Raw genomic sequence first — 56,043 nt, forward strand, 5'->3', positions numbered from 1 at the left:
CCGGTCCGCCCCGCTGCCGGCCCCGCGCGAGGAGCGGGACGGACTGTCGGCGGGCCAGGAGGCGGGGGAGCCCGCGGCCGAGGGGGACGGCGCCGGGCACGAACCGATCGAGCACGCCCGCGCCGACCAGCCGGTACCCGCGCCCGCGCCCGCGCCGGTGCCGGCGCCCGCCTCGGACAGGACGCCGCTGACCGCCAAGGGACTGCCTCAGCGCGTCCCGCGCGCCACCGGCCTGTCGGGCGAGCCCCAGGTCCGGGACGCCCGCCAGGGGAGGGCGGTGGACCCGGAGGAACTGCGGCGCAAGCTCGGTGGCTTCGCCCAGGGCCTGCGCGAGGGGCGGGCGGACGCGGACGCCGAGACACGCGAGATCCGGCGCGACACGGACGCGCCCCAGGGGACGCCCCAGGGGACGAGGGAAACAGCGGAAGAGAAAGTCAGCTCGGGGGGACCACAACAAGTCGAAGCCGAAGGCGTCGAGGAGGCACGCGGTTGATGTCGGCCAGAACGGACACCCAGAGCGAGCGGGACCTGAGTCACGAGGCACGCAACCTCCAGTGGCTGCTGCGCAATTTCGTGGACGACGTGCCGGGCGTCCGCTCCGTGGCCGTCGTCTCGTCGGACGGACTGCTGCTGCTGAACTCCGAGTCGGACGAGCCCGACGCGCCGGACGATCCGGCCGGTGCCGCGGACGCGTCCGGGCAGTCCGCCGACGATGACGACGACACCGCCGCGGGACCGCCCAAGGGCCCGGCCGGCACCTTCGCCGACCTGGCGACGGTGGTCTCCGGCATCGCCTCCCTCACCGACGGCGCCGCGCGCCTGATGGAGGGCGGCGGGGTCCGGCAGACGGCGGTCGCGATGGAGAACGGCAGCGTGTTCGTGATGTCGATCAGCGACGGCTCGCTGCTGGGCGTCCACGCGGACGCCGAGTGCGACATGAGCATCGTGGCGTACCACATGGCCCTCTTCGTCGGCCGGGCCGGCCATGTGCTCACCCCGCAGCTCCGCACGGAGTTGCGGCAGGCGATCGAAGGAGCCCGCTGATGCCCCGGCACGCCGCGGCGCTCCCGGTCCGCGGCGCCGGACGGCGCTCCGCCCGGGTGCGCCCTTACGCGCTGACCGGTGGCCGCACGTCCTTCGGGCACGTGCTGCTCGTCGAGACCTTCGTGGCCACGATCGACGGTGCGCAGGAGCGCCGCGAACTGACCTCCGGGGGCTGGGCGGAGCGCGTGATGCCGGAGATGCGCGCCATCGTCGAGCTGTGCCGCCGGATGCGCTCGGTCGCCGAGATCTCCGCGCTGCTGCGCATGCCGCTGGGCGTCGTCCGCGTGCTGCTCAGCGATTTGGCCGATCAGGGAAGGATCCGTGTGTACGGGACCGGGCACGGGCCCGGCACCCCCGATCGCGCGCTGCTGGAGAGGGTGCTCGGTGGACTTCGCAGGCTCTGAGATGACGTCGGTGGCGGAGGAAGAGGGCCTGCAGGAGTGGCAACTGGACGTGAGTCGCGCGCCCACCTCAACCAAGATCGTCGTGGCGGGCGGTTTCGGCGTGGGCAAGACCACGTTCGTCGGCGCGGTCTCCGAGATCACCCCGCTCACCACCGAGGCGGTGATGACCCGGGCCAGTGAGGACATCGACGACCTCGGGTCGACCCCGGACAAGAAGACGACCACGGTGGCGATGGACTTCGGCCGCATCACGCTGGACCGGGAGCTGGTGCTGTACCTGTTCGGCACGCCCGGCCAGCAGCGGTTCTGGTTCATGTGGGACGACCTGGTGCGCGGCGCGATCGGCGCGGTGGTGCTGGCCGACACGCGGCGGCTGGCGGACGCCTTCCCGGCGCTGGACTACTTCGAGACCAGCGGGCTGCCGTACGCGGTGGCGGTGAACCAGTTCGAGGGCACCACCGCGTACGACGAGATCGACGTCCGTGAGGCGCTGGCCGTACCGGACGAGGTCCCCGTGCTGATCTGCGACGCGCGCGACCGCGCGTCGGTGATCCAGGTGCTGCTGGCCCTGGTCAAGCAGGCCCTGGTCGCCCACCCGGAGTAGCAGCCCCGCGGCGGTTGCTCCCGCGGGCGGGCGCCGCCGCAATCCCGACCCACCTCACCCCATTCAGCAGCACCGTACGAGAGAGCGTGCCGTCTTGCGCAGAATACTGATCGTGGGGGCCGGGCAGTCCGGCCTCCAACTGGCCCTGGGGCTGCAGGCCCAGGGCTACGAGGTCACCGTCATGTCCAACCGCACGGCGGACGAGATACGCGAGGGGCGTGTCATGTCCACCCAGTGCATGTTCGACACCGCTCTCGGCCACGAGCGCGACCTCGGCGTCAACTTCTGGGAGGACCGGGCCCCGCGGATCGAGGGCCTGGGCGTCTCGGTCGCCGCCCCCGACGGATCCCGTCCGATCGACTGGGTCGGCCGGCTCGACGGGTACGCCCAGTCCGTCGACCAGCGCGTGAAGATGGCCGGCTGGCTGGAGACCTTCGGCCGGCGCGGCGGAAAGCTGGTCGTCCACGGCGTCACCGTCGGCGACCTGGACTACTTCTCCCGCGCCTACGACCTGGTGCTGGTCGCGGCCGGCAAGGGCGAACTCGTCTCGCTGTTCGGCCGGGACGCCGCCCGCTCCCCGTACGACAGCCCCCAGCGCGCGCTGGCCGTCGCCTATGTGCACGGCCTCGGCCCGCGGCCGGAGCACCCGGACTTCCACGCGGTGCGGCTCAACATGGTCCCGGGAGCCGGTGAGCTGATCGTCATCCCGGCGCTCACCACCTCGGGCCCCTGCGACATCCTGTTCTGGGAGGGGCTGCCCGGCGGCCCGCTCGACGTCTTCGCCGACGTGAAGGACCCCGCGGAGCACCTGCGCATCACGCTGGACCTGATGAAACGTCACCTCCCGTGGGAGTACGACCGGGCCCGCGACGTCGAACTGACCGACGCCGGCGGCACCCTGGCCGGCCGCTTCGCCCCGATCGTCCGCCACCCGGTCGCCGAGCTGCCCTCGGGCGGCCTCGTCCTCGGCGTCGCGGACGTCGTGGTCGCCAACGACCCCATCACGGGCCAGGGGTCCAACAGCGCGTCCAAGTGCGCCGCCGCCTACCTCGCGGCGATCGTCGAGCACGGCGACGAGCCCTTCGACCGCGCGTGGATGGAGTCCGCCTTCGCCCGCTTCTGGTCCACCGCGGAGCCGGTCACCAAGTGGACCAACGCCCTCCTCGGCCCCCCGCCGGAGCACATCCTCGGCCTGATCGGCGCGGCCGGCCAGTTCCCGGCGGTCGCCGACCGCTTCGCGAACGGCTTCGACGACCCGTCCGACTACGAGTCGTACTTCTACGACCCCGAGAAGACCGCCGCCTACCTGGCCTCGGTCGCCGGCGCGTGAGCGTCCCCGGCCGCTGAGACCCACGGGCCGCCGGCGCGGGCGAACACGCCGGCGGCCCTGACCGGAACGAGGCCCTGTGCAGGCCCGCCCGTGGTGGACGGTGCCGGCCGACTCCCTCCACGATCCGAGCACAGCACCCGTCCCGCCCCGATGAGCTGCCATGATCTGCCGAGGCGGCGCAGCGGAACGCGGTGTGCCGGGAGGACAGAAGGTGCGGTGGATGGACGCCGGCGAGATACCCCTGGTGCTCGTGCCCGGTCTCATGGCGGCGGGGGCACTCATCGGTGCGGGCTTCACCGTGCGCTCGTGGCACCGCACTCGAGCCGTGCTGCGTGACGGGCAGCGCGTGCCCGCCCGCTGCGTCCGGATCTCCACGCGGGTGAGCGGCGACGGGGAGAACGGCACGTCCTCACGCCAGCGTTACGTCCTGGAGTACGCGGTCCCCGCGGGCGCCACGCACCGGATCGACGAGGGGACGTTGCCGTCCACGACGTGCGAAGGCGACATGGTCACCGTGGCCTACGACACCCGACGACCCGGCCAGGGCGTGGTCGTGCCGCCGGACGGCGGAACGGGAGGCGTGGGCGCGGCTGTTCTCGTCGCGTTCCTGCTCGTCTTCGCCGTCGGAGCGCTGGTTTTCGCCCACAGCGCGGCCGGCAGCTTCGACGACGGCGACATGAACGCCCCGTTCGGGGACAGCGGGATCTCCGTGCTCGCACCGGGAACCGCGTGAGTCCGAGCGTTCGGGCCGCCGCGGCGCACCGGCCGCGGGCGTCGGTCAGCGGGCGAGGAACGGGACGAGTGCCGCCAGGAGTTCGGTGGGCGCGTCCAGCGGGATGAGGTGGGCCGCCGCGGGGAATTCGACCAGGGCGGCGCCGGGGATCTCGGCGGCGTAGCGGCGGGCGATGTCCTGGAAGTCGGCGACGTCGAGGCGCCCGAAGCCGACGAGCGTGGGAACGGTGATCGTGGCGACGTCGCGGTCCGTACCGCCCTCGGAGTGCTGCCCGACGGTCTCCTGATGGGTCAGTGCGATCCGCATCGGGTCGCGCAGTCGGTCGGCGAGTCCCGGGGCGACGTCCTCCCAGCCGCGGCTGGGACCGCGCAGCCACATGTCCATGTTGACCGCGACTGCGGCGTCCAGGTCTCCTGCGGCGAGAGCCGCCGTCTCGGCCTCGTCGTAGGCGACCATCTCCGCCGACCAGTCGTATCCGCGCCATGGCGGGGCGAGCATGGTCAGCGAGTGGACGCGGTCGGGGTGGGTGAGGGTGAAGTCCGCGGCCACGCGGCCGCCCCAGGAGGCGCCGACGATCCGGACCCGGTCGTGACCGAGGTGGTCCAGGAGGCGGAGCAGGTCGTCGGTCTCGCTGAACGGGCCGGTCGGCGGCGGGGACTGGCCGAAGCCGCGCAGGTCGTACCGGACGACGGTGTGCCGCTCCGCGAGGGCGGGCGCCACCGCGTCCCACATGCGGTGGTCGGCGACGCCGGCGTGCACGAGGACGACGGGTGGGCCTTCGCCGGTGACGGTGCAGAAGAGATGGCCGAGATGATCACTGAGTATGGGCATCCGTGGATACTCGCAGGTCGGCGCCGCACGGGCCACCGAATTGCCGTCGGGCCCCGGGCCGTTCCCGTGCAGCGGCCCCGGACCCGATCCGGACCCGGGCGGTCAGCCGGCGACGTCGACCACGATCTTGCCCGCCGTGGCGCCGTGTTCGACGGCGGCGTGCGCCTCGGCGGCCGTGGCGAGGGTGAACCGCCGGGGGTCGACCCGCGGCCGCAGGGCTCCGGCCGCGACCAGGGCGGCAGCCTCGCGGAGGACCTCGCCGTGGTGCTCGCGCCCCCGGCCGGTCAGCAGGGGCAGCAGCGTGAAGACGCCTGAGTAGCTCGCGCCGCGGAAGGACAGCGGCGCGAGGCTGTGGGTGCCCCAGCCCAGCGCGGTCACCACGTGGCCCGTGTAGGTGCGTACGGCGGTGAACGACGCGTCGAGCGTCTCGCCGCCCACCGTGTCGTACACGATGTCGAAGCCCTCGCCGCCGGTGTGCTCGGCGACGTAGTCCTCGACCGGGGTTGCCGTGCGGTCGATCGGGGTGGCGCCGAGGTCCGCGATCGTCCGCAGGCTGTGCGGCGCCCCGGTGGCGAAGACCCGCGCGCCGCGGGCGTGCGCGAGCTGCACGGCGACATGCCCGATGCCGCCGGCGCCGCCGTGCACCAGCACCGTGTGGCCCTCGCGCACGCCCGCCCGGTCCACCAGGCCCTCCCAGGCGGTGACGAAGACCAGCGGCAGGGCGGCGGCCTCGCGCATGCTCAGGGCGGCGGGCTTGCGGGCCAGCAGCCGGGCGTCGACGGCCGCGTACTCCGCGAGGGATCCCTGCACGTCCCCGACGCCGCCGGTGAGCCCGTAGACCTCGTCGCCCGGGGCGAAGCCGGTGACGTCCGGGCCGACCGCCTCGACCACGCCGGCCAGGTCCAGGCCCAGCACGGCGGGCAGCCGGCTGCGGGCGTGGGCGGCCTTCCCGGCCCGGATCTTGGTGTCCAGCGGGTTCACCCCACTGGCCTCGACCCGGACCAGCACCTGGCCGGGGCCGGCCACCGGAACCGGGAGCTCGCCCAGGGCCAGGGGGCCGCCGAACCGTTCCAGCACCACCGCGCGCATGGCGGACATGATTTCTCCAATCGAACAGACAGGTCTGTTTCATTGTGTCGGAAGGACGCCCTCGTCCACGGTGTGGACGAGGGCGGAAGGGGTCAGACGGCCGGCGGGCAGGCCCGCTCGACGACGGCGCGTGCCGCGGCCTTGGCGGCGGTCGGCATGGCGGGGTCCTGCTCCAGCTTGCCCGCCGCGAGTGTTCCGTCGATCAGCAGCGTGAGCTGCAGGGCGAGCCCGTCGGGGTCGACGGCCCCGGCGGCTCCGGCGAGGCCGCGCACCCACGCGCGGACGGTCCGCTTGTGCTCGGCGGTCACCTCGTGCGGCAGGCTGCCCGGCTCGCTCTCGGCGGCGGCGTTGATGAACGGGCAGCCGTGGAAACCGTGCCGCCGGTACGCCGCGTCGACCGCGTCGAACAGGCCCACCAGTTGCTCGCGGGCGTCGTCGCCGGCCGCCAGCGCGGCGGCGCGCAGCTTGCCCCGCCAGGAGTCGTCGACCCGGCGCAGATAGGCGGCGGCCAGCTCGTCCTTGGAGGGGAAGTGCACGTACAGCGTCGACTTGGCCACGCCCGACTCCGCGATGATGCGGTCGACGCCCACGCCGCGCAGCCCGTGCGCCGAGAACAGCTCCTCGGCCGTCGTCAGGATGCGCTCGCGCGCCGGGAGGCGTTTGACCGTGGCGGGCATGCCGATCACCTGGTTCTGCCGGGGGCCCGGCGGGCCCGTCGCGGCAAAACTAACAGACAGGTCTGTCCGATGCGCCGTGACGCCGGTCACGCGGCAGGCGGTGAGCGGCGAGCCGCGGGCGGTCGTGCGGACGCGGGCCCGTCAGGAGCCCGTGCTGCCGCCCTGGGAGGCCCGGTCCTTCGCCGTGTCGGGAGCGGTCGGCGAGACGTAGTGCCTCATCGACGGCTCGTCGGAGTCGGGGCGGACGGCCCCGAGGATCGGGTTGGCGGCGATGGGGGAGATCTTGACGACGCTGCCGGGGCGGGGCGCCTGGATGACCAGGCCGTTGCCGATGTAGATCGCCACGTGCGTGGCGCCGGGGAAGTAGATCACGAGGTCGCCGGGGCGCAGCAGGTTGAGCGGGATGTGCGGCAGTTGCTTCCACTGCTCCTGGCTGGTGCGCGGGATGGGGGTTCCCGCGTGCAGCCAGGCCTGCGAGGTCAGCCCTGAGCAGTCGTACGCCTTCGGGCCCTCGGCGCCCCAGATGTAGGGCTTGCCGATCTGCGCGTAGGCGAAGCTCAGCGCGCTGTTGCCGACCTTGGACGGTGCGAGCGAGAGGCTGCCGAGCTGCCCCGATCTCAAGAACGCCTCCTGGGCCCGGTCGATGCCCTGTTCCTCGAGGCGCTGCAGATCGGCGAGCTGGGTGCCGGTGAGGCCGGCGAGGATCTGCTCGACGGTCGCGAGCTGCTTCTCGATCTCCTCCTTGGCGTCGCGCTGCCGGTCCGCGAGTTGCAGCGAGCCGTCCAGCGCGTGCTGCTGGGCGCGGCTGAGCGCGGCGATCCGCTTCTCGCCGTTCTCCAGCTGCGCGACCAGTTCGGCCTGGCTGCCGGCCGCGCGGTCGAGCATGTGGCTCTGGGTGAAGGCGTCCTGCGGGTCGCCGCTCAGCAACAGGCTGAGGTACGGGGAGACCCCGCCCTCCTTGTACTGCTCGCGGGCGAGTTGCCCTGCCAGGGCGCGGGCGTCGGCCAGCGCGGTGCGCTCCTCGGCGAGCTGGCGGTCCAGGCGGTCGGCCTTGCCGCGGTTCTCGCTGAGTTCGGACTCCGCCTGGTCGTAGGTCTCGGTGGCCTCCTCGGCCCTGAGGTAGAGGTCCTGCAGCCGTTCCAGCAGGACGACCAGGGTCGGGCCGCTGGGATACGGGTCCGCGGGCATCGCGCGCGCGTTCTGCGCGGGCAGTCCGAGGGCCGCGGCGGCCAGCAGCGTCCCGCAGACGAGTGCCCTGCGCACCCACTCCTTGGGCCTGCTTGCTGCTGACATCCCTTCACCTCCGACTGTATTACCGGATGCTTGCCGGTAGATCCTTACATGATCGGGTCGGCTGCGACAGGGTGACCGGGCCGGAACGGGTGGCTCCGTGCGAAGGGGAGCCACCCGTTTCCTCGGTGTCAGCCGAAGAAGGAATCGAAGTTCTTCTGGAATTCCCAGTTGCCGAACTTGTCCCAGTTGATCGACCACGTCATCAGACCGCGCAGATCCGGCCATGTTCCGTGCGGGGTGTACGCGCCGCAGTTGGTCCGCTTGGTGAGGCAGTCGAGCGCTTTGTCGACATCTGCCGGAGTTGTCCATCCGTTGCCCGCGTTGGAGGTCGCGGGCAGTCCGACGGCCACCTGGGAAGGCGCGAGCGCGGGGAAGACGTTGGCCGTGTTGCCCGCCACCGGGAAGCCGGTGAGCAGCATGTCGGTCATCGCGACGTGGAAGTCGGCCCCGCCCATCTGGTGGTACTGGTTGTCCAGGCCCATGATCGGCCCCGAGTTGTAGTCCTGGACGTGGAGCAGGGTCAGGTCGTTGCGCAGCGCGTGGATGACGGGAAGGTAGGCGCCCGCCCTCGGGTCCTGCGCCCCGTTGGGGCCCGGGCCGTAGAACTGGTAGCCGAGCTGCACGAAGAAGGTCTCGGGCGCCATCGTCAGCACGAATCCGCTGCCGTACCTGGCCTTGAGGGTCTTCAGGGCGGAGATCAGGTTGACCACGACCGGTGTGGTCGGGCTCTTGAAGTTGGTGTCACCGGCGTTGAGGGAGAGCGAGTGGCCCTCGAAGTCGATGTCGAGGCCGTCCAGTCCCCAGGTGTCGATGATCCTGGCGACGGAGGAGACGAAGGCGTCGCGGGCGGCGGTCGTGGTCAGCTGCACCTGGCCGTTCTGTCCGCCGATGGAGATCAGCACCTTCTTGCCCTGCGCCTGCTTGGCCTTGATCGCGGCCTTGAAGTCCGCGTCGGACTCCACGTTCGGGCACTCGGACGCGGGGCAGCGGGTGAAGCGGATGTCGCCCGAGGTGGTCGTGGTCGGCTCGCCGAAGGCGAGGTCGATGTAGTCCCAGCTCGCGGGGACGTCGGCCATGCGCAGGTACCCGGAGCCGTTGGCGAAGCTGGAGTGCAGGTAGCCGACCAGCGCATGGGAGGAAGGGCCCGTCGGGGTGTCGGTCGGCGTCGGAGTGGGCGTCGGGGTGTCGGTCGGCGTCGGCGTCGGCGTCGGCGTCGTCGGGCCGCCCGGGCCGGAGAGCGAGACGTCGTCGGCCCAGAATGTGGGCTGGGCGTACCAGCCGTGGACGTAGACGGTCGCGCTGGTCTGGCTCGCCCCGGTCGTGAAGCTGACGCTGAGCTGCTGGTACGCCCCTCCGGTGCCCGGCGTCCAGGTGCTGGTCCCGCCGTCCACGCCGATGTAGACGTAACTGCCCTTCACCTGCGCGGAGTAGGTGTAGGTGGTGCCGGGCGCCACGCTGACCGTCTGCTTGCACTGCGCCGTCCCGGACGGGCCCGGGCTGCCGGCCAGGGCCCAACTGCCGCTCTTCGCCTGGCCGGTGATCGCCTGGGTGGTGCCCGCGTCGCAACTCCAGCCGGTCAGATTGCCGTTCTCGAAACCGCCGTTGACCAGGAACTCGCCCGCGTGCGCGGAGGGCGCGAGGGCGACCAGCCCGCCGATGGCGGCGGTGAGGGCGAGGGTCGCCGTCGCGGCGACGAGGGATCTCATGGGGACCGCTCCTTCGGGGGCGAGGAGATGTGCGCATGACAACCCGCAGCAAACAGGTCTGGACCAATCCTGTCAATGGTCCGGACCGGAAGCGGTACCCGTGTCCCCCGGGAGGGGCCGGGCCGCGACGCCGCTCAGGCGCCCGGCTTCGACCACGGCCAGCGCGGCTTCTCCGGCCGGTTGCCCTCGGGGTCGTAGACGAAGACCCACCGGGTGCGGCGCTGCTCGCGCGTCCCCGGGCTGGGCTCGCGGTGGTAGACGTGCACGACCGGGGCCGCGCCGTCCGGTTGCGGCACCGGCACCTCGTACACCTTCGGGGGCTGTCCGGTGATGCCGGTCAGCACCCCCAGCACGCGGCCGTCCAGCGGCCCCCCGACGAATTCCGTGTCCTCATGCCTCACGGGGTCAGAGTAGGCCCTCGGACGGGGCCCGTGTTCAGGGAATGGCAGGTGGGAGCAGATGTGCGACGGCCTGTGCGAGCGGCGCGACCCTGCGGGCGAGATCGCCGGCGGGGCTGCCCGGGTTCTCCCTGCCCAGCGCGGCCAGCGCGACCCCGGCGGTCTCCTGGTCGGTGGTGGAGCTGACCAGCAGCAGTGCCGTGAAGTGGTCGACCAGCCACCGCCGCAGCTCGTGGGCCGGCGGCTGCTTGCCCTCGTCGAGCCAGGTCAGCGACACCGCCTCCACGCTCGCGATCCACGAACGCACCATCATCGCCAGCCGCGGGCCCGGTGCCGGTGCGCCCAGGTGCATGAGGATCTGCTCGGCGGCGCTGCGCCGCACCTCGTCCACGATGGCGCCGGTGCGGCTGGTCTCGGCGACGCTGCCGCCGCGCAGCAGGGCGGAGTACGCGGCGTCGTGCTCGTCCACGTACGACAGGTAGCGGTCCAGCGCGTTCGACAGGCGCTGGGTCATCTCGCCCGCGGCGGGTTCCACGAAGCAGTCCCGCAGCTCGTCGGCGGCATTGCGCATGGCGGCCTCGTACAGCTGCTGCTTCCCGCCGGGGAAGTAGCGGTAGACCAGGGGGCGGGAGACGCCGGCGGCGGCGGCCACGTCGTCGACCGAGACGTCCTCTGGGCGGTGGTGCCCGAAGAGGTCCACGGCGGCGGCGAGCAGCTGGGTACGGCGCTGCTCGACGCTCAGCCGGCGGTAGGCGGGGGCGGCGGGCGCCGGCGTCGAACTGCCGTTCATGACGGCCAGCGTATCCGGCCCGCCCGCCGTCCTACCCGAGAAGACCCGAGCTGCGCCACATCCGGCGTACCCCGGGGCCCTCGAACATGCCGACGTCCTCCAGGAAGTCCATCAGCTTCCTCGCCGCCTGCCGCATCACGTCGCGGCGGTGCGGGCTGGTGCGGGCCAGTCCGGCGGCGTACCGCGGGTCCAGCCCCACCGACGCGTACACCTGCGGGCTGATCAGCGACCGGGCGATGACCCGGGCGGCCTCGGCGGAGGCGATCCGGGTGAGGGCCAGCTCCCAGCGCGGCGCCGTGGCCATCTGCCGGCGCAGTTCCTCGCGGGCGTAGCGGATGTGCCGGGCCTCCTCGACCACGTGGATGCGGGTCACGCCGCGGGTCAGCGGCTGCACGCGCTCGTCCGGGAAGGTCAGGCGCTGCATCCAGTCGAGGATCTCCTCGGCCAGCAGGGTGCCGGTGAAGGCGCCGGGCGTGGTGGAGACGGTCTTCAGCACCCGGCCGAGGTTGTGGTCCAGCCTCGTCGGCCGGTAGACGGGCGTGCCGAGCCGGGTCACCAGCCGGGCGAACATCTTCGAGTGGCGGCACTCGTCCGCGATCTCGGTCAGCGCGTAGCGCACGTGCTTGCTGGTGGGGTCCAGGTCGTAGGAGTGCCGCAGCAGCAACTGCATGAGGATGATCTCGAACCAGATGCCGATCGAGGCCAGCGAGGCCGCTTCGTGCCTGCTCAGCTCGATCCGCTGCTCCTGCGGCATGTGCTTCCACAGCGGGGTGTCGTACAGCGAGCACAGCTCGGGCGGCCAGAACCACCCGCCCTCCTCGAAGGGGGCGTCCCAGTCGAGCTCGGTGTCCGGATCGAAGGAGTGCTTCGCGGAGGCGTCGAGCAGCCGCTCCGCCACTTTTTCTCGCGTTGCAAGAGGGGTGCCAGCGGTCATGCTCTTATGAGACTGTGTGTCAGCAAGCTCGTCAAGAGTCGAGGAGGCGCCAATGACGTCGCAGGACCACCTGTGGGAGATCCCGGCCTCCGGAGCCGCCCGCTTCTCCTGGGAGTACGACGACGGGCGCGACCGGCTGCTCGCCCTCTACCAGAAGGGCAAGGACAAGCAGTGGGACGCGGTGACCCGCATCGACTGGGAGATCGACGTCGACCCGTACGACCCGCTCGGCGTCCCGGACCAGAACCTGACCGTCTACGGCACGTCCCACTGGGACAGGATGTCCGAGCAGAACAAGCGCGACCTGCGCCGCGCCTACGCCTCCTGGCAGTTCAGCCAGTTCCTGCACGGCGAGCAGGGCGCGATGGTGTGCGCCGCCCGCATCGTGGAGTCCGTCCCCGACCTCGACGCGAAGTTCTACTCCGCGACCCAGACCATGGACGAGGCCCGGCACGCCGAGATCTACTCGCGCTTCCTGCGCGAGAAGGTCGGCATGGTCTACCCGATCAACGACTCGCTCCAGGCGCTGCTCGGCGACACCCTGCGCGACTCCCGCTGGGACATGCCCTACCTCGGCATGCAGGTGCTCATCGAGGGCCTGGCCCTGGCCGCGTTCGGCATGCTCCGCGACACCACCGACAAGCCGCTGCCCAAGCAGATCCTCGCCTACGTCATGCAGGACGAGGCCCGCCACGTGGCCTTCGGGCGGATGGCGCTGCGCGACCACTACCGGCAGCTGTCCGATGCCGAACTGCGCGAGCGCGAGGAGTTCGTCATCGAGGGCTGCTACCTCATGCGCGACCGGCTGCGCGGCGCCGAGGTGCTGGAGGACTTCGGCATCCCGCGCCAGGAGGCCGAGGAGCTGAGCGAGCGGTCGGAGTACCTCCAGCTCTTCCGGAGACTGCTGTTCAGCCGCATCGTGCCGTGCGTGAAGGACATCGGCCTGTGGGGCGAGCGGCTGCAGCGCGCCTACGTCGACATGGGCGTCTTCGAGATGGGCGACTCCAATCTCGACCTGCTCATGGCCCAGGACGAGGAGATCGCCGAGAAGCTCGACGCCGAGCGCTTCGCCAAGGAGGAGGACGCGCGGGTCGCCGAGGTCGCCGATACCATCGCGCTGGGCCGGGAGTGAGCCGGGAGCCAGCCGGGGGGTGAGCCGGGAGGCAGGTGTCGCGGCCGATCCGTACGGTGCGACCTGACCGTCAGCCGCGGCGGCCCAGCACCGCCTCCATCACCGCGCGGGCGACCGGCGCCGCGTTGCCGCCGCCGCTGATGTCCGCGCGGTCGGCCGCGGCGTCCTCCACGACGACCGCGACGGCGACCCGCGCGGGGCCGCCGGCGGAGTCCTTGGCCCAGGCGATGAACCAGGCGAAGGGAGTGCCGCGGTTGTTCTCGCCGTTCTGCGCGGTGCCGGTCTTGCCGCCGACCACGGCGTCCGGGATGGCGGCGTTGCCGCCCGTGCCGGACCGGACCACCTCGGTCATCATGGTCTGCATGTCCCGGGCCACCACCGCGTCCATCACCTGCCCGTAGGCCCGGTCGCCGGTGAGCGCGACCGGCAGGCCGGAGCTGTCGGTGGTGCGCTCCACCAGGTGCGGGTACATCAGCGTGCCGTCGTTGGCGACGGCCGCGGCGACCATCGCCATCTGCAGGGGGGTGGCGCGGGTGTCGTACTGACCGACGGAGGACAGCGCGAGCTGCGCGTCGTCCATACGCCGGTCGAAGACGCTGACCGCGGCGTGCGAGGGGATGCCGAGGGAGTCGTCGTTGAAGCCGAAGGCCTCCGCGGTCTCCCGCATCGCGGTCAGCCCGACGTCGTCGCCCAGCTTGCCGAAGACGGTGTTGCAGGAGATGGCGTACGCGTACAGCAGCGGCGCGTCCTCGCAGTCCTCGGAGTCCGACTCGTTGCGCAGCAAGGTGGTCGAGCCCGGCAGCCGGTACGGGTTGGGCGAGTCGGTCGGTTCCCCGATGTCGGTGATCGTGCCGCTGGTCAGCGCCGCCACGGCGGTCACGGTCTTGAACGTCGAGCCCGGCGGGTACGTCTGCCGCAGCGCCCGGTTGAGCATCGGCTGGTCGCGGTCGGAGGTGAGGGACAGCCACGCCGCGGCGGCCCGCGGACCGGTCCCGGCGATCCGCCCGGGATCGTACGAGGGGGCGCTCACCAGTGCCAGGATCCGTCCCGTCAGCGGGTCCAGGGCCGCGACCGCGCCCTTCTTGCCGGCCAGCGCCTCGTACGCGGCCCGCTGGGCGGCCGGGTCGATGGTGGTGCGGACGTCGCCGCCGGGCTGGGGCTGCCGGGTGATGGCGTTCCACACCGGCAGGGTGGCCAGTTGGGGGGACGTGCCGGACAGGATGGCGTCCTCGGCGGCCTCCAGCAGCGTCGTGCCGTACGTCTGGGAGGCGAAGCCGGTGACGGGCGCGTACAGCGGGCCGTCGGTGTAGGTGCGCTCGTACCCGAGCAGGCCGTCGGTGGGGCGGGAGCCGGTCACCGCGTGCTTGCCGACGAAGATGTCGCCGCGGGGCCGCTCGTAGCGGGCGATGGCCACCCGGCGGTTGGCCGGGTTCTCGTTGTAGGCCGGGGCGCTGAAGACCTGCAGCCGGGTGGCGTTCACCAGCAGCGCGACGAAGAGCAGCATGCAGAAGGCGGCCGCCCGGCGGGCGTGCGGGATCACCCCGGCACCGCCGGGACCGGGCCGGGGACCGGCCGCCGGGCGGTGTCGCTGAGCAGCACCAGCAGCGCGACCATCACCCAGTTGGTGACCACGGAGGAACCACCCTGCGCCAGGAACGGCATCGGCATGCCGGTGAGCGGGATCAGGTCGGTGACCCCGCCCGCGATCACGAAGACCTGCAGCGCCCAGATCGAGGCCAGCCCGATCGCCAGCAGCCGCCCGAACGGGTCACGGATCGCCAGGCCCGCGCGGTAGCCGCGCGCCACGAGCAGCCCGTAGAGCAGGAAGAGCGCGGTCAGCCCGGTCAGCCCCAGTTCCTCGCCCGCGGTGGCCAGCACGAAGTCGGACTTGGCGGCGAAACCGATGAAGACCGAGTGACCCTCGCCCAGGCCCGTCCCCAGCAGGCCGCCGGCGGCGAACGCGAACAGTGACTGCGCGAGCTGCCCCGGCCCCTGACCGGCCTCGATGCTCGCGAAGGGGTGCAGCCAGTCCTGCACCCGGGAGTGCACGTGGGGTTCGAGGGAGCCGACCAGGAACGCCCCGGCGCCGCACAGCAGCAGCCCGATCGCGATCCAGCCGGTCCGCCCGGTCGCGACGTACAGCAGGATCACGAACAGTCCGAAGAACAGCAGGGACGTGCCCAGGTCGCGCTCCACCACCAGCACACCCACGCTGATCGCCCAGACCGCCAGTACCGGCCCGAGCACCCGGCCGGTCGGCAGCTGCAGCCGCCGGAAGCGCCAGATGTGCCGGCCGGTGTACGCCAGCGCGCTGCGGTTGTCCGCCAGGTACGCGGCGAAGAACACCGCGAGCAGCACCTTGGCGAACTCGCCCGGCTGGAAGGACAGTCCGCCGAAGCGGACCCAGAGCTTGGCGCCGTTCACGGCCGGGAAGAGGATCGGCGCGATCATCAGCGCGAGCGCGGCCACCACGCACACGTACGCGTACACGGCCAGCGACCGGTAGTCCCGCAGCCCGAGGACCACCAGGAGGAACAACGCCACGCCGGCCCCGGACCAGACCAGCTGCGCGGGCGCGGCGGTGTCCGGGGTGGACAGGTCCAGACGGTGGATCAGCACCAGGCCCAGGCCGTTGAGCAGCACTGCGATCGGCAGCAGCAGCGGGTCGGCGTACGGCGCCCGCAGACGGACGGTCAGATGTGCCAGCAGCGACAGCGCTCCGAGGGCGGCCCCGTAGCCCGCGGCGCCGGGCGGCAGGGTGCCGTCCCTGGCCAGGCCGACGTCGCAGTAGCCGTACACCGAGATCAGGACGGCCCCGCACAGCAGCCCCAGCTCCACGCCGCGGCGCCGGTGCGGCGGCGCGACGGGCCCGGGCTCCTCCAGGCTCCGCCGGGGGGACTCCCACTCGGGCGAAGCACTGGGGGAGGGCGCACTCATGGGCGAAAGGTATCAAAAGGACATTCCCTTCCCGGCGTCCCGCCTTCCTGTCGTCCCGCCTTCCTGTCGTCCCGCCTTCCCGTGTTCGCGGCGCTGTCGGTGGGGGCCGCTACCGTGACGCCATGACCCACAAGGCGCCGACCTCCTTGTCCGAGCTCCCGTACGCGCATGTGCTGGAGCCCTTCACCGAGCCCCGCCTCTTCGTCGAGGAGCGGTACGACACGCTGCACTTCGCCGGGCTGACCCTCGACGACCAGGACGCGGGCGGCGCCCAGTTCCTCGAGTGCGCCGTCACCGACTCCGTCCTCAACGGCGGCAGCCTGCGCCGGGGGCGGCTCAACGAGGTGTGGCTCCAGGGCGACCGCTTCGTCGGCACCTCGTTCGCCGAGACGAACTGGACGGACGCCACCGCGGACTCGTGCGTCTTCGCCGGGGTCGAGGCCTTCGGGGCGGTGCTGCGGCGCGTGGTGTTCCGCCGCTGCAAGTTCGACTCGGTCAACCTGCGCAGTGCCTCGCTCCACGAGGTCGTCTTCGAGGACTGCGTCCTGCGCGACGTCGACCTCGGCGGCGCGCGGCTCAAGGAGGTCTCCTTCCCCGGCACCCAGCTCGAACGGCTCCGCATCGGCCACGCGCGGTTCGACGCCACCGACCTGCGCGGCACCACCCTGCTCGACATCGCCGACGGCCACGAGTCCCTGCGCGGCGCCGTCATCGGCAGCGCCCAGCTGCTGGACCTCGCCCCGGCCCTGGCGGCCGCCCTCGGCATCGAGGTCCGCGACGACGAGCAGCGCGCACGCCGCTGACCCCGGCACGTGCCCCGGTTCCCGGAGTCGCGGCACGACCGGATCGGCCGGTCCGGGAAGCCCGCGATCGGCCGCGCAGCCGACCGGATGATCGGCGACGCGGGCGTCGCGGCGTCGTGGTCCGGCCGTGCACCCGGGCCTGCCCGTCCCGCCGGGGCGGACGCGTTCGCGTCGACACGGCGAGAAGGCGGCGGCGGAATCCGCGCCACCGCCGGAGAATCGCAGGCATGGGAAAGACCTACGCACGCATCGACGGCCGCCTGCGCGCCTTCATCGAAGAGCAGAAGATCTTCTTCACCGCCACCGCCCCTCTGGCGGGCGACGGCCGGGTCAACCTCTCGCCCAAAGCCCTCGACGGGTCCTTCGCCCTCCTCGACGACCACTCCTTCGCCTATGCCGACCTCGGCGGCAGCGGCGCGGAGACCATCGCCCACCTCCGGGAGAACGGCCGCATCACCTTGATGTGGTGCGCCTTCACCGGGCCGCCGACCATCGTGCGCGTCCACGGGCACGGCGAGGCGGTGCTCCGCGACGACCCCCGCTGGGACGAGCTCGTCCCGTCCTTCTCCGACGACGTCCGCGAGCGGACCGACGTGCGCGCGATCATCGTCGTCACCGCCGAACGCATCAGCGACAGCTGCGGGTTCGCCGTGCCGTACATGGACTTCCGCGAGGAGCGGGACCTGCACACCCAGCGCTTCTCGCGCGAGACCGACGAGTCCTTCAACGACTACTGCGCCGCCAAGCCCTACGTCGGGGTCAGCCTCGACGGGCTCCCCGGCCTCCCGCTCCCGCTGCCTCCGCGGACCTCGTGACGGCCTGAGCCGGCGCGGGTGCGGGGCCCAAGTCGGCGCGGGACGGTGGTGATTGGGGCGCACGAGCGATTCCCGAACGCGCTCTTGCGGCGACAAGATCCCTCTGTCGTACTTGTACGGCCGTATGTCCGGAACCGGAGAGGTGGTCCCCCCATGCCCGTACGGCCCGTACGAGGTCGCCACCGCAGACCCCAGCCGCCCGGCCGCCTCTCGCAGATGTCCGTGGCCGTGACGGCCGCGTCCGGTGCGGGGCTGGCGCTGCCACTGATCGCCGCGACCGGCGCGGGGGCGGCGACGGCCGGCACGTGGGACAAGGTCGCGCAGTGCGAGAGCAGCGGCGACTGGAACATCAACACGGGCAACGGCTACTACGGCGGGCTGCAGTTCACGCCGTCGACGTGGAAGGCGTACGGGGGGACGGCGTTCGCCTCACGCGCCGACCTGGCCACCAAGGACCAGCAGATACGGGTCGCGGAACGCGTACTGGACGGGCAGGGGCCCGGTGCCTGGCCGGTCTGTTCGCAGCGGGCGGGGCTGACCCGCGGCGGCCCGGAGCCCCGGACGGGGATTCCGGTGCAGAAGAAGACCCGCACCGAACGCCCTGCCGCACACGATGCGGTGACGAAGCGTCAGCGGGACGCCCACGACGCGTCGTACCGGGTCGTCAGCGGGGACACCCTCTCCGGCATCGCCGAGGAGCAGGACGTACCCGGCGGCTGGTCGCGGCTCTACGAGGCGAACCGCCCGGTGGTCGGCGCCGACCCCGACCTCATCTTCCCCGGCCAGGAACTGGCGCTGCCCGGCGCGGGGACCAGGGCGGCACCGCGTACCAGGCCGCCGGCCACGCCGGGTACCGGGCCCGGCGCGAAGGCCGTCCCCCGGGAGAAGTCCGCGGCGAAGGCAGGACCCGCCGCGAAGGCCAGGCCCGCCTCCGCCGCCACCACGTTCGTGGCGCCGGTCAGCGGATCGCTGGGCACCCCCTACCACCGGGCCGGCGCGCACTGGGCCAGCGGCTACCACACCGGGCAGGACTATCTGGTGCCCACCGGCACCTCGGTCAAGGCCGTGGCCGCCGGCACCGTCGTCGAGGCGGGCTGGGGCGGTGCGTACGGCTACCAGGTGGTGATCCGGCACGCGGACGGGATGTACACCCAGTACGGCCACCTCTCGTCGCTGACCGTACGGGCCGGGCAGTCGGTGTCCGCGGGCCGGCAGGTGGGCCGCTCCGGGTCGACGGGCAACACGACCGGGCCGCATCTGCACTTCGAGGTGCGCACCGGCGAGGGCTACGGGACCGACGTGGACCCGGTGGCCTGGCTGCGCCGGCACGGAGTGCGGATGTAGCGGGACGGGGCGGCCCGTGCGGGCCGCCCCGCGGGCACGGTCCGGCGTCGCGTCAGCGTTCGCGCTCGACCAGGTCCTTGAAGCGCCGCAGGTCGTCGCGGACCGTGCGTTCGATCGCGCTGACCTGGGCGAAGCCCTTGGGGCCGCCGAACGCCTCGCGTATCTCCCCCGCGTCGTACTCCATGCGGACCTGCACCCGGCTGTGCTGCGCGTCGATCGGCAGGACCGAGCACGTCCCGCTGATCTCCGGGGTGCCGCTGGTGCGCCAGGTCATCTCGCGGGTCGCCCCCCGCGCCTGCGGCCGGTCCGAGATCTCCGTACCGATGGAGGCGTCGTCACCGCCGCCGCGGGCCACCTCCAGGCGCGCCCTGCTCTCCCCCTCGGCCGTGGCGTCCAGGACGCCGCCGACGAACCGCGGATACTCACCCACGTCGTGCAAGTGCTTCCATGCCACCTCGGACGGAACGCCGAGGTCGATCTGCTCCTCGAGTCTGCTCATGGGCTGCCACCTGCCTTCCTCCCTCCAGCCTGCGCCCGCGGCGTCGCCCCCGCCAGGCTGCCCGCCCCCGCCCTGCCCCGGGCGGCCCGCCGCCCGGGGCAGGAGGCAGGTCAGGCGACGCTGCCGATGGACTCCGGCGTGACGGTCGCGGCCGTCGTCGGCATCACGGCGGGCACGGTGTCCGGGACCTCGGTGACCGCCTCGGTCACCGCGACCCTGCCGCCGAGGCGCGGCGCGGCGACCAGGCCCGCGTCGCCGTCGAGCAGCAGGCGCACGGCGGCCCAGGGCAGGTTCACCCCGGTGAAGGCCGTCTGGAAGATCCCGGCCGACGGACGGGGGTTGGCCTCCAGCAGCACCGGCTCCCCGAAGCGGTGCCGCAGTTGCACGTTGGAGAGGTACGCCAGGCCGAAGTGGGCGACCAGCCGGCGCGCGATGTCCGTCATCTCCGGGTCGTCCAGCAGCAGCCGGTAGCGGCCCTGCTTGGCGCGCGGGATCGCGGCGAGCAGTTCGCCGCCGGGGGTGGACAGGCAGTCGACGCTGACCTCGGGCCCCTCCAGGTAGGGCATGACGATCAGCGGGGGCACCTGCTCGCCCGCGTCCGCGGCCTGCTTCATCGCCAGGGCGACCGCGTCGACGGAGGCCATGGGGCGGGCGGGCTCCAGCAGGTCGCGCAGGACCATCGGCCGGTCCTGAAGGATGCGGAAGCCGAAGGCGGAGAACTCGCCCGCGGGCTTGAAGCAGAGCGTCTCGCCGGTCGCCGACAGCTCCTCCACGGCCGTCCGCAGACCGTCGGCGTCCCCCACCACCCGCCACGGCGGCACCGGGATGCCGGCGGCGAGCGCCTCCTCGTATGTACGGCTCTTGCTGGTCAGCACCTTGACCGAGCGCGGCGGTGAGCACATCAGCCGTGTGCCCACGGCCGCGAACTCCTCCGTCAGGCCGGCCAGCGCGCTCAGCCGCCGGGGCGGGATGAGCACGTCGATCGCGTGCCGGCGGCAGAAATCGAGGGCGAATTCGGCGTAGGCCGGATCGGCGACATGGCGGGGTTCGACCTCGGCCACGTCGCACGCGCCGAGCGCCGCTGCGGTCGGATCGACATTGGTGCCGTAGATGCGGACATCCACGGCGTCGGGGTTCCCGCGCAGCATGGCCATCACCTGTGTGGTGGCCACCCCCGCGCTGCTGAGCCATATTCGGAGGGCTATCGGAACGCTCCCCTCAGTGCAGGGACGGCCGGCCGTGGGCATGCTGCGGCACGGGCTTCCGCCGTTCGGGATCATGTGTGAGGCGGATCATACTGCCGTTCGATGACGCCGGTGTTTCGGGTCCGCGCAGCGAACGGAAAGAGCACGCGGCGCACCGTCACCCGACCGCACCGCGGGGCGAGCGGCGCGGGTACGGCGGGCGAACGCTGGAAGGCGACCTCCCTTCCCTCCACGAAAGCAGGGACGCCGCCGCCATGGACATCGACACCGAACCGATCCCCCGCACCCCGCCCCGCCCGCGCCGGATACGCACGGCCGCACCCCTGACCGCGGTGCTCGCCGCGGCGGCCCTGGCCGCCGGGCCCGTCGCCGCCTCCGCGGTCCCCGGCGACGGCCGCACGGGCGGCGGCAAGCCGACCGTGGTGCTCGTGCACGGCGCCTTCGCCGACGCGTCCGGCTGGGACGAGGTCGTCCGCCGCCTGGAGAGCGAGGGCTACGACGTGATCGCCCCCGCCAACCCGCTGCGCGGCCTGACCAACGACTCCACGTACATCGCCGGCGTGCTCAGGAGCATCAAGGGCCCGATCGTGCTGGCCGGCCACTCCTACGGCGGCGCCGTGATCAGCGAGGCGGCCGCCGGCAACCCCAACGTCAAGGCCCTGGTCTTCGTCTCCGCCCTCGTGCCGGACCGGGGCGAGACGCTCGCCGCGCTGGGCGCGAAGTTCCCGGCCGCCCAGCTCAGCGGCGTCCAGCGCACGGTGCCCTACCGTGACGCCGCGGGCAGCGGTGTCGACATCTACATCCGGGACGCGAGCTTCCACAGCGTCTTCGCCGCCGACCTCCCCGCGGCGCAGGCCCGGCTGATGGCCGCCGAGCAACGGCCGATCGCCATGACGGCCTTCACCGAGCGGGCGACCGGCGCGGCCTGGCGGACCGTGCCGTCCTGGGCCCTGGTCGCCACAGAGGACCACGCCATCAACCCCGCCCTGGAACGCTACGAGGCCCGGCGCGCCGGCTCCCACACCGTCGAGGTCGACTCCTCGCACGTCGCGATGATCTCCCACCCCGATGCGGTGACCCGCCTCATCCGCGAGGCGGCCGCCTCCACCGCCGCGCCGGCCGCGGCGACCTCCGGCGCTCCGGCGCTCGCGGACACCGGCTGGCGCGAGACGGTCCTGACCGCCATCGGCGGCATCGCGGGGGCCGCACTGATCATGGGCGGTGTCTTCCTCGCCCTGGCCCGCAAGTCCCGCGGCTGACCGGCCCCGGCGGCCCGGGTGCCGGCGTCCGACGGCACGCGGCACCCGGGCCGCCGCACGGTGTCAGTCCTCGCGGACGGCGATCGCGGCCATGTGGTCCGCTCCCGCGGCGACGTCGTGGACGCGCCAGCCGGCCGGGCCGGGCGACGGCGTCGGGGCGGTGCCCAGGTAGTCCGCGGAGAGCTCACGGGACAGGCCGGTGCCCAGTGCCTTGAGATACGCCTCCTTGCGGACCCAGGCGCGGGTGAAGGCCAGGGCGCGCTCCGGCTCGGCGAGGGCTTCGAGTTCGGCGACCTCGCGGGGGTGGAGCGACTGCCACACGCCGTCCGCGGCCGCCCCGCCCGGCACTTCCTCCACATCGGCCCCGACCGTGCCGGCGGCGAAGGCCAGCAGCGACAGCCCCCGGGTGTGCGAGAGCGAGAAGTGCGGCCGGCCCGCCGGCACCGCGGGCCGTCCGTGCGGGCCGCCGCAGGTCGGGCAGGTCTCGCGGACGAAGGTCACGGCGCCGGGCGCCGTGCCGAGGTAGCCGCCGAGCAGCACGCGCAGTGCCACGTGAGCGGACACGTAGGCGTCCCGGTCGCGGTCGAAGCGGAACGCGGCGGCGCGCCGCCGTTCCTCGGCGTCGAGCACGTCCGGAGCCAGCCGGGCGGCGGCCACCGCGGTGGCGGCGGTGTCCACCAGCCAGAGCCGGGGCGGCCCGCCGGGCCCGGGCGGTGCCGGGTCCGGGGGCGGCGCCGCCGGGTCGAACCGCCGTGGAACGAGCGTCACGACCGGTCTCCTGCTTCGCCGGCTTCCCGTGCGTCCCGTGTGCTCCGGACGATCGCCAGCGCCTCGACCTCCAGCAGCAGCTCGGGCCGGAAGAGGGCGGCCACCTGCACCGCGGTGCTGGCCGGGGGACGGGCGGTGTCGATGTGGGCGTCCCGCGCCTCGCGCACGGCGGGCAGGACGGCGACGTCCGTGACGAAGAAGGTCAGTTTGGCGACGTCCCCCCAGTCCGCCCCGGCCGCCTCGAGGCAGCGCCCGAGGTTCGCGAACACCTGGCGCGCCTGCGCCGCCGGATCGCCGGGGCCGACCACCTCGCCGTCGGCGTCCAGCGCGATCTGCCCGGAGACCGCCACGAGGCGGCCCTCTCCCAGGACGACGTGGTTGTAGCCGTTGCCCGGGGCGACGCCGTCCGGCGCGGCGATGTGGGTGAGGTGCGACATGCGGGTTCCCCCCTGGGACGTGCGGCGTGCGACGACGGTCCATGATCCCGCACGCCGCCGCCGGGGCGCATCGGCCTACGTCACAGCAGGTGTCATTGGGGAGTGATTCTCTGGGCATACATGGTCATAAGGTGCGGAGACAGGAGGTTCCCCACATGTCCCACTCCGAAACGTACGAACTCACGTTCCCCGTTTCCGGTGACACCGTGGTCGTCCGGCGCACCGAGCGCAAGGGTGCCGGCGGGCACCCCGTCTACAGCGACGACACCGGCATCGTGCAGGCCGAGATCAGCGACCGCGGAGAGGTCCGCATGCTCGCCACCGGAGGGCACCAACGACCGGACATGCCCTCGCGCGCCAGGCCGCACTGATCCGCGGCGGCGGTCGCCACGACGTGGCGGCCGTCCCGGACACCGCCGCCCGTCGGGCCCCGTCCGGCCGGATCGCGCCCCCCGCACCACTCCCGCGGCGCCCTCCGGTACCGGCCGCCCGCCGGGCGCGCGCATGTCCGCGCCGCGCTTCGGCCGCCCCGCGTCGGGACCCGTCCCATCTCACCGCTGACGTGGACCGCCCCGGCAGGGCCGGGAACCCGCGCCCGGTCAGGCGGGCGCCTGCGCGCCGTCGAAGACCTTGTCCAGGAAGGCCGCCAGATTGGCCCGCGCGCGCTCCACGCGCTCCTCGGGCGTCAGGGTCTCCTCCATGCGCCGCACCAGGGCCGAGGTCTTCTTGCCGCGCACGTACAGCGAGCAGGCCAGGTCGGCGCAGATGTAGGTGCCGACGGTGTTGCCCTGGCGGCCCGAGGGGCCGACCTTCGGTGCGGCGAGCAGGTCGACGCCGGAGCTCGCGTGCGAGGTGAGGCAGATGGAGCACAGGCTCGTCCTGAGCAGGCTCCTGCGGGCGGCCGACGGCGCGCGCATCGACAGGCCCACCATGCGGCCGTGCCGCTCGGCGACCAGGTATCCGCGGTCCGGGGCCCCGGGGTCGCGCCACCCCAGGAAGTCCAGGTCCGCCCACGGCAGCTCGGCCAGGTCGCGCGGCAGGTTGGCCCGGCGCGCCTCGCCCTTGGAGCAGTTGACGAAGGCGTCGCGGATCTCGGTCTCGGTGAGCGGGTCCATGGTGCCGGAAGCTAACACCGGCGCGCGGTGGCTGTCGCGGGAATTTCGGGCGGTCCGCGCACGCGACGGTGCCGGGCGTCCCCCCGCGGGATCGCCCGGCACCGTCGCCGCCCCCGTGTGTCAGCCGATGTCGGCCCCGTACACCTGGAGCGCGTCCGTGACCGGCTGGAAGAAGGTCTCCCCGCCGCCGGCGCAGTCACCGCTGCCGCCCGAGGTCAGGCCGAGGGCGGTGCTGCCGGAGAAGAGCGCGCCGCCGCTGTCGCCCGGTTCGGCGCAGACGTCGGTCCGGATGAGGCCGGAGACCGAGCCCTCCTGGTAGTTCACGGTCGCGTCGAGCCCGGTGACCGTGCCGCTGTGCACCCGGGTGGTGCTGCCGCTGCGCTGCACCGCCTGGCCGACGGCCGGCAGGGCGGCGCCGGTGATGGCCTGCGTGGAGCCGTTGTAGAGGTCGACCGCGCTGGGGTGGGCGACGCCGGTGTCGGTGTACTTCACCAGCGCGTAGTCGTGGCCGGGGAAGGTCGCCGCCTCCACCGAGCCGATCTCCGGGCCGCCGGAGGAGTCCGACCAGCTGGTGAAGGCGACGCCGCAGTGGCCCGCGGTGAGGAAGTACGGCTGTCCGTCCTTGACGACGTTGAAGCCGAGCGAGCACCGGGCGCCCGAGCCGTAGATCGCGTCGCCACCGGCGGCGAAGGGCTTGAACGCACCCTTGGAGCGGTGGACCCGGACCGTACCGGCGCCGAGGGCGTCCACCGCCTTGTCCAGACGGGCCATCCCCGCGGCCGAGACGGTCGCGTCGGCGGTCACCACCACCTGGTCGGTGCGCGGGTCGATCGCCCAGGCCGTACCCGGGACGCGGGCCTTCGCGCCCAGGGTGCGGGTGGCGGAGCGCAGTTCGGCCGTGCTGTTGCCGACGGTCCTCGCCACGGCTCCGGCCGCGCGGACCGTGTCGGCGGCCGTGCCGTCCAGCACGTTGACCACCAGGCGGCGAGTACCGGCGTCGTAGTAGGAGCCCGCGGTGTCGGCCGCGCCGAGTCGCGTCACGAGGCGGTCGGCCAGTGTCGCCGCCGACGCCGCGCCGAGCGTTCTCGGGGCGGCCTCGGAGGTGGGGGCCGGCGAGGTCGCCGCGTCGGCCTGCGGCAGCAGGATCGCCGCCGCCAGCACGGCGGTTGCCCCGCTGCCGGCGAGTACGGCCTTCCACCTGGATATGCGTCGGTGCTTCACGTGCAGTACCTCCAGTGGGGGGACGGGTCCGCTCGGCTGCCGCGCACCCGGGAGATCTTCCGGTCACCGGCGCCGCGTCCCGCAAGGAATACATGTCCACGCCAAGCAACGCCGTTGAGTATTCCGAGGCGTTTGCGCGACCGGCAAGGCCGGACGCGGGTCTGCACAGCCGTCACACAGGACATCCCGATTCCCTTGGAGGAACCTCTCCCCGACCGTCGGAACCCGGCCGTCCGCTTCTCCCGTCGCCCCCCGCTCCGCCCCACGTCCGCGCCGGGCGCCCCGGCGCCGCGGGCGCCGGTGCGGGCCGGGTTCCGTCAACGTCCCCCGTGCCACGGCGTGTTCGGGGCCACCGGAGCGTTCCGGGAGCGGGTCGCGAGGTCCCGGTCCGCTGCGCGGAATTCATGGCCAAAGCCCGTGCTTTTCCTGGGTGATTCCGGCGTTCCGTCGTCAAGGCGCGGGTATGAGCCGGTCGGTGGGGACGGCCGAAAAGCATTCCTGGCCCGCGGTCCGGGCCGGGAGGGGGGCACGTGATGGACAAGGCGACGGCATACGCATGCACGCACACACCGGCACCGGAGGCCCGCGCGGGCACCGTGCCGGCCCCGGCCGCGGCGGGGCTCGGCATCCCGGGGCCCTCGGCGTTCAACCCGGCCCTGTGGACGGTGGAACCGCAGGTCGCGGCCTGGGCGCTGCGGACCGGACTGCTGTCGGAACGCACCGCGGAGCAGGCCCGCCGCGAACGCCACGCGACGATGGCCGCCCATGTGTGGCCCTGGGCGCCGGCCCACCGGCTCACCGAACTGGCCCGGCTCACCCTGTGGATGTTCGCCGTCGACGACCGCAGCGACGCCCACGCGCGGGACCCGGCGGCGGTCCACGCCGAACTGGACGCCATGGTCCGCACCGTCACCTTCGCGGCACCGGCCGCCGCGGCACCGGCCGAGCCTGCTGTCCGCGCCCTGGCCGACGTCGTGCCGCGGATCGGCGCGGGCATGGGGCCGGCCTGGCGCGACCGGTTCGGCGGCCACCTGATCGCCTGGCTGCGCACCAACCAGGACATGCTCCGGCAGCGCGCCGACCGGGCCGTGCTCACCCCGGAGGCCTACGCCGCCTGGCGGCGGGTCTCCGGCGCCACGGGCTGGTTCTTCGACCTCATCGAGTACGCCGAGGACGCGGAGCTCACGCCCGCCGAGTGGTCCGCGCCCGCCTGCCGCGAACTGCGCGAGGCAGCCGCCGACGTCATCGGCTGGACCAACGACCTCTTCTCGCTCGACAAGGAACTGGCGAGCGGCGAGACCGCCAACCTCGTGCTCGTCCTGCGCCACCACCGGCGGCTGCCACTGCGGGAGGCCGTGGCCGAGGCCCGCCGGCTGCACACCCTCCGTGTCGCCGAGCTCACCGCCGCCGGCCGCGCCCTGCGCGCCCAGCCCACCACGGCCTCCCGCCGCGCCGCGGTCCGCCGCTACACCGACGGCATCCAGGCCTGGGCCCGCGGCTTCCTCGACTTCTCGCGCGAGTCCGCCCGCTACGCGGCCACCTAGGCGCAGGTCCGAGGGGCGAGAATCGGTTTCCGGCCGCCGCGATGGCTTGTTAGGTTCGTGACCGGCTTCGGGGGCGGCGGTCGGTGACTGGGAGGGTTCTGATGGAGGGCGCTGCGCCGCTCGATCTGGTCGGGGTGGACTCCGAGGCGGAGAAGGCCTACCGCCACCTGCTGGCGCGCGGCGGCGGGACCGTCGACGACGTGGCGGCCGCGTTCGGGGTGACGTACTCCGAAGGGCTGGCGCTGCTGGAGCGGCTGCACCGCTTCGGGCTGGTCAGCCGCCGCACCTCGGGGGAGTTCCTCACCGTCGACCCCCGGCACGCGCTGCGCGCGCTGGTGGAGTCGCGCGAACGGCAGCTGTCCCTGGTGCGCGACGCGGCGGGCGCGCTCGGCGCGCTCTTCGACACCGCGAAGCGGGCCAGGAACGGCGGCCACGGGACCCTCGTGATCAGCGGGCCGGAGACGGTCGGCGACCGCTACTACCGGCTGAAGCAGGCCGCGCGCGCCGAGATCTGCTGCCTGGACCGGCCGCCGTTCCTGCTGGTCCCCAACGCGCCGATCGACGAGGCGGCGGTGGGCCGCGGCGTGCGGGTCCGCGCCGTCTACGCGGCCGCCAGCTTCGTCGCGGACGGCGACCGGCAGGAACTCGGCAGCCTGGTGTCGCGGGGGGAGGAGGCCAGGATCATCCCGACGCTGCCGATCAAGCTCGCCATGGCCGACCGGTCGGCCGCGATGGTGTCGCTGAGCCTGGACACCGGGAACACCGAGTGCCTCTACACCGAGGCGCCCCCGCTGCTGGAGGCACTCGCCGAACTCTTCGAGCGGTACTGGGCGGCCGCCTCCCCGCTGGCCGGCACCCCCGGCCCCGGCGAGCCGCCGCCCTCCCCGGCCCCTCTCCCGGAGGGGGAGGACCGCAGGCCCACGGACGAGGAACGCAATCTCCTCGCGCTGTTCGCGGCCGGTGTCAAGGACGAGGCGATAGCCCGGCAGTTCGGGATCTCGTCACGGACGCTGCGCCGGCGTATTCAGGACCTTTACGCGGAATTGGGGACGACCAACCGTTTCGGCGCCGGCGTCGCGGCCGCGCGCCGCAACTGGGTCTGAGTGGGGCGGCGATTCCTCCCGTTCTCGCAGTTCAGACTATTTGCTCAGACAACTTTCCGCATTGGAAAAGGAATTGACGACACGTCATTCCGGGTCAATATGTTCGTAACAAAGCGCGGGAATTGCCGTGGGGGAACCGGCTCCTGTCCAGTTGAGGACATTGGCACTCAAGGGACATGACCTCTTCTTTACAGCGAGGCAAAAGGATGGCTGACTACGCACATCTTTCGCACGCCTAGCCTCTTGAGGTTCCCTTGCGCACACCTCCGTCCCCCAGACGCGGGCTGACCGTCGCGGTCTCCGTCCTCGTGGCGCTGACGGCGACCGGGCCGGTCGCTTCGGCCGAGACCCGCACCTCTCCCACGCCGGCCACCGCGTCCACCGGGCTCGCCGCGTCCACCGCCGCACGCCCCGACGCGGCGGGCACCGTCACCCTGATCACCGGCGACAAGGTCGAGGTGACCGTCAGCAACGGCCGCACCACCGCGACCGTGTCGGATCCGCAGGGCAGGCCGGGCGGCGCCCATGTCATGTCGGTCGGCCCCGACACCTACGTGTACCCCGACGAGGCGCTGCCCTGGATCGCGTCGGGCGCGCTCGACGAGCGGCTGTTCAACGTCAGCGAACTGCTCAAGGACGGCTACGACGACAGCCACAGCGACGGGCTCCCGCTGATCGTCACGTACACCGACGCCGCCGCCCGCGCCCGCAGCGCGAAGACCCCGGACGGCGCGCGGAAGACCCTGACGCTCAGCAGCATCCAGGGCGCCGCGATATCCGCCGAGCACGCGCGGGCGAGCGACTTCTGGTCCTCCCTCACCGGCGGCGCCGCCAAGAGCGCGGCGGGTGCCCAGCCCTCCGGACGGCTGACGGGCGGCATCGCCAAGGTGTGGCTGGACGGCAAGGCCAAGGCGACGCTGGCCGACACCACCGCGCAGATCGGCGCGCCCGAGGTCTGGCAGGGCGGCGACACCGGGCAGGGTGTGGACGTCGCCGTCCTGGACACCGGCATCGACGCCGCGCACCCGGACTTCGCGGGCCGGATCGCCGCGTCGCAGAGCTTCGTACCGGGCCAGGACGTCACCGACCGGCACGGCCACGGCACCCACGTCGCCTCCACGGTCGCCGGCACCGGCGCCGCGTCCGGCGGCAAGGAGAAGGGTGTCGCCCCGGGTGCCTCGCTGCACATCGGCAAGGTCCTGGACAACGACGGCAGCGGCCAGGACTCCTGGATCCTGGCCGGCATGGAGTGGGCGGTCCGCGACCAGCACGCGAAGATCGTCAGCATGAGCCTGGGCGGTGCCCCCACCGACGGCACCGACCCGCTCAGCCAGGCCGTGAACGAGCTCAGCGCGGAGACCGGGGCGCTGTTCGTCATCGCCGCGGGCAACTCCGGCCCCGTGCCGTACTCCATCGGCGCGCCGGGCGCGGCCGACGCCGCCCTGACGGTGGGCGCGGTGAACGGCCCGGGCAAGGGCGTGGACCAGCTGGCGGAGTTCTCCAGCCGCGGTCCGCGCGTCGGCGACAACGCCGTGAAGCCCGACCTGACCGCCCCCGGTGTCAACATCCTCGCGGCCCGCTCGCAGTACGCCCCCGAGGGCGAGGGCGCGTACCAGACGATGAGCGGCACCTCCATGGCCACGCCCCATGTCGCGGGCGCCGCCGCCCTGCTGGCGGCCAAGCACCCCGACTGGACCGGGCAGCAGCTCAAGGAAGCGCTGGTCAGCACCACGGCGAGCACCCGGCGGTACAGCCCCTACCAGGGCGGCAGCGGCCGGCTCGACATCGCCGCGGCCGTGAAGGCCACCGTGATCGCCTCCGGTGCCGCGTTCGCCCAGGTCCACTACCCGTACACGCCCGGCCAGACGGTCCGCAGGGACGTCACCTACACCAACACCGCCGCCGAACCGGTCACGCTGGACCTGGGCCTGATCGCGGACGACATCCCCGCGGGGCTGTTCACCCTCACCGACAGCCGGCTGACCGTGCCCGCGCACGGCACCGCCACCGTCGGTGTCGTCACCCACCTCGACCTGGCCGCGGACAACGCCGCCTACACCGGCCAGCTCACCGCGGCCGGCCCCGACGGCGCGGTCCTCGCCCGTACGCCGATCGGCGTGAACAAGGAGGGCCGGCGCGTCAAGCTGTCGGTCACCGCGAAGGACCGCAAGGGCAGCGGTCTGCCCGGCACCATCGTGCTGAAGGACGTCGACCGGGACACCGTTCCCAAGGTGTACACCGTCGACGCCACCGGCACCCTGGATCTCAGGCTGGTCCCCAGCACCTACGCGGCCTGGATGTACGCCGACGTCCCCGGCATCGACGGCACCCACACGCTCGGCTACGGTGTGTTCTCCGCGCCGCAGATCGACCTGAGCATGGACCGCTCGATCCGCTTCGACGCCGCCGACCTCCGCAAGGCCGCGGCCCTCACCCCGCAGCCCACCGCCAACAGCTTCATGAGGGTCGACCAGTACCGGTCGTACGGCGACCTGTTCCCGTTCGTGGACAGCTACTCACCGGAGTACTGGCGGTACGACAGCCTCTGGGCGGCCCCGACGCCCAAGGTGACGCACGGCTCGTACACCTTCGCCACGCGCTGGCGGCAGATCCAGCCGCCGCTCACGCTCTCGCTGGGGTCCCAGACCTACCGCAGCGCCGTCGTGCAGAGCCTGTCCCCCGTGCTGCCCGAGGGCAGCGGCTCGTACCGGCCCGTCTGGGCCGGGAACGGCTCGGCCGCGGAGTTCGCCAAGCTCAAGGTCCGCGGCCAGGTGGCGGTCGTCCGTCGCAGCGACACCGTGTCCGCCCCCGACCAGGCCGCGGCCGCGGCGAAGGCCGGCGCGAAGCTGCTGCTGATCCTCAACGACGGCTACGGGACGCTCGACGCGTGGGCCGACCTGCCCGACGCGGCCCCGCTGCCGGTGGCCTCGCTCGGCACCGACGACAGCATCCGGCTGCGCCTGCGCCTTCTCTGGCCCGGCAAGGGACAGCTGAAGGTCGTCTCGCACCCGCACCCGCGCTATGTGTACGACCTGGTCCGTCACTACAGCGGCGCGATCCCGCGGACGCTGACCTACCGGCCCGGTCCGGGTGACCTCGCCCGCATCGACGAGGCGTTCCGCGACACCAAGCAGGGAGAGGCGGTCGAAGGCCGCGACGACCTGTCCGTCGACGGCCTCTGGGCCATGCTCGGCCGCTCGGTCCCGGTCCCGGCACAGGGCACGCTCACCTCGTGGGTCACGGCCGGGCCCGGCGTCAGCTGGGTCTCGGGCGCGGGCATGAGCGATCTCGGCCAGGGCGGCACGCCGCGTTCGTACAAGCCGCGCAGTACCTCCCGGGAGACCTGGTTCGCCCCCGTCGTGCACCCGCGGCTCCTCAACGACTCCACCCACACCGCCCCGTTCAGGGTCGGCGACGTCATGAGCCCGTCGTCGATCAGCGCCTGGGGCGACTCCGGCGGCCACGCGGGCGTCGTCTGGGCCGACGGCGACACCTCGAAGGTCTCGCTCTACCAGGGCACCCAACTGCTCGGTGAGACGGCCAACGACGGGATCTTCTCCGTCGAGGGCCTGCCCACCGAACGGCTTCCCTACCGCCTGGTGGTCGAGGGGAACCGGAACCTGCCCGGCCGGCCGTACTCGACCCGCACCCGCACCGACTGGGGATTCACCTCCGGCACCACGGACTACACCGTGCTGTCCCCCCTGCCGCTCATCCAGCTGGACTACGCGGTGGCCACCGACCTGTCCGGCCGGGCGGGCAGGCGGTCGGCGGTGTCCGTCACCCCCTCGCACCTCAAGGGCGTGACCGACGGCGGCACGATCCGCACGGTGACCCTGGACGTCTCCTACGACGACGGCGCCACCTGGCACCGGACCACGGCGCGCCACAAGGGCGCGGTCTGGACGGCGTCGCTCAACGCGCCGTCCAAGGCCCGCTTCGCGAGCCTGCGCACGACCGCGAAGGACGCCAAGGGCAACACCGTGAGCCAGACCGTGATCCGCGCCTTTGGCCTCAAGTAGCGCCGTCGGTACGACCTGTGGGCCCCTGTCCGCCACCGTGCGGGCAGGGGCCCCGCCGTCGGCGGGCGCCTGCCCGCACGGCTGTCACCCCGCGGGGCTGAGGTCCTTGTGGACCGCGCGGGCCACCGCCTCGATCGTGGAGATGCCGGAGGCCATCGTGTTGTTGTCGTGGGTGAGCACGGCGACGCTGTAGTCGTGGCCGCCGCCGGTGAAGGCGCCCAGGCTGTGCACCCGCCAGCCGTGGGTGGCGCGGGACAGCCAGCCGTTCTTGACATGGACCACCGCGGTGGCCGGAGCGCCCGCGGGAGTGCCCCAGCGCTGCGAGGCGATGACCCGGTTCATCAACTTGAGCGTGTAGGTGCGCGCGTTGTCGTTGAGCACGCGGTTGTGCGCCGTGACCAGGTCCAGCAGCTTCTGCTCGTCGCCGGCCGTGATCTGGGTCAGGCCCCAGTAGCCGCCCGCCCCCGGCACCGTGTGGTTCATCCCGGCTGCGGACAGGAAACCCTTGATCTTCGTCGGACCGAGCTGCTTCCACAACGCGGACGTGGCGTCGTTGTCCGACTGTGTGATCATCTTGTTCGCGAGGCCGGTCTCCCGCGCGGTCAGGTAGCGGGCGTGCTTGGTCGCGTCCCACAGCAGCGTCGCCAGGACGGTGACCTTCACGGTGCTGGCGGAGTCGAACCGCTGGTCCGCGCGGAGCGTGCACACGGTGTTCGTCGTGCGGTCGTGCAGGGACAGCGCGGTCAGGGCGGTCCTGCCCTTGAGCGAGGCCGTGATGTCCCGCTGCAGCTTCGCCGCCAGCCCGGCCTTCCCCGAGGCGCAGGTCACCTGCGGCGTCGCCGCGACGGCGTTGCCGGCCCCGGCCGCCACGGCCAGGGGAACCGTCATGCCGGCGACGATCGAGGCGGCAGTGACGCGCCGGGATATTCGGATCTGCCCCATGTGTCTCCGCCCGTTCTCCGGTTGCTGTCGGCTGGGTCGACTGCCCAGTGTGGGCGAACGGGTGTACGGGGCGGGATGTGATGTCGGCTACGCCGGGCCTGCCGGGCGACGGCTCCGACGGGGCGTCGGGAGCGGCCGCGACCGGGCCCCGGCGAAGGCCCGAACGGGCTCGCCGGGGCCGGGGAGGATCTTTGGCGCGCGGGCTAGCGCACGCCGCGCGGTCGGAACTGGACGCTGATCCGCGGACCCACCGCGCGCGTGCTCTTGGGCACCGCGTGCTCCCAAGTGCGCTGGCAGGAACCGCCCATGACGATCAGGTCGCCGTGCCCGAGCGGCAGCCGCATCGCCGCCGCGCCGCCGCCGCGCGGACGGAGCGCGAGATCGCGGGGGTCCCCGACGGACAGGATGGCGACCATCGTGTCGTGCGTGGCGGACCGCCCCGTGCGGTCCCCGTGCCAGGCGACGCTGTCGCGTCCGTCGCGGTAGTAGCAGAGCCCGGCTGTGACGAACGACTCGCCGAGCTCGCGGGCGTAGTGCGCGTCGAGGGCGGCCCGGGCCTCGTCGAGGACGGGGTGGGGCAGCGCCGCACCCTCCCCGTAGTACGAGAGCAGCCGCGGGACGTCGACCTCCCGCTCGTACATCTGCCGCCGCTCGGCCTTCCACGGCACGGAGCCGGCCAGCTCCTCGAAGAGCGCGTCGGCCCCCTGGAGCCAGCCGGGCAGCAGGTCGATCCACGCACCGGCGCCCAGGACCGTCCGCCGCACGCCGTCCAGCGGACCGAGACGGATGTCGTCGGTCTGGTCGAAGAGCGAACCCTGCAGTGGTGCGGTCATGAGTCCAGCGTAACCGCTCATCCGAACAAGTGAGCTATTAATCGAACGTGGCGAGCCGCAGCCACTCCTGCCCTTCCAGTCCCTCCAGCCGCGCCGGATCGGCCAGGATGTCGATCTCCACGATCCGCCCACCGGTGATCGTCAGGCTCATGACCGCCGTCAGCCGCCCCTCCGGCGCCGTGACGATGCCGTAGGTCCCGTTGACCAGCGCGAGCCGCGTGTACGGGGCGAACCGCCGGAACAGCATCGCCCGGCCCGCCACCGTGCGTGCCCCGTGCGTCTGCGCCGACAGTCCGGGCGGGCCCGCCCCGGTGTCCGCCCGCAGCACGTCCATCGGTCCCTTTCCTGTGCCGTGTTCCGTCGGTGTGATGACGCAGCGGGCCGGGCCGATGTGACAGGTCGGCAAAGCCGTACGGTCTCCCGGCGCGCCGCCGCTCACCACCCCGGCATCGGATGACCGAGGTGCGAGGAGCGGCGCGCCCCGCTGAGCAGCGCCTGGATCCGGCCCCCGGCCTGGTCGGCGCTGTCCAGCGGCGACGCGAACGGCAGCCGGACGTCGCGGTGGACGCGGGGGTACTCGATGCGCAGGGTGATCCCGTACCGGTCGACGGCCAGGGGCAGCACGCGCTGCGCGCCGGGCGCGGGCACCGGCCGCACCAGGCGCATCAGCAGCGGTACCAGCTCCTGGTGGTCGTCGACCAGATGCGTGAGCATGCCCGCCTCGCAGGTGGCCAGGGGGTCGGCCGCCGCCGCGACCAGCTCCTCCAGTGCGACCGTGCTCCGGCCGTCCTCGGTCTCCAGCACCGCCTGGGCGAACTCCAGGCACTGGCTGTCGGCCGCGTCGGCCCGGTAGGGGGCGGCCAGCCGGCCCGTCACCGTGACGCGGGCGCGCACCCGTTCGCGGACCGGGGTCGGCGCGACGTCGGTGAACTCCAGCGTGGCGGGCACGGATTCGGGGCGGGGGAGTGCCGTGTCCAGGGGGTGCAGATGCAGGTGCCCGGCCAGGTCGGCGGCGGTGGGCCGGGAGACCTCGGCGCGGCCGTGGCCGGTGACCACGGTCATCGAGTGCGCCGAGGCCAGGACCGACCGGATGCGCTCGGCGCTGGACGGCCGCACGGGCGCGGCGAGGGCGGTGTGGAACATGCTGCGCATCCGGATCTCCACTCGCGGGAATTGGTTAGGGTTGCCTAACCTAACCTATACCCGGAAGCCCGGCCCGCGCAGGACGACCGCCGCGCGATCACCCCCATGCGGCGCGGAGACGCCGACTGCCCTCGACCGTCGTGCCGCTGAGTGCCGGTGAGGCCGAGCCGGCGGTGACGGTGACGGTGCATGGCGGCTCGCGCCCGCGGCCGTGCGGCACGCCGGAGCCGGGGGCGCGCGAGGTGTCGGGCCGTTCGTCGGTGAGGAGCGACCGTGCGCGACGCGGCGTGGGGGAGCGGCTCTGCGAGGCATCCGCGGAGGGGCTGCGGGCGCTGACGCCGCCCACGTCGTCGCGTCGCGCTGCCACTGATGGTGCCGCGGGCGGCGAGCCCCGCCCCGTCCGAGCCGAACCGGCCCGCCATCAAGCGCCCTTCCCCCGACGCCACCCGTGATTCCGTACGGGCACGGGCGCCTTGACGCGGCGCCCGTGCCCCCCGTGCCCCCGTGTCCCCCGAACCCCCGTGCCCCACCCCGTCCGTACGCCGCGCGGCGCCGGAGCGCCCCCTCGCACGGCCACGAACGGGACATCAGACTACGCGGGCATTTGTGCCAATCCCATCCCAGATGTCTGGGGGTCCGCCTAGCCTGCTGCCGTGACCACCGCTCCCCGCCCTGGCCCGAGTTCACGCCCCCGCCCCCGTGCGGCCCAGCCCACCCCCGCCGCACGCGCCGCCCTCGCCGACGACCTGACCCGCAGACTGCGCGGGACCGACCGCCCCGGCGCCCTGGACGTCCTGCGGACCGCCGCCGACACGCTGCTCGGCGCCGTCGGGGCGGACGTGTGGTGCGCCGTGATGCTCGACCCGGCGACCCTCCTCGACACCGGCGGACGCCACGAGGAGGGCTTCCCGCAGGCGGTGATGCCGCGGCTGTTCGAGATCGAGCACACGGAGCAGACCGGCGTCGACAACCTGCGGGCGCTGACCCGCCGTCCGGGCTGCGCGAGCCTGCTCAGCCAGTCCACGGGCGGCCGGCTCGACGAGAGTGTCTACTACCGCGACATCCTGCGCCCGACCGGCCTCGCCGACGAACTGCGCGTCCTGCTGCGCCACGGCAACCGCAGCTGGGGGCTGTTCGTGCTGTGCCGGGCCCCCGGCTCGGCGCCCTTCACGGCCGCCGACGTGGCCCTCGCCGACTCCTTCAGTGCCCCGGCCACCCAGGCACTGCGCCGCTCGCTGCTGCTGTCCGGCATCGACCGCGGCGACGTACCCGACGCCGCGGGGCTGCTCGCGTTCGACGACGACCAGGGGACACGGCTGCGCACCGCTACGGCGGAACGCTGGCTCGCGCTGATCCAGGAGTCGCACCCCGGCACGGGCCGCCCCTACCCGCTCACCCTCACGGCGCTGATCAGCAGGGCCCGCGCGGCCGGCCCCGGCGCCCACGTCCAGTCCCGCGCCCTGACCCGCACCGGCCACTGGATCACCCTCAGCGCCTGGCGCGAACCGGCCCCGGACGCGCCCGACGCCGCCGGCATGCTCACCTACGTCAGCCTGGCCCCCAGCCACCCCGGCGAGCTCACCGCCATCGTGCTCGACGCCTACGGCCTCACCCCGCGCGAACGCGAGGTCGCCCAGCACGTCCTGCTCGGCCGTTCGACGGCGGACGTCGCCGGCGCCCTGCGCATCGCCGAGTACACCGTCCAGGACCACCTGCGCAAAGTCTTCGACAAGGCCGGCGTCCGCAGCCGCCGCGAGTTCACCGGCGACCTCTTCCGGCGCTGCTACCTCCCCCGCCTGCCCGCGCCCCCGCTCACCACGGACGGCCGGATGCGGAACGACGCCCCCGGAGGCCCGGCAGGGCCGCCCCGGGCGCCCGGGCAGCCCGGGCAGCCCGGGGCGAAGTGAACGGGCGTCCCGTTCAGGGACTGACGGAGTCCGCCGCCGACTGCTCGTGCCCGGCCCCGCCGGCGGCGTCCGGGGACCGGAAGGCGCGCCAGGGCAGGAGCAGGGTGCTGGCCAGGCAGAGCACACCGGCGAGCAGGACGGCCACGCGTACCCCGGCGAGGGCGGCGACGGCTCCGCCGAGCGCCATCCCCAGGGGCTGCGCGGTCTTGGCGCCGACCGACCACGCCGTGACCACGCGGACCATGAGGCGGTCGTCCGTCACGGACATGCGGTAGGTCGCGAACGAGGGGTTGAAGACTCCGGCGGCCGCCAGCAGGCAGGTGTCGGCCGCGACGAGGACCACCAGCGCGGCGGGCCCGGACGGCACCCAGGCGATCAGCACGAGCCAGGGAGTCCGCAGGACGCCGAACAGCAGCAGGACCCGGCGCACGCCGAGCCGGCGTGCCAACGGGGCGGTGAGCCGGGAGCCGAGGACACCGCCGAGGCACGGCAACCCGAGTGACAGACCGTACTGCCACGGCGTGAAGTGCAGCTCACGGAGCATCAGGACGACCAGCAGGGGACTGCTCATCATGATGGCCGCACCGAAGAGCATGGCGTTCCAGAAGAGCGGACGCAGTCCCCGGTGCCGGACGATGCAACGCCAGCCGGCCAGGAGTTCGCGAGCCCGCCCGGAGGCCGGCGCACGCGGCGGAGGTTCCGGCTCCGGGTGCCGGATCCGGCGGACGCCCAGGGCGGAGAGCAGGAAGGAGACCGCGTCGACGGCCATCGAGAACGTCGCCCCGAAGACGCTGACGAGCAGCCCTCCGACCGGCGGCCCCGCGCTCATGCTGAGCCAGTCGGTGGACTCGAACCGCGCGGCGGCCCTGAGCCGGTCCCCGGGCGCGACGAGCCCCTTGAGGTGCGCGGTGCTCGCCGCCCCGAAGGCGATCGCCGCCGCCGCTTGCACGATGCCGACCAGGCACAACTGGACGAAGCTGAGCACACCGAGGGCCGCCGCGACCGGAACGCTGATCAGGACGGCGAACCGGAGCAGATCGGCCGCGACCATGACCGGCCGTTTCCGCCGGTGCTCGATCCGGACCCCCAGGGGCAGGGTGACGGCGGCCGCCACGACCGCCGACAGCGCCGCGAGCAGGGACACCTGGGACGCGGAGGCGCCCAGAGCCACCACGGCCACCAACGGCAGCGCCCCGGAACCGATCGAGCTCCCCGCCGCGCTCACGGCGTAGGCACCCCACAGGCGGCCGAAGTCCCGTCGCGCCCCGGTCGATTGCTCATCCCGCACAGCCACGGCGGGTGAGCCTACGGCTCCTTGCGGCGGTTCGGTACGGCGGATGCGCCCGCCGGTACTACCCGCCGCGGCGGGCGGTGCTGAAGCGGCGCTGGTACGCGGCGGGACTGATGGACAACTCCCGTACGAAGACCCGCCGGAGACTCTCGTAGCTCGGGAACCCGGCCAGGGACGCCGCGTGCGTCGCGGTGTGCCCCTGGTCGAGGAGCGCCTTCGCGATGTCGAACCGGATCGACTCGACGTAGCGGGCCGGGGTGGTGGACAACTCCGTCCGGAACAGCCGGCTGAGGTGGCGGGGACTGAGGCTGAGGTGCCCGGCGAGCTCGGCGAGGGAGTGGTTCCCCCCGGGATCGGCCGTCACCAGGTCGACGACGGAGCGCAGCGCCGGGGACCGGGGCGGCGGGCCCTGCAGGGGCGCGGAGAACTGCGACTGCCCGCCCGCACGCTGCAGGTAGACCACCAGGGCGCGGGCGACGTCCCGGCTCACGTCGGGACCGTGGTCCTCCTCGACCAGGGCCAGCGCCAGATCGATGCCGGCACTCACGCCCGCCGAGGTGTACGTCGTGCCGTCGCGAACGTAGATGGCGTCGGGTTCGACGCGGATGTCCGGGTGCCGGCTGGCGAGTTCACCCGCGACCTTCCAGTGGGTCGTCGCACGCTTGCCGTCCAGGAGGCCGCCGGCGCCGAGGACGAACGCCCCGGAGCAGACCGACGCGACCCGGCCGGACCTGCCCGCCAGTTCCTTGGCGGCCTCGATGAGATCGCGCGTGACGGGGGTCCTGGGGTAGACGGCGCCGCCCGGCATCACGAACGTGTCGGGATCCGGCTCGCCGGCGGGGCTGCCGTCGACGGCGATCCTGATGCCGATCGACGAGGCGACGTCGGCACCGGTCGTCGACAGCAGGGCGACCCGGTAGTCGGCGCCGAGCCGGTTCGCCTCGCCGAACACCTCCGCGGGGCCGGCGACGTCCAGCAGCGCGACCCCGTCGTAGACGAGGATCGCGACCCGATGCGTGCCGGAGCTCACGGTCCCGCTCCCCGGGCGTCCGGATTCGAGTGGTTCCTGGCCGGAGCGAGGCGGCGGCGGAGCCGCGCGGTCGGCATGGTGGAGAACAGAGGCATTTCCCACTCCTCACCGCCTCGGCTGTCTCATCGAAAGCGCGAACATCATGACCGACAACATCGCAGCAGTGGAAATTCCCGACACCGCGGCAGTGGCGGGGGCGGGCGAGTTTCTCCGCGCAACCGCCGGCCCGCTCATCTTCCATCACTCGTGGCGCGTTTTCCTCTTCGCCTCCCTTCATGCGCGGGAGCTCGGTCTCCAGCCGGATCCGGAGCTGCTCTGCATTTCCGCGATGTTCCACGACACCGGGCTCTCGACCCCGTTCTCCGACACGGAGCAGCGCTTCGAGCTCGACGGCGCCGACCACGCGCGCGCGTTCCTGCTCGACCGGGGGTTCTCCGTGAGCGCCGCCGAGACCGTCTGGACGGCCATCGCGCTGCACACGACACCGGGGATCCCCGGCCGGATGGGGCCGGTGACGGCCGCCATGTACCAGGGTGTCCTGACCGACGTGCTCGGCTGGGGGCTGGACCGCCTCGACGGCGACCAGGTGGACGAGATCGTCGCCGCCCATCCGCGCGGGGAATTCAAGAAGGGATTCCTGCAGGCATTCGTCGACGGGCTCAAGGACCGCCCGGACACCACCTACGGGACGATCAACGCGGACGTCCTGGAACACTTTGTTCCGGATTTCCAGCGCCAGAGCATGGTCGGACGCATCATCGACGCGCCCTGGCCGAATTGATGCCGGGAAGCCAGGAAGTCCGATGACACCACCGGTTCCCGGCCGCGACCGCCGCCGTCCCGGACGGTCCGCCGGCTTCACCGTACTGGCGGTCACCACCGTGGTGATGACGGCGAGTGCGAGCGCACCGTCGCCGATGTATCCGCTCTACCGGGAGCGCTGGGGCTTCTCGCTCACCATGGTGACGGTCGTCTTCGCCGTGTACGTCGTGGGGCTGCTCGGCGCCCTGCTGACCCTGGGGTCACTGGGCGACCGCCTCGGACGCCGTCCCGTCCTGGTCGCCGCGCTCCTGTTGGCGGCGGTCGGTACGGCCGTCCTCTGGACGGCGAACGGCGTTCCGTCCCTGGTCGTCGCGCGGGTGGTGCAGGGGGTCGCCACCGGGACGGCCACGAGCGGCCTGGCCGCGGGGCTGGTCGAGTTCTCGCCCGCCCGGCGCCCGCACGCGGGCACCACGGTGACGGCGGTCGGCACGAACGCCGGGCTGGCCGCCGGTGCCGCGGTGGCCGGACTGCTGGCGCAGTTCGTGCCGCGCCCCGACCGGTACGCCTTCTCCGTGCTCACCGTCGTCCTGCTGGTGCTCGCGGTGCTGGTCCTCCGCATCCCCGAGACGGCCGTGCCGCGAGCGGGCTCGCTTCGGGCCTCCCTGCGCGGCTCCTTGCGCGCCTCCTTGCGCCCGAGGGTGCGGGTTCCGCAGGGGGCGCGGCACCGGTTCCTGGCCGCCGTGCCCGCTCTCGTCGCGGGCTGGGCCGTCACGGGGCTGTTCCTGGCGCTGACCCCCTCCCTGGTCAGCGGCGTCCTGCACGTGACCTGGGGCGCCGCGGGCGGGCTCGACATCGCGCTGCTGTTCCTGGCCGGCGCGGTCGGAGGCATGTGGTCCGTCCGGCGCACGACACGTTCGGCCACGCTGCTGGGGGCTGCCTTCCTCGCCCTGGGGGCGGCGGGACTGGCTGCGGCCGTCGCCAGCGCCTCGCCGGTCGCCTTCTGGTGCGGGACCGTGCCGGCCGGACTGGGAGCCGGCCTGACGTTCAACGGCCACCTCGGCGCCATCGCGGAGACCACCACCGCGGACTCGCGGTCCCAGGCCTTCTCGGCCGTCTACGTCGTCAGCTACCTCGCGCTGAGCCTGCCGTCCCTCGCGGCCGGCTTCCTCATGCCCTCGTGGGGATTGAGAACCACCAGTTTTGTCTCCATCGGATGCGTCGGGGCCCTCTCCCTGACGGCCCTCGTCCATGCCGGTCGCCGCAGGCCGCCGACGGGGATCGACACACGCACTCCTCTCAGCAACCGGACAGGGGAACCACCATGCAAGCCATCACCGTCTCGGACCGCGACGCCGGCGTCAGCGGACTCACCCTGACCCACCTGCCGTACCCCCACGCCGCCGAGAACGACGTCGTCGTGCGGGTGCACGCCGCGGGATTCACCCGCGGGGAGCTCGACTGGCCCGCGACGTGGTCCGACCGGGCCGGCCGGGACCGCACGCCGAGCGTGCCCGGGCACGAGGTCTCGGGTGTCGTGGAGGGGCTCGGCTACGGAACCACCGGGCTCACGGTCGGCCAGCGGGTCTTCGGCCTGACCGACTGGGCCCGCGACGGCTCGCTGGCCGAGTACGTCGCGGTGGAGGCCCGCAACCTCGCCCCGCTTCCCGCGGACATCGACCACACGGTGGCGGCAGCGCTGCCGATCTCCGGACTGACCGCCTGGCAGGGCCTGTTCGACCACGCGCGACTCGTGGCCGGCCAGACCGTGCTGATCCACGGCGCCGCGGGCGGCGTCGGTTCGATCGCGGTGCAGCTCGCGGTGGAGGCGGGTGCCCGCGTGATCGGCACGGGCCGGCTGGCCGACCGGGACGCCGTCCTGGCCCTGGGCGCGGACACGTTCCTGGACCTCGGGGCCGGCTGGCCGGAGGACGCCGGCGAGGTCGACGTGGTCTTCGACGTGATCGGCGGCGACATCCTCGACCGCTCGACCGCCCTTGTACGCGCGGGCGGCACGCTCGTCACGATCGCCCAGCCGCCCACCGTCCGGCCCGCGGACGGCCGCGCCGTGTTCTTCGTCGTCGAACCCGACCGCGGCCGCCTCGCGGACCTCGCGCAGCGCCTGCGGGACGGCCGCCTCGTGGTGCGGGTGGGCGAGGTCCATCCGCTGACGGAGGCGGCGGCCGCCTTCGCCCCGGGGCGCCGCGTCACGGGCAGGACGATCATCCGGGTCGCGCGGGACTGACGGCCGAGCGCCCGTCACACCTACGCGTACACGTACGTGTCGTACCCGGTGCAGACCTCCTCGGAGCCCTTCACCAGGCAGGCGTCGAGCAGCATCCGGTGCCCCTCGGTGATGTCGCCGGTCTGCCACGGGGTCGTGTAGGGGGAGGAGTGCCCCCGGGTGGAAGCCGTCCGGTAGACCTGGGCGCTGAGCACCCTCCCCTCGATCCCCCACCCGTCGGCCGTGTCGTCATGCGCCCGCAGCGCGTCCCCGGGGGTGCCGAAGGAGTCGGGGTCCGCGTTCCAGTTCACGTAGCCGGCGTAGTCGCCGTCGGCGTAGAGGTAGAGAACCACCGATTCGCCGTTGTCATAGCTGCTCCACGTGTAGGTGAGCCGCGGCGCCGCCGTGGCGGCACCCGCCCCGGCCCCGAAGGACACACCCACCGCCACGGCGGTCGCCGCGAGCACGGTGGCGATCCGGTTCCTCGACTTGACCATGCGAAGCCCCTCCCTCATCAAAGCGATCAAGGTCGGCCGCGATCTTTTCCCGCCGTGTGCGACCGGTCAACGGCCACGCCCTGAACGGGTTCCTTTTCGGCCAGTGGTCCAGATCTGAACCATGGGCCGGAAATCACCACGACTCCACGTGAACAGGACAGCAAGCGATGCCCGGAATGCCGGGAGATGTGCTGATCGCTCGGCAATGGGCCCGGCTGGAACGGAAACGTGAGGTGAATGCCCAGTGTCGGATTCTCGAGATCGGAAGTCTTCCCGATGAGCCGGTGGGCTTGCGGTGTCGCGCGGAGGCAGGCACCGCAAGCCCGCCAGGCTCACTGCGAGTTGTAGGCCTTGAGGCTCACCGCCGGGCCGTCGGAATTGCGTGCGACCGCGGCGACCGCTTCCTTCCCGGTCACGCGCACGACCGCGCTGCCGTGCGCCGGCACTCGGGTCAGGCCGCCGATCGGCGTGACTTCGGCGGCTTGCTGCGTGACCCCCTTGGGAGGCTGGTCCCAGAGGATGTACGCGATCCGTACGGCGACAGGAAAGTCGTCCTCATTGGTGAGCCTGACTGCCGAGAATCGCTCGAACTTGCTGATCTCGCGGCCATGGCGGTCGAGCGCCTGCGTCGTCACCTCGTGCGGTCCGGCGTTGATCCGCGCGGCAGCCACGCTTCGCACCGTCACCCGGACATCCGCCACGTCGTGCATCCTCGGGCCCGAGAACCGCAGGATGTCGATGGTCCCCCCGTACGGCACCGCCAGATTGCCGCGGTCGCTGCCGTACACCGTGCTCACCTTGACCTGTGGGAGCACGTGATCGTTCCTGTCCACGGCTTGGAAACTCAGGACGGGAACCAGCGACTCCGCGGCCACGTTGACGATCTCCAGCTGCTGATTCATCGTCTCGTTCACACCCGAGTCGCCTACGTAGCGGAACGACAGGGCCGAAGAGAACTCCTCGCCCCCGAATCCGGGCTCGACACGCTGCACCTTGCCGACCCTGCCGGCGTGGGCATGCGGCCCGCACCCGGTCACAAGCGCCCCCGTCACCAGCGCCGCCGCTCCTGCGGCGGCCAGTCTTCGCCGACCGGACTTCACGATGCGCACCCCTCCCCATTGATCACATCGCGCGGGACGCTACCTGATCGCCGTCGTCCACTGAGCACCACCCCACCTGGGGATTCCCTGCCGGATGGGCGAGGCGCGGGGCCCGGCAGCGGTCTGCCGGGCCCCGCGCCTCGGGGACAGGGTGCCGTCAGCCCCGCTGGGCGAGGGCCGGGACGAAGCGGGCCGCGTCGATCGTTCCGACGCCGGTCGCCAGGTCGTAGCCCTTCGCCGCGGTGTAGCCGGGGACCCCCGCGAAGCTGTTGTTCGTGCCGTCCTTGACGTCCACGATCCCGGTGGACGGGTTCCGCGAGGACTGCGCGTACAGCGAGTACAGCGCCTGGTGGATGTCGCCCAGCCGGTGCCCGGCGGCCTGGTCGGCCAGGGCCACGATGCCCGCGAAGAGGGGGCTGGCCTCACTGGTGCCGACGTAGACGTCCCAGCCGACCCGCTTCGGGTCGTAGCTGGAGTACACCCATGCGCCGCCCTTCAGCGAGGCGGACATGGAGAGGTCCGGAGTGCCGCGGTGGCCGCCGACCTGCGCCACCCCGTTCTGGTACGAGGGACGGGCGAAGACGTGGGACAGGCCGCCGCCACCGGCGCCGGCGTCGTTGTACACGCTGTCCGGCGCGATGCGGTCGCCCTTGGCGTCCAGGTGCAGCTGGGTGCCGCCGACCGAGACCACCAGGGGGTCGGCGGTCGGCCAGGCGTTGACCCGGTACGGATAGTGGTCCTTGCCGTTCGGGGTGGTGTCGGTGGCTCCGCTGTCGCCGGAGGCGGCGACGACGGTCACACCGTGCCGGTGCGCGTCCTTGAAGGCGTACCGCAGGTTCTCGATGCTGGAGAAGTCACCCTGGCGGAAGCCGGGGAAGCTGTTCTCCGCCACGCCCCAGCTCTGGCTGATCACATCGCCCACGCCGCGGTCGATCAGCGACTTCTCGGCGTCCATGACCTCCCGCAGGCCGGTGGTGCCCTCCCCGATCCCGCCGACCGCGGTCTCCGCCAGGACGATGTGCGCGTCCGGGGCGACGGCGTGCGCCATCTCCACGTCGAGGGTGGTCTCCCCGGCCCAGGCGAGCTGGTCGGCGTCGGTGGGATCGAAGCGCGGGACCTTGCCCCACTTGACCACGTCGACGTGGGTGCTCTTCATGCCGAACCGGGCGCTGTAGACGTCCAGGTCCTTCTGGACGGTCGGCGAGCCGAACGGATCCACGATCACGATCGTGCGCCCCTTGCCGGTGATTCCTGCCCGGTAGAGCGGGTTGAGGTCGTACGCCTGGCGGTACTGGGTCGCGGAGTAGCAGCCGATCCGCCACTTCGCGCGGCACTCCGCCGTGGTCATCAGGTTGTGGGCCGCGCTCTTCGACTGCTGCCCGGCCGCCGGCGCGGGCTTGGCTCCCTGCGCCGGTGGCACGGGTGCGGCGACGGCGGCGGAACCGGACAGAAGCGTCGCTGCTGTCGCGAAACTGGTGAGGCTGGTGATCCAGGCTGCGGCAACCGCAGTGCGCCGCCGCGCATGAATCCTGCGCATAGATGCTCCTCGTAGTGGACTAGACCACGTTCGGCCGTTGACCGCGATCTCACTCCGAGGTCGTCCATGGGGCAAGCGATTGCCGCTGTGTCACTTGTCACTGCTTGGTCCGATTCGAGGCTCTATGTCCCTGCGGGGCGCGATGCGCACAGCCTGGGCAGCCCGGCGGATCCGCTGGTCGCACGGCTGCAGCCCGTCGGCATGGGAACGGTTGCGACCCGGCCCGATGCCCGCTGTGCCGGTGATGTGAGGTGCCCCACGGTCTGTGCGCTGAGGTGCGGGCGCGACGGAAGCGGCACGCTCGGCGGCGGGTCAGGGCCGGGGTGCCGGTGGCGGCTCAGGCACGGACGCACCGCGCGGCGCCGAAGACGGCAGGTCGGCTTCGGGACGGCCGTCCGCAACGCCACGGGAGGAGGCGGCCGGCGCCTGCGGCGGCAGGCTCCCAGCCGTGCTCCCCGATTGGCACACGGCACAGGGGATCCGACGCCTTCGGAGCTGAGGAAGCCGGCCGGTGAGGAGAGGCAGTCCGGCGTGGCAGCGACGAGTCCGGGCACCCGCAGGGTTTCGTCGACGGGCAGCACCCGCCTCTATATCCCGGCCCTCACTCCGGCGCGCGAGCACCACCCGGATCGAGTGGGAACCCGTACACCACTTCTCTGGACGCAACCGTGCGGGCGGGGGCCGACACGGTTGCGCGCGCGATGACCGCGGAGCCGAGATGGGTGTGCGAACACCCCGCACGACCCACGGCTCCCGCGCCAACCCCTGCGGGTCACCCCCACCTTTGAAGGTCTCTAGCCGCATTCGCCGTCGCGCATGCCCAGTCGGAACGCCGCCCACTCCTCCGCGGTGAATCGCAGCGGCGGCGTTTCCCGGTGACGTGAATCGCGGACCGCAACCGCTCCGCCGCCGAGGTCCGAGACCTCCACACACATCTTGTCCCACCGGTTGCTGTAGCTGCTCGTGACCCAGTCCGCATCAGTGAGGTCCATGGCGTACAGCTCAGCCTTGGCCGCGTCCATCCTGGGATCTCCCGTCGATCTCGGATGGAAGCCCCCTTTCAGCATCACCCTGATGCCCCTGACGTGCATCCCTTCCCTGGGTGCACCGGGAACGGCTCATCGGACCACGGGTGGTCCCGCCTCGATGCGGCGCAGCACCGGGAGCAGACGATCCAGGTCCGGGCCGCTCTGGACCTGCCGCTCGTCCCACCAGGTGGCGCCGGCGTCGTGCAGCGGACCGATCACGTCCCTGGCTTTCGCGGCGTCCGCGGGGGTGGCACCGCCGAGCACGAACTCGAAGGGGCGCTCGACGCCCACCGAACGGTGCTTGCGTACGTAGCTGACCAGTTCCTGCACCTCGGCCACATCGGGCACTTGGCCATGCCGTGCCGTCTCGAACAGCGGCACCGCGCCGTCCCACCGCGCTGCCCGCCGCATCGGCGCACGTCGCGGCCAGAAGCCGCCGATCCACACGGGCGGACCGGGCCGCTGGACGGTGGGGGGCAGGAGCGTCACGTCCCGGACCTCGTAGTGCCGGCCGCGGTGGTTCACGGGCTCGCCGGACCAGAAGCGCCCCAGCAGTTCCAGCCCCTCGTCCAGGCGCTCGGCGAGGAGGCGCGGATCGGTGGCGTCGCCGAAGCTGCCGTATTCCTCGTCGATCGGACCGCCCAGGCCCGCGGCGAAGATCATCCGGCCGCCACTGAGGTGGTCCAGGGTGGCCACCTGGCGGGCGAGTTGCTGCGGACGGTACCGGGGAACCGGCGTCAGCAGGGTGCCCAGCCGGATCCGGGAGGTCGCCAGCGCGGCCGCGGTCAGCAGGATCCAGGGGTCCCCGAAGGGACGCCCCTGGTGCCGCCGATGCAGGATGTGGTCCCAGACGAAGACCCCGTCCCAGCCCGCCTGTTCGGCGGCGAGCGCTACGACCGCGACGTTCCGGGGGTCGGCGAAGTCGCCGAAGTTGGGGAGGTTGATCGAAAATCGCACCCCAGCAGGATGCGCGGTCGCCCCCGGAACGGCAATCGGATTCACGGCCGGCCGCGCCTTGCGGCGCGCCTACCCGTCTCACCTGGGAGAGAGGGGAGTTCCGGTCCGATCCCGGCACCAGTTGCCCTGTTGGGCGCGGCCGTCACCCCCAATGCGCGACGATGGCTTCGTCGACGCCGAAGACCGCATCACAGTCGGCGCAGCGCGCGGCGCCGAATACGTAGGTCAGCTTGTGGGCGATATCGGGACGGCCGTCCGCGATGGCGCGGGCGTGCAGCCGTTGCCCGAGCCCCTCCATGGCTGAGGGGGCCTGCGGCTGTAGCGGCAGCCTTCTTGCCGCGGTCTGGTCCATGTACATGCTGTCGGTGGTCGAGAAGTAGCCGTACTCCCCGAAGACGATGAAGTTCTCCGAGCCGCAGGCGGGACAGGGCACCTCGTACTCCCCGTCGTTCAGCCCGTCCAGCCATTCGCCCCAGACCTCGACGCCCTCGAAGCTGAGCAGCGCGGCAAGCAAGTCGACGTACATGGGATCGCCGGCGAGTTCCGGATCCCGGAGGGATTCTTCGGTCAGCTTCATCAGGTCGGACATCTCGCGGGCGTACGTCGCTCGGGGATCCGCGTCGCCGTACGGTTGATCCGTGCTGGCGACAATGGCGCCGGCAAGGCAGAGCGGCATTTGTCGGTCCGAAGGTGACCACTGACGCGCCATCCGCGTCAGTGCGGGCAGGGCCGCGTAGCTCGCCGAGTAGACGGTGCCCTGATGGCACAGCCGGGACCAGAGGTCGTTCCACTGAGGGGCGTCCGGACTCGGGCTCGCGCCGGCAAGCAGGCCGGGGATGTCTTCCGCTGTGCCGTAGGCGTGGTGAAGGTTCGTCCAGTCCGTCATGCCGGGTATCCAAGCAGTCGGATAGGACATCGCTGTGGCGTCCGGCGGAGCGGACGGGCGTGAGCGACAGCAGAGGGAGGACGGAAGAAGTCATGGGCGGGTGACCAGATCGCGCGTCGCTTCGTGCTGTCGAGCCCCAAGGATCGACAGCACCACTTGAACCTGCGGGGACCTTGGCGACGCGTCGACGGCGGCTGACGTCGAGCCTCACATGGTGCTGTGGCCAGTGCAGACTGGGTGTCGCGGCCGGTCGTGGTCGCGACCGTGCGGGTAGCGGATCCCGGGGGATCTTGGCGGACGGGGGGACGGAGTGACCGCTGTGGAAAGCGCTCTGCTGAGATCGGCGCACGAATTGCTGGAGGCGGGGCACGCACCGGTCGCCGCGTTCGCCGACCTCGCAGCGGAGACCGGCGACTGGAACGCCTCGGCTCGGGCCGTCTGCCTGGCACTGGGGATGCCGGCCCCGGACGTGGAGCAGCGACTCGGCCGCGCCGGCGTGGCGGCCCTCGCCGCGGAATTCCATCCGGGTGAGGAGGACTTGTGCGGTGAAGTCCTGGACACAGTGGGGCTGTTCGACGTCCCTCGGCCGCTCGATGAGCGTGGTACGGAGATCAAACGCCTACTGAGCACGGCCGCTGGGGCGCTGGGTGGTATCCCCAGCGGTCACGCGCTTTCCCTCTCCCGCCGCTTCGCCAAGGGAGAACTGACCGAGGCCTTCCTGCTGCTGGCACGGAAGGTGCCCCACCGCGAGCGAGCCAGGCCCGCGGAATTCTGGGCGGCCCTGTCCGCCGCCGGTGACCTGCTGCTCCAGGCCGGCGGCGACGAACATGACGAGGTCGACCGCGCTCTCGCGGACTGCAGACGACGCACTGCCGAAGGCCCACTGGACCGGCCTCGGGCCACCTAGGGTCAGCGCATTGATCACGCCGTTCGGGCTGGGAGTGCCCCGACAGGGCACCAACCTGCTCACACGGCTCCGGAGGCCGTCGGCGCCCCAGGCGTCGCAGCAGGTCAAGTGACCAGGGCGTGGAGCAGCACTGAGACGCGTCCACAGATCGTCCACGAGGGCTGCCGGTCACCTAGACGTGCAGGTGGCCAGGCAGCCCGTGAGACGGTGCCATGAAATGGGTACCGATTTTAGTCGACCAGATCGACTTCAAATGCATCCCGTGAGTCACGTTGCGCGAGACGCGTCAGTACCGCAGCACGATACGGTTCCCTCAACCGGCCCACGCGGGTGATCCCGAAGTGTACCTCCTGGTTCGAGATCGAGATGAGCGACGAAAGCCCGGGCATGGTCCCGGACTGCGTCAGCGCAACAGTCACAGCGTTCGCACCCTTGCCGGGAATTTTGTGCGGCGTCATCCTTTCGTACTGCGCGACAGTCTTGGATACCCATTTCTGGAGATCCTTAAATCTTCCAGCCCAAGCGGGAATTGCCGTATCGGGGCAAGTATCTTTTGCGCTAAGCGAAGAAGTGCCCCCCTTGCCGAAGACGCAGAAATCGAGCGCGTTCGCGGCAACTATGCGCACTCGATTTAGCTCGACTTGAACTCCAGCGCCAGTTGCCGCATCAAAAAACGGGAGCTCGAATGCGTGACTGCTCCCACCTCCTGCGCGGACTGAGACCTCGGGCGACAGAAGTCGGATGGGTGCCAGTCGCAGGTATTCAAGGTCGTTAGCTCGACTACCGTCGTGGCGGACGGAGAGATCGCATGGTTGCCCAAGAAGCATGTAGTACTTCGAAGGTGCAGCCTGAGGGATATCGTCCCGACGCAGGGTAGAACTGGAACGGTTCGCTTCGAAGGAAGCTGGCTCCACGGTAAATTTTCGAACCTGGAATATGTCGCCGACCTCAAGCGGTAGGTGAAGCTCCGAGAGGTGCTCCGATTCCTTGAAGAACTCCATGCGTTGCATCTCGGCCAGCTCTGCCTTAATCCGCGTTTGGTCCCGCTGTAGGGGCATATTGACGGTGTTAAGGCTGAGGATCGCACTGTTGTGTCGGTGTAGCTCTGGATCGCGACGAAGTGAGGCTAGAACTCGGTCCTGAGTAAATGCAGAAATCAACCTCAGGAGCGTGTCTGGCCCCCACGTTCCATCCAAGTGACGATTGCCGTTCAGGGCTGTTTCTAGAGTGTACGGATCTTTCGCCTGAACCTGCTCCAAGGCATGGGACCATGTATCGCGAATGGCATTTGCTACAATCTCCTGCATTCTCTCAAGCGCGGGGACCAGGAGCGTTAGTTTCAACATGGCTGGGAAACGACCCGGCTCTCTGGAGAGATGTCCCTTGGCGATAACAAGGAATTTGGCAGCATCGACGGCGAACTCCGCACTAAGGTGTCGCCATGCTTCAATCTCCTCGTCAGGGTTCGTAACGGTGTGAGTGAGGAGGGCTACTCGCCAATGGGGGTGATCTCCCTGCAGGACACGCTGAATTTCCGCTTCGCCGGCAGTGTCCGAGGCACCCTCTCGCTCGAACCCTCTGTCGAAGAGCAGCAGGGTGGAGATGTCATCTCCCAGCAGGCCTGCGCTTTGCTGGCGCCACTCATCCAACGTTAGAGTTAGAAACTCCGGAGGATCCGCCAAGAGGTTACGGAGCATGACCATCGCGTTGGCGTCCTCGTTAGGGGGAGCGTCAGCGTCGATTGCTTGGGGCCCGAGGTGGTTTCTAACGAGCGTCGATATTTCAGAGCGAGCGTCGACGTCCAGAGTCTCCCAGGCACCGCGAACGATTTCAGCTGCTAGATCCGCTGGGAGGTCTTCCTCTGAGAGCTCCGCAAGATCGGGGTGTGAGGTAGCCATCGTCAAGAGAATTTCGCGATCTAGACTCTCCCGCTCGATTGCAGCCACCACCTCGAAAACATCATCCGTGGTGATGCTGTAGTAGTCGTCGACGCAGACGATACGCTGAATGTTGGCCAGGGCTATGAGCTCCTGAGCCGCCTTCTTTGCTTCTTCAACGCTTTCCAGCGGAGACTTTTCCCGCGCAGCAGTCGCCAGCGAGCCATCTTCGTCTGAAGCTGCATCTTCTCCCAAATTCACGAAGGTCTCAGTTGACACGCATACCCCCCAGGTCGAGTGCAAATGTATATAGACGCCCCTGTTCGTTTCTTTGAGGCGTAAGTGAAACTGAGCAGTGTTCCGAATCGAGCAACTGGGTGATAACGTACAACCCCAGTCCTCGACCCTCGCCGCGGCCCTTTGATGAAACGAATGGTTCGAAAAGGGTGCGCTCGACAACAGGGTTAATTCCTTGCCCGTTGTCACTCACGAGTACGAACGGAGCGCGGATCTGGATTCGCACCGTCGGAGAGGCTACCAATCCCAGACGTCTGTCGTGGAGAAGCCAATACTCGCTATTCAGGATCAAATTATCGAAGATCTGCGTCAGCTTCCCCTTGTTGACTGACACTGAGAAGTCGTCGACTGTCTCGTCGACCTCGATAGTCAGAGGGCCTGACATCCACCTGGCCCTGTAGTATTCCGCTACCTCGGCACAGAATGTGCTCAAACCGATTTTTTCCCTTCGTTCTCGCATGTAGCGAAGGGAAGGATTAAGATGTGCGAGCTGGCGCTTCAGAGCGCTGCTCGTCGATTGCATGAACTGAAAGTAGGCGGCCATCCGCTGATCCATTGCGCCGGCCACCTGCACGTGCCGCTTGATTTGCCCAGTGCGTACGGTGATTCCTTCGGCGATAGTCGCTACCTCATGTGAGATAGCTTCCGCAGTTAGGCCCAGCGAAACGGTCTCCCACGTGAGCGTGAGCTGTTCGCGTACTTGCTCCGCCTGGTCGCGCAGAAGTTGGATTACAGCGCGCTCAGCCTCCAAGGAGTCAAGAAGTTCCTCTATTTCGCTAACTGCCGAATTTGCTCGCTCGTGTGCGCGGTTTATTCCGTCCAATGCCGAGGCAATGTCAGGGGACATGGCCATGCTGGCGAAAGATGCTTGATCGCCATCAAGCTCTTCGCGAACGCGATTTGCATTCTCAACCGTGGCACGTGAGCCGGCCCGCAACGAGTTGAGTTGATGCCTTGCCCGTACAACGGTTGTGATTCGCTGGTCGACACGTTGGAGAAGTAGCTCGGCGTCTGCCCCAGGTTCGACCCTAGCCTCAGCCGCTCGAAACTCTGCCCTGTAAGCATTGTAGGAACGACGCAGGGCTTCCTGCAGCTTGTCGGCGAAGCCACGCCAAGTTTGCAGAAGAAGGCGAAAATTTCGATAGGCTGGTGTGTCGGCGAATCCTTCGCGATCGGTAGTCTCGGTTAGCTGAGAGTTGTTCTTAGCCGTGATGTCAACAAACCCAAGTGTATTCTCGGGCTTGAGAGAATAGTAGGATGCACCGCTAGTCGAAGCCTTTCGCAGACCGAGCCAGTCTCCATCCATCCGAATCCCGAACCCATCGCGGTAGACCCGAATCCCGCTGAGGTTTTTGACATACGATCGGAACTCCGATCGGCTGTTGAATGTCTGAAGTGTATCGGCTCCTAGATCCAGCGAATCAATCTCACCCGTAAAGGGGCCGGGGTCCGCCGCGTGGCCTTCGGCTGTGGCTACCCCTCCAATAGAACTGAGCCGTTCGGTATGATGAAAAGCGAGAAAGTAACGGTTGTCCTCAGCCGGTTCCCATCCGTAGGTATCTACGTGGTGTGAACGATTTACCTGTAGCCATTTCCAGAATGACTTGCCGGCGTCATCCATGATTAGGCGCTGGAAAAGTAGCCTGTCATCATAAGCGCCTTGAGGTGGCGCCAAAAGGTCGAGTTTGAGGACGCCATGAATATTCAGAACGTCCTCGTGATAGTCGATCTCGAATCTGTAGTCGGCGGCTTCTCGAACCTTCGTAGATAGCGAGTAGAGGTCAACTGGGGCGTCATCGATGGTGAGGAAAACTCGGAACCCGCGCGTCTTTCCGTAGGGAGAGATAAGTACTGAAAGTTCTCGTTGCAAGGATTGGCCATCGCTGGCAGAGGTCATCCATTGCTCGGGTTCCCGTAGGTTATAGATGGTCAGAGTGGTGCCGTGTTTACGATCTGATGGCCGGCTGATGAGTCGCAGGGGTACAGACGAGAGCGATCCTTGGTTGTTGAAGGACTCCCAATCGATAGTGATCTGATGTTCTTCGTCAGAACCGATCGGCCGAGTAATGATCTCAATAACTTGGCCCAATCGCTGGGCTCCAAGACGGCCAAGTCCCTTGTCGCCGAGGGGTGTACGTCCCATGCGGGTTTCCCTGCCAGCAAGCTTCATTTCGCGTTTTCGCGAGTTGCTGATCGTGAGCCAACCGCGAATTATGTCATCGACATCCATTCCTGAGCCGTTGTCCTCCACCCTCAAGAATGACCGATCTTCAATTGTTGGATCAGATCGATCTTGGGGAAGGCCAGTCCAAATGGTCACGCGGGCGCGAGTTGCATCGGCGTCGTAGGAGTTCTTTACAAGCTCGGCGAGAGCTTGCATAGAATCAGAGATTAGATCTTCGCCAAGCTTGAAAACGACCGAGGGGTGTACGTCTAGATGTACCTCTTGGCTCTGGCCGTCACTGGCGAAGTGTCCGTTGGATGTCACAGGTCCCCCTCTTGAGGATGGTCGCCGGCGGGACCTTGCATCACCAGGATGCTCTCTGAGGTCATGGTTTCCACCCTGGCATTGCGGGCGGCCATTCGCTTGGAACTCTTTGGGATCTTACGCTCTAGCGTTTCTACGTGGCGCGCCCCTCTATCTGCTAGGAGATCTCGAACTATCGCCACGGTCGGTACCACTACGCCACTGATGCGACGCTCGCCCAGTGTCCAAAACATCCAACCCTCGGATCGCAAATTCATCAACATCGACCCCAGTGCGGCATCCAGGTCGTTAAAGAAGGCGACGAGGCGCAATTGTGCATTCCTGGGGCGATCGGCAAGAGCATCCAGACACATTCCGAAGGAGCTGGATCGGGAGCGTAGATGCTCAGTGTTCTCCAGAGCCCCCTTAAGGACGCCGCCGAGGCTGGCGCTATCGATAGAGCGCGTGTACCTCAGAAGCTCCATTGAGAAGCCGGGGACGTCGGAATGGTCGATCCACTGCAATGGAAGATAGCTGTGCTGGCCGTATGTGACAGTCGTGATGTTATCGCCGTACGGGGGTGACGTCATTATGACATCGGATTTTGTTAGAGGACTATGGGGATGGTCGCGGGCGTCCGCTCTCTCGCAGTGCACAAAAAATGTTGGATTTCGTTTCCGGCCTTCGGCGATTGCGAGTGACTGGGCGGCAAGGCGGTCGCAGTGTTGACGCAATACCCTAGAAAAGGTGCCAAAAACGTCAATGCTTCTATTCGCGGTTTCCGTTTCGTCGTAAGCGTGCAGTTTGACTGTTGATGTACGACTATTGCTCACCAGTCGGATGGTCTCTGCGAAGGTTACCCAAAGTGCCTGCCTGATCAAATCCTCAGGTAGCTGCTGGATGGCGCGGCGCAGCCTGGAGAGCTCGATCGATACGTCTGTTCGGAACCACTTATCGCGGTTGTGGAAATCCACGGCGATCGCTTGTCGTCGATCGCTGCTAGCTCTTTCCAAAACGTGTTCAGCTGACGAATGGAGAAGCGCGAGGTCATAGGAGTTCGACTTGACCTTTGAGATCAGTACCGCGAGTGGATTCACGTCGCGGCCCGTAAATGAGAGACCTCGCCGGATTGATTCCAAGAGAACAGTCCCCGAACCCATGAAAGGGTCGTAGACGTTTGAGACGTCTGGATCAACCGTGAGTAGGTCTTCTAGGAGTGCGCCCTGCAGTTGTGGAACCATCATCGCCGGGTATGCGAACAGCCCGTGTCCATGTTCCCGCTCCGCCTCACCTTCGAAGGTCCAGAAGTCTGGTGTAGTCGCAGCCCGTCGCCTGAGCTGTTGAGCCAATTCGCGGTCCAGGTTGGCCTGTCTGAGGGGATGCTCGCGGCGGTGAGCGCGCGGCCCGGTTGCGGATGCCTCCTGCAGTGAGGGACCACTCATGAGGAGCTCCTTCCTGCGCCCTAGGCAGCGCGGCAGTGTGTCGCCCCTGTCGTGGGACTGTGACAACGTCTACAAATAAGTGAAGTGAACCAGATTGAGAGTCCGAGCGCCAAGACCCAACTCGCGCGTTGTGACGGTCTGTTGACGTCCCGTTTTGACGTACGCGGCGATCTCGAACCAGCGGTCGAACGGGTGGCGTAGAGAGGCTTTGGGCTGGAGCTGCCATGGGGCGAGGGATCGGGGCCCGTAAGCTTGCGGCGACTCGGGCGGTCTGTTGACCTGCCCGCTAAGGCCCGATGTGGGCCCCGATCTTCGAGGCTCGCCCCATGGTGGCTGCCTAAAGCATCGGCGCGCCGGCCGCCCCAGCCACCGCGGTTCCAACCTCATGGCCCCTGGTCTATCCCTGCGTGCGCGCGGTGGCGGACGGCGCGCCGAGCGGGGCGAAGACAGGAGCGTGGGCGCGGCCGGACGTCGGCCGCGCGCCCGGCGGAGCGTCAGCGACGCCGGGTGCCTTGATGAAGTAGAGAAAGTCTTACCGCGCCGAGGCCAGGCGCACGTGTCCTGTCTCGGTTGATCGTTGACAGTGTGGCTTCGACTGCAGCTTGGCAGCGGTCAACTGCGGGCTATACCTGACGGAACGTGATCTCCGCGGGTGCGGCTCAGGTTGCCTCATGGTCGATGCGCTCTGCGGCGCTGAGCAAGTGGCCGGGCAGCTTCGAGCTGGCGTCCAAGACCTCGATGCCAACGAGACACCCCTGGTCGTCGAAGTCGAGGTTGATCATTCCATCCACGGCGACGGGATCGCAGGGATAGCAGCGTGCCACTTTGACTGCCGGATCCGAGAAGTACACGTACGCCGCGTTCGCCTGCCGGTCGTAGGTA

52 protein-coding genes (2 of these 52 only partly in view) are annotated in these 56,043 nt (G+C 70.9%); 20 read left to right on the plus strand and 32 right to left on the minus strand.

Annotation, left to right across the window (positions count from 1 at the left end; all coding sequences use genetic code 11):
* From ACIP98_RS19585 to ACIP98_RS19610, 6 genes are all read left to right on the plus strand, one after another.
* Positions 1-493: the 3' end of a nitrate- and nitrite sensing domain-containing protein gene (locus ACIP98_RS19585; RefSeq protein ID WP_401977038.1), read on the plus strand. Its footprint begins 2,003 nt before the window's first position; the window shows 493 of its 2,496 coding nt (coding positions 2,004-2,496); the start codon falls outside the window, past its left edge; it ends in the stop codon at positions 491-493.
* A complete protein-coding gene (locus ACIP98_RS19590) occupies positions 493-1,044 on the plus strand; it encodes a roadblock/LC7 domain-containing protein (protein ID WP_319660035.1) in 552 nt (183 codons plus the stop codon). Before ACIP98_RS19585 ends, ACIP98_RS19590 begins: the two co-directional genes overlap by 1 nt.
* Complete coding sequence (locus ACIP98_RS19595; RefSeq protein WP_319660034.1) at positions 1,044-1,448, plus strand: DUF742 domain-containing protein; 405 nt, start codon at positions 1,044-1,046, stop codon at positions 1,446-1,448. Before ACIP98_RS19590 ends, ACIP98_RS19595 begins: the two co-directional genes overlap by 1 nt.
* 1 nt (position 1,449) lies before the next feature.
* Entirely contained in the window at positions 1,450-2,052 is a 603-nt protein-coding gene (locus tag ACIP98_RS19600) for an ATP/GTP-binding protein (RefSeq protein ID WP_319660033.1), read from the plus strand.
* Positions 2,053-2,146: 94 nt separating this feature from the next.
* Positions 2,147-3,382: a styrene monooxygenase/indole monooxygenase family protein gene (locus tag ACIP98_RS19605; RefSeq protein ID WP_401977039.1), complete on the plus strand. Its 1,236-nt coding sequence runs from the start codon at positions 2,147-2,149 to the stop codon at positions 3,380-3,382.
* Between the two features lie 220 nt (positions 3,383-3,602).
* On the plus strand, positions 3,603-4,115 hold the full coding sequence (locus tag ACIP98_RS19610) for a DUF3592 domain-containing protein (protein ID WP_401977041.1): 513 nt from the start codon (positions 3,603-3,605) through the stop codon (positions 4,113-4,115).
* A 45-nt stretch (positions 4,116-4,160) separates the two neighbouring features.
* Here the strand turns inward: ACIP98_RS19610 and ACIP98_RS19615 are convergent, their stop codons facing one another.
* From ACIP98_RS19615 to ACIP98_RS19650, 8 genes are all read right to left on the minus strand, one after another.
* Positions 4,161-4,946 (minus strand): alpha/beta fold hydrolase, encoded by a 786-nt coding sequence (locus ACIP98_RS19615; protein ID WP_401977042.1) that lies wholly within the window; start codon positions 4,944-4,946, stop codon positions 4,161-4,163.
* Positions 4,947-5,048: 102 nt separating this feature from the next.
* Positions 5,049-6,047 carry a zinc-dependent alcohol dehydrogenase family protein gene (locus ACIP98_RS19620; RefSeq protein WP_401977142.1) on the minus strand — a complete coding sequence of 333 codons (999 nt, stop codon included), beginning with the start codon at positions 6,045-6,047 and terminating at the stop codon, positions 5,049-5,051.
* An 80-nt stretch (positions 6,048-6,127) separates the two neighbouring features.
* The gene (locus tag ACIP98_RS19625; RefSeq protein WP_401977044.1) at positions 6,128-6,712 is read right to left on the minus strand and encodes a TetR/AcrR family transcriptional regulator; all 585 of its coding nucleotides are present in this window, start codon (positions 6,710-6,712) and stop codon (positions 6,128-6,130) included.
* 141 nt (positions 6,713-6,853) lie between these two features.
* Positions 6,854-8,005 carry an NlpC/P60 family protein gene (locus tag ACIP98_RS19630; protein ID WP_401977045.1) on the minus strand — a complete coding sequence of 384 codons (1,152 nt, stop codon included), beginning with the start codon at positions 8,003-8,005 and terminating at the stop codon, positions 6,854-6,856.
* A 128-nt stretch (positions 8,006-8,133) separates the two neighbouring features.
* On the minus strand, positions 8,134-9,711 hold the full coding sequence (locus ACIP98_RS19635) for a chitinase (protein WP_401977046.1): 1,578 nt from the start codon (positions 9,709-9,711) through the stop codon (positions 8,134-8,136).
* Between the two features lie 134 nt (positions 9,712-9,845).
* Complete coding sequence (locus ACIP98_RS19640) at positions 9,846-10,112, minus strand: hypothetical protein (RefSeq protein WP_319660024.1); 267 nt, start codon at positions 10,110-10,112, stop codon at positions 9,846-9,848.
* 34 nt (positions 10,113-10,146) lie between these two features.
* Positions 10,147-10,899, minus strand: a complete 753-nt coding sequence (locus ACIP98_RS19645) for a TetR/AcrR family transcriptional regulator (RefSeq protein WP_401977048.1) — start codon at positions 10,897-10,899, stop codon at positions 10,147-10,149.
* Positions 10,900-10,930: 31 nt separating this feature from the next.
* Entirely contained in the window at positions 10,931-11,833 is a 903-nt protein-coding gene (locus ACIP98_RS19650) for a diiron oxygenase (RefSeq protein ID WP_319660022.1), read from the minus strand.
* Positions 11,834-11,885: 52 nt separating this feature from the next.
* Between ACIP98_RS19650 and ACIP98_RS19655 the strand changes: the two genes are divergently transcribed.
* Entirely contained in the window at positions 11,886-12,965 is a 1,080-nt protein-coding gene (locus ACIP98_RS19655) for a ferritin-like domain-containing protein (RefSeq protein ID WP_401977050.1), read from the plus strand.
* 70 nt (positions 12,966-13,035) lie between these two features.
* Here the strand turns inward: ACIP98_RS19655 and ACIP98_RS19660 are convergent, their stop codons facing one another.
* Positions 13,036-14,505: a penicillin-binding transpeptidase domain-containing protein gene (locus ACIP98_RS19660; RefSeq protein ID WP_401977052.1), complete on the minus strand. Its 1,470-nt coding sequence runs from the start codon at positions 14,503-14,505 to the stop codon at positions 13,036-13,038.
* The gene (locus ACIP98_RS19665; protein ID WP_401977053.1) at positions 14,502-15,902 is read right to left on the minus strand and encodes an FtsW/RodA/SpoVE family cell cycle protein; all 1,401 of its coding nucleotides are present in this window, start codon (positions 15,900-15,902) and stop codon (positions 14,502-14,504) included. Before ACIP98_RS19665 ends, ACIP98_RS19660 begins: the two co-directional genes overlap by 4 nt.
* Before the next feature lie 122 nt (positions 15,903-16,024).
* Between ACIP98_RS19665 and ACIP98_RS19670 the strand changes: the two genes are divergently transcribed.
* The 3 genes from ACIP98_RS19670 (at position 16,025) to ACIP98_RS19680 (ending at position 18,864) form a co-directional block, all read left to right on the plus strand.
* Positions 16,025-16,705: a pentapeptide repeat-containing protein gene (locus ACIP98_RS19670; RefSeq protein WP_319660018.1), complete on the plus strand. Its 681-nt coding sequence runs from the start codon at positions 16,025-16,027 to the stop codon at positions 16,703-16,705.
* Positions 16,706-16,932: 227 nt separating this feature from the next.
* Entirely contained in the window at positions 16,933-17,520 is a 588-nt protein-coding gene (locus ACIP98_RS19675) for a pyridoxamine 5'-phosphate oxidase family protein (RefSeq protein WP_401977055.1), read from the plus strand.
* Positions 17,521-17,673: 153 nt separating this feature from the next.
* The gene (locus ACIP98_RS19680) at positions 17,674-18,864 is read left to right on the plus strand and encodes a transglycosylase family protein (protein WP_401977056.1); all 1,191 of its coding nucleotides are present in this window, start codon (positions 17,674-17,676) and stop codon (positions 18,862-18,864) included.
* A gap of 52 nt (positions 18,865-18,916) precedes the next feature.
* Here ACIP98_RS19680 and ACIP98_RS19685 read toward each other — a convergent pair whose 3' ends face one another.
* Together ACIP98_RS19685 and ACIP98_RS19690 are read right to left on the minus strand one after the other, a co-directional pair.
* The gene (locus tag ACIP98_RS19685) at positions 18,917-19,363 is read right to left on the minus strand and encodes an SRPBCC family protein (protein ID WP_319660015.1); all 447 of its coding nucleotides are present in this window, start codon (positions 19,361-19,363) and stop codon (positions 18,917-18,919) included.
* A gap of 110 nt (positions 19,364-19,473) precedes the next feature.
* Complete coding sequence (locus ACIP98_RS19690) at positions 19,474-20,535, minus strand: ATP-grasp domain-containing protein (RefSeq protein WP_319660014.1); 1,062 nt, start codon at positions 20,533-20,535, stop codon at positions 19,474-19,476.
* A gap of 287 nt (positions 20,536-20,822) precedes the next feature.
* Here ACIP98_RS19690 and ACIP98_RS19695 point away from each other — a divergent pair, with 287 nt between their 5' ends.
* Entirely contained in the window at positions 20,823-21,827 is a 1,005-nt protein-coding gene (locus ACIP98_RS19695) for an alpha/beta fold hydrolase (protein ID WP_401977058.1), read from the plus strand.
* A 63-nt stretch (positions 21,828-21,890) separates the two neighbouring features.
* On the opposite strand, the gene ACIP98_RS19700 is transcribed toward ACIP98_RS19695, so the two are convergent.
* On the minus strand, positions 21,891-22,595 hold the full coding sequence (locus tag ACIP98_RS19700; protein ID WP_319660012.1) for a 4'-phosphopantetheinyl transferase superfamily protein: 705 nt from the start codon (positions 22,593-22,595) through the stop codon (positions 21,891-21,893).
* Positions 22,592-23,032: a RidA family protein gene (locus ACIP98_RS19705; protein ID WP_401977059.1), complete on the minus strand. Its 441-nt coding sequence runs from the start codon at positions 23,030-23,032 to the stop codon at positions 22,592-22,594. The genes ACIP98_RS19700 and ACIP98_RS19705 overlap by 4 nt, the downstream gene beginning before the upstream one ends.
* Before the next feature lie 155 nt (positions 23,033-23,187).
* Here ACIP98_RS19705 and ACIP98_RS19710 point away from each other — a divergent pair, with 155 nt between their 5' ends.
* Complete coding sequence (locus ACIP98_RS19710; RefSeq protein ID WP_319660010.1) at positions 23,188-23,403, plus strand: DUF6296 family protein; 216 nt, start codon at positions 23,188-23,190, stop codon at positions 23,401-23,403.
* 228 nt (positions 23,404-23,631) lie between these two features.
* Here ACIP98_RS19710 and ACIP98_RS19715 read toward each other — a convergent pair whose 3' ends face one another.
* On the minus strand, positions 23,632-24,147 hold the full coding sequence (locus tag ACIP98_RS19715; protein WP_319660009.1) for an FBP domain-containing protein: 516 nt from the start codon (positions 24,145-24,147) through the stop codon (positions 23,632-23,634).
* A gap of 120 nt (positions 24,148-24,267) precedes the next feature.
* On the minus strand, positions 24,268-25,368 hold the full coding sequence (locus tag ACIP98_RS19720) for an alpha-lytic protease prodomain-containing protein (protein WP_401977060.1): 1,101 nt from the start codon (positions 25,366-25,368) through the stop codon (positions 24,268-24,270).
* Between the two features lie 533 nt (positions 25,369-25,901).
* Here ACIP98_RS19720 and ACIP98_RS19725 point away from each other — a divergent pair.
* From ACIP98_RS19725 to ACIP98_RS19735, 3 genes are all read left to right on the plus strand, one after another.
* Positions 25,902-26,912, plus strand: coding sequence for a hypothetical protein (locus tag ACIP98_RS19725; RefSeq protein ID WP_401977061.1), 1,011 nt, complete (start codon positions 25,902-25,904; stop codon positions 26,910-26,912).
* A gap of 101 nt (positions 26,913-27,013) precedes the next feature.
* Positions 27,014-28,015, plus strand: coding sequence for a LuxR family transcriptional regulator (locus ACIP98_RS19730; protein WP_319660006.1), 1,002 nt, complete (start codon positions 27,014-27,016; stop codon positions 28,013-28,015).
* A 254-nt stretch (positions 28,016-28,269) separates the two neighbouring features.
* Complete coding sequence (locus ACIP98_RS19735; RefSeq protein ID WP_401977062.1) at positions 28,270-32,037, plus strand: S8 family serine peptidase; 3,768 nt, start codon at positions 28,270-28,272, stop codon at positions 32,035-32,037.
* 84 nt (positions 32,038-32,121) lie between these two features.
* Here the strand turns inward: ACIP98_RS19735 and ACIP98_RS19740 are convergent, their stop codons facing one another.
* The 4 genes from ACIP98_RS19740 to ACIP98_RS19755 form a co-directional block, all read right to left on the minus strand.
* Positions 32,122-32,925: a serine hydrolase gene (locus ACIP98_RS19740; protein WP_401977063.1), complete on the minus strand. Its 804-nt coding sequence runs from the start codon at positions 32,923-32,925 to the stop codon at positions 32,122-32,124.
* A 257-nt stretch (positions 32,926-33,182) separates the two neighbouring features.
* Positions 33,183-33,812, minus strand: a complete 630-nt coding sequence (locus tag ACIP98_RS19745; protein ID WP_319660003.1) for an alpha-ketoglutarate-dependent dioxygenase AlkB — start codon at positions 33,810-33,812, stop codon at positions 33,183-33,185.
* 37 nt (positions 33,813-33,849) lie between these two features.
* Entirely contained in the window at positions 33,850-34,146 is a 297-nt protein-coding gene (locus ACIP98_RS19750; protein WP_401977064.1) for a hypothetical protein, read from the minus strand.
* A 101-nt stretch (positions 34,147-34,247) separates the two neighbouring features.
* Positions 34,248-34,964 carry a DUF2470 domain-containing protein gene (locus tag ACIP98_RS19755; RefSeq protein WP_401977065.1) on the minus strand — a complete coding sequence of 239 codons (717 nt, stop codon included), beginning with the start codon at positions 34,962-34,964 and terminating at the stop codon, positions 34,248-34,250.
* 644 nt (positions 34,965-35,608) lie between these two features.
* On the opposite strand from ACIP98_RS19755, the gene ACIP98_RS19760 reads away from it, so the two are divergent.
* Entirely contained in the window at positions 35,609-36,862 is a 1,254-nt protein-coding gene (locus ACIP98_RS19760) for a helix-turn-helix transcriptional regulator (protein ID WP_401977066.1), read from the plus strand.
* A gap of 13 nt (positions 36,863-36,875) precedes the next feature.
* On the opposite strand, the gene ACIP98_RS19765 is transcribed toward ACIP98_RS19760, so the two are convergent.
* Both ACIP98_RS19765 and ACIP98_RS19770 read right to left on the minus strand, forming a co-directional pair.
* Positions 36,876-38,156, minus strand: coding sequence for an MFS transporter (locus ACIP98_RS19765; protein ID WP_401977067.1), 1,281 nt, complete (start codon positions 38,154-38,156; stop codon positions 36,876-36,878).
* 58 nt (positions 38,157-38,214) lie between these two features.
* Positions 38,215-39,183, minus strand: a complete 969-nt coding sequence (locus tag ACIP98_RS19770; protein WP_319660000.1) for a GlxA family transcriptional regulator — start codon at positions 39,181-39,183, stop codon at positions 38,215-38,217.
* A 142-nt stretch (positions 39,184-39,325) separates the two neighbouring features.
* On the opposite strand from ACIP98_RS19770, the gene ACIP98_RS19775 reads away from it, so the two are divergent.
* The 3 genes from ACIP98_RS19775 to ACIP98_RS19785 are packed head-to-tail and all read left to right on the plus strand — an operon-like array spanning position 39,326 to position 42,187.
* Complete coding sequence (locus tag ACIP98_RS19775) at positions 39,326-39,964, plus strand: HD domain-containing protein (RefSeq protein WP_319659999.1); 639 nt, start codon at positions 39,326-39,328, stop codon at positions 39,962-39,964.
* A gap of 22 nt (positions 39,965-39,986) precedes the next feature.
* Positions 39,987-41,321, plus strand: coding sequence for an MFS transporter (locus ACIP98_RS19780; RefSeq protein WP_401977069.1), 1,335 nt, complete (start codon positions 39,987-39,989; stop codon positions 41,319-41,321).
* Positions 41,267-42,187 carry an NADP-dependent oxidoreductase gene (locus ACIP98_RS19785; RefSeq protein WP_401977070.1) on the plus strand — a complete coding sequence of 307 codons (921 nt, stop codon included), beginning with the start codon at positions 41,267-41,269 and terminating at the stop codon, positions 42,185-42,187. Before ACIP98_RS19780 ends, ACIP98_RS19785 begins: the two co-directional genes overlap by 55 nt.
* A gap of 20 nt (positions 42,188-42,207) precedes the next feature.
* On the opposite strand, the gene ACIP98_RS19790 is transcribed toward ACIP98_RS19785, so the two are convergent.
* From ACIP98_RS19790 to ACIP98_RS19815, 6 genes are all read right to left on the minus strand, one after another.
* Positions 42,208-42,663 (minus strand): hypothetical protein, encoded by a 456-nt coding sequence (locus ACIP98_RS19790; RefSeq protein ID WP_319659996.1) that lies wholly within the window; start codon positions 42,661-42,663, stop codon positions 42,208-42,210.
* A gap of 332 nt (positions 42,664-42,995) precedes the next feature.
* Positions 42,996-43,772, minus strand: a complete 777-nt coding sequence (locus ACIP98_RS19795) for a hypothetical protein (protein ID WP_401977071.1) — start codon at positions 43,770-43,772, stop codon at positions 42,996-42,998.
* 148 nt (positions 43,773-43,920) lie between these two features.
* Positions 43,921-45,300, minus strand: a complete 1,380-nt coding sequence (locus tag ACIP98_RS19800) for a S53 family peptidase (RefSeq protein WP_319659994.1) — start codon at positions 45,298-45,300, stop codon at positions 43,921-43,923.
* A gap of 794 nt (positions 45,301-46,094) precedes the next feature.
* Complete coding sequence (locus ACIP98_RS19805; RefSeq protein ID WP_401977072.1) at positions 46,095-46,322, minus strand: DUF397 domain-containing protein; 228 nt, start codon at positions 46,320-46,322, stop codon at positions 46,095-46,097.
* A gap of 96 nt (positions 46,323-46,418) precedes the next feature.
* Positions 46,419-47,285: an LLM class flavin-dependent oxidoreductase gene (locus ACIP98_RS19810; protein WP_319659992.1), complete on the minus strand. Its 867-nt coding sequence runs from the start codon at positions 47,283-47,285 to the stop codon at positions 46,419-46,421.
* A 142-nt stretch (positions 47,286-47,427) separates the two neighbouring features.
* Positions 47,428-48,171: a hypothetical protein gene (locus ACIP98_RS19815; RefSeq protein ID WP_401977074.1), complete on the minus strand. Its 744-nt coding sequence runs from the start codon at positions 48,169-48,171 to the stop codon at positions 47,428-47,430.
* Between the two features lie 319 nt (positions 48,172-48,490).
* Here ACIP98_RS19815 and ACIP98_RS19820 point away from each other — a divergent pair, with 319 nt between their 5' ends.
* Positions 48,491-49,078 carry a hypothetical protein gene (locus ACIP98_RS19820; protein ID WP_401977075.1) on the plus strand — a complete coding sequence of 196 codons (588 nt, stop codon included), beginning with the start codon at positions 48,491-48,493 and terminating at the stop codon, positions 49,076-49,078.
* Between the two features lie 230 nt (positions 49,079-49,308).
* Here the strand turns inward: ACIP98_RS19820 and ACIP98_RS19825 are convergent, their stop codons facing one another.
* From ACIP98_RS19825 to ACIP98_RS19840, 4 genes are all read right to left on the minus strand, one after another.
* Positions 49,309-51,234 (minus strand): hypothetical protein, encoded by a 1,926-nt coding sequence (locus ACIP98_RS19825; protein WP_401977076.1) that lies wholly within the window; start codon positions 51,232-51,234, stop codon positions 49,309-49,311.
* On the minus strand, positions 51,224-53,740 hold the full coding sequence (locus ACIP98_RS19830) for an ATP-binding protein (RefSeq protein ID WP_401977077.1): 2,517 nt from the start codon (positions 53,738-53,740) through the stop codon (positions 51,224-51,226). The genes ACIP98_RS19825 and ACIP98_RS19830 overlap by 11 nt, the downstream gene beginning before the upstream one ends.
* The gene (locus ACIP98_RS19835; RefSeq protein ID WP_401977078.1) at positions 53,737-55,161 is read right to left on the minus strand and encodes a hypothetical protein; all 1,425 of its coding nucleotides are present in this window, start codon (positions 55,159-55,161) and stop codon (positions 53,737-53,739) included. Before ACIP98_RS19835 ends, ACIP98_RS19830 begins: the two co-directional genes overlap by 4 nt.
* Before the next feature lie 659 nt (positions 55,162-55,820).
* On the minus strand, positions 55,821-56,043 hold the 3' portion of the coding sequence (locus ACIP98_RS19840) for a DUF2283 domain-containing protein (protein WP_401977079.1). Its footprint extends 17 nt past the window's final position; the window shows 223 of its 240 coding nt (coding positions 18-240); its start codon lies beyond the right edge, outside the window — the gene reads right to left on this strand; the stop codon is at positions 55,821-55,823.

Source organism: Streptomyces sp. NPDC088354 (assembly GCF_044753585.1).
GTDB lineage: Bacteria > Actinomycetota > Actinomycetes > Streptomycetales > Streptomycetaceae > Actinacidiphila.

Excerpts from the sequence above, each read along its gene's own strand:
- ACIP98_RS19590 (WP_319660035.1), top strand. The coding sequence starts at position 493 with ATGTCGGCCAGAACGGACACCCAGAGCGAGCGGGACCTGAGTCACGAG.
- ACIP98_RS19595 (WP_319660034.1), top strand. The coding sequence starts at position 1,044 with ATGCCCCGGCACGCCGCGGCGCTCCCGGTCCGCGGCGCCGGACGGCGC.
- ACIP98_RS19600 (WP_319660033.1), top strand. The coding sequence starts at position 1,450 with ATGACGTCGGTGGCGGAGGAAGAGGGCCTGCAGGAGTGGCAACTGGAC.
- ACIP98_RS19610 (WP_401977041.1), top strand. The coding sequence starts at position 3,603 with ATGGACGCCGGCGAGATACCCCTGGTGCTCGTGCCCGGTCTCATGGCG.
- ACIP98_RS19615 (WP_401977042.1), bottom strand. The coding sequence starts at position 4,946 with ATGCCCATACTCAGTGATCATCTCGGCCATCTCTTCTGCACCGTCACC.
- ACIP98_RS19625 (WP_401977044.1), bottom strand. The coding sequence starts at position 6,712 with ATGCCCGCCACGGTCAAACGCCTCCCGGCGCGCGAGCGCATCCTGACG.
- ACIP98_RS19630 (WP_401977045.1), bottom strand. The coding sequence starts at position 8,005 with ATGTCAGCAGCAAGCAGGCCCAAGGAGTGGGTGCGCAGGGCACTCGTC.
- ACIP98_RS19635 (WP_401977046.1), bottom strand. The coding sequence starts at position 9,711 with ATGAGATCCCTCGTCGCCGCGACGGCGACCCTCGCCCTCACCGCCGCC.
- ACIP98_RS19645 (WP_401977048.1), bottom strand. The coding sequence starts at position 10,899 with ATGAACGGCAGTTCGACGCCGGCGCCCGCCGCCCCCGCCTACCGCCGG.
- ACIP98_RS19650 (WP_319660022.1), bottom strand. The coding sequence starts at position 11,833 with ATGACCGCTGGCACCCCTCTTGCAACGCGAGAAAAAGTGGCGGAGCGG.
- ACIP98_RS19655 (WP_401977050.1), top strand. The coding sequence starts at position 11,886 with ATGACGTCGCAGGACCACCTGTGGGAGATCCCGGCCTCCGGAGCCGCC.
- ACIP98_RS19665 (WP_401977053.1), bottom strand. The coding sequence starts at position 15,902 with ATGAGTGCGCCCTCCCCCAGTGCTTCGCCCGAGTGGGAGTCCCCCCGG.
- ACIP98_RS19670 (WP_319660018.1), top strand. The coding sequence starts at position 16,025 with ATGACCCACAAGGCGCCGACCTCCTTGTCCGAGCTCCCGTACGCGCAT.
- ACIP98_RS19675 (WP_401977055.1), top strand. The coding sequence starts at position 16,933 with ATGGGAAAGACCTACGCACGCATCGACGGCCGCCTGCGCGCCTTCATC.
- ACIP98_RS19680 (WP_401977056.1), top strand. The coding sequence starts at position 17,674 with ATGCCCGTACGGCCCGTACGAGGTCGCCACCGCAGACCCCAGCCGCCC.
- ACIP98_RS19685 (WP_319660015.1), bottom strand. The coding sequence starts at position 19,363 with ATGAGCAGACTCGAGGAGCAGATCGACCTCGGCGTTCCGTCCGAGGTG.
- ACIP98_RS19695 (WP_401977058.1), top strand. The coding sequence starts at position 20,823 with ATGGACATCGACACCGAACCGATCCCCCGCACCCCGCCCCGCCCGCGC.
- ACIP98_RS19705 (WP_401977059.1), bottom strand. The coding sequence starts at position 23,032 with ATGTCGCACCTCACCCACATCGCCGCGCCGGACGGCGTCGCCCCGGGC.
- ACIP98_RS19710 (WP_319660010.1), top strand. The coding sequence starts at position 23,188 with ATGTCCCACTCCGAAACGTACGAACTCACGTTCCCCGTTTCCGGTGAC.
- ACIP98_RS19715 (WP_319660009.1), bottom strand. The coding sequence starts at position 24,147 with ATGGACCCGCTCACCGAGACCGAGATCCGCGACGCCTTCGTCAACTGC.
- ACIP98_RS19725 (WP_401977061.1), top strand. The coding sequence starts at position 25,902 with ATGGACAAGGCGACGGCATACGCATGCACGCACACACCGGCACCGGAG.
- ACIP98_RS19730 (WP_319660006.1), top strand. The coding sequence starts at position 27,014 with ATGGAGGGCGCTGCGCCGCTCGATCTGGTCGGGGTGGACTCCGAGGCG.
- ACIP98_RS19740 (WP_401977063.1), bottom strand. The coding sequence starts at position 32,925 with ATGACGGTTCCCCTGGCCGTGGCGGCCGGGGCCGGCAACGCCGTCGCG.
- ACIP98_RS19745 (WP_319660003.1), bottom strand. The coding sequence starts at position 33,812 with ATGACCGCACCACTGCAGGGTTCGCTCTTCGACCAGACCGACGACATC.
- ACIP98_RS19750 (WP_401977064.1), bottom strand. The coding sequence starts at position 34,146 with ATGGACGTGCTGCGGGCGGACACCGGGGCGGGCCCGCCCGGACTGTCG.
- ACIP98_RS19755 (WP_401977065.1), bottom strand. The coding sequence starts at position 34,964 with ATGCGCAGCATGTTCCACACCGCCCTCGCCGCGCCCGTGCGGCCGTCC.
- ACIP98_RS19775 (WP_319659999.1), top strand. The coding sequence starts at position 39,326 with ATGACCGACAACATCGCAGCAGTGGAAATTCCCGACACCGCGGCAGTG.
- ACIP98_RS19780 (WP_401977069.1), top strand. The coding sequence starts at position 39,987 with ATGACACCACCGGTTCCCGGCCGCGACCGCCGCCGTCCCGGACGGTCC.
- ACIP98_RS19785 (WP_401977070.1), top strand. The coding sequence starts at position 41,267 with ATGCAAGCCATCACCGTCTCGGACCGCGACGCCGGCGTCAGCGGACTC.
- ACIP98_RS19790 (WP_319659996.1), bottom strand. The coding sequence starts at position 42,663 with ATGGTCAAGTCGAGGAACCGGATCGCCACCGTGCTCGCGGCGACCGCC.
- ACIP98_RS19800 (WP_319659994.1), bottom strand. The coding sequence starts at position 45,300 with ATGCGCAGGATTCATGCGCGGCGGCGCACTGCGGTTGCCGCAGCCTGG.
- ACIP98_RS19805 (WP_401977072.1), bottom strand. The coding sequence starts at position 46,322 with ATGGACGCGGCCAAGGCTGAGCTGTACGCCATGGACCTCACTGATGCG.
- ACIP98_RS19815 (WP_401977074.1), bottom strand. The coding sequence starts at position 48,171 with ATGACGGACTGGACGAACCTTCACCACGCCTACGGCACAGCGGAAGAC.
- ACIP98_RS19835 (WP_401977078.1), bottom strand. The coding sequence starts at position 55,161 with ATGAGTGGTCCCTCACTGCAGGAGGCATCCGCAACCGGGCCGCGCGCT.